Genomic DNA, 57,148 nt, shown 5'->3' with positions numbered 1-57,148 from the left:
CGCTCGGCGCCCAGCCCTCGACCCTGTCCGGGCTCGCCGGCCTCGGCGACCTCATCGCCACGTGCCAGTCGCCGCTGTCGCGCAACAACACCGCCGGGCGACTGCTCGGGCAGGGGTACCGCTTCGACGAGGTCGTCCGGCAGATGAACCAGACGGCCGAGGGACTGGCGTCGGTCGCCCCGATCCTCGAGCTCGCGTCCGCGAACGGCGTCGACATGCCCATCGTGAGCCAGGTCGCCGAGGTGCTCGCCGGTAGGCTCGATCCGCGCAACATCGCGCCGCACCTCACCGAGACCGACGAACCCCAGGGCGAGTGACCGGTCCGCACCCGAGCCACGGAGGGACAGTCGTGCCAACGATCCCCGAGGAAGTCCTCATGCCCACGACCACCGTCGCCGTGCTGTTCGGCGGCCGCTCCAGCGAGCACGAGATCAGCTGCGTGACGGCCGGCGGGATCATGGACGTCGTCGACCGCACGGCGTACGAGGTCGTCCCGATCGGCATCACGAAGGACGGCGCGTTCACGCTGCAGTCCGACGACCCGACCCAGTGGACGATCCGGGACGGCGCCCTGCCGACCGTGCCGGACAACGGCACGCGCGTGGCGTTCCCGACCTCGCCGGCGACCAACGAACTCGTCGTGTCGCACCCCGACGGGTCCGTCGCGACCGTCGCCGTCGACGTGGTCTTCCCGATCCTGCACGGCCCGTTCGGCGAGGACGGCACGATCCAGGGCCTGCTCGAGATCGCCGGCCTGCCGTACGTCGGCGACGGCGTGCTCGCGAGCGCGCTGGCGATGGACAAGCACGCGGCGAAGGCCGTGCTCGAGCACGCCGGACTCCGCGTCGCGCCGTGGACAACCGTCCTGCGCCGCGAGTGGGCCGCCGAGCCCCTCGGAGTCGCCGAGACCGTCGCGGCACACGGCTGGCCGCTCTTCGTGAAGCCCGCCCGTGCCGGTTCGAGCATGGGGGTCTCGCGGGTCGACGGCCCGGACGAGCTCGCCGCGGCGATGGAGCTGGCGTTCGAGCACGACTCCAAGGTGATCGTCGAACCCCGCGTCGTCGGGCGCGAGGTCGAGGTCGCCGTGCTCGAGGGCCGCGACGGTGTGCCGCGGACGAGCCTGCCCGGCGAGATCGTCGTCGACGAGTCCGGCTTCTACGACTTCGAGTCGAAGTACCTGGGCGGCGACGAGTCGCTGCTGTGCCCGGCACCGCTCACCGAAGACGAGACCGACGCCATTCGGTCGATCGGTGCGCGTGCGTTCGAGGCGATCGGCGGCTCCGGACTCGCGCGGGTGGACTGCTTCCTCACCGACGACGGCTTCGTGGTCAACGAGGTGAACACGATGCCGGGCTTCACCCCGCTGTCGATGTACCCACGGTGCTGGGAGGCATCGGGCGTGTCCTACGCCGAGCTCGTCACCGAGCTCCTCGAGCTGGGTCGGGCCGCCGTCCGCTGAGTCGGTCGGGCGGCCGTCCGCTGAGTCGGTCGGCCCGCCTCAGCCGTCCACGTCGGACGGGTCGAGGCACCGGTGCCCGTCCGTCGGCAGGGTCGACACGGCCGTGCCGACGTCCTGCAGCACCTGGGTGCCGGCGGTCTTCGCGGTGTCCACCACGACCTGCACCGCGGGGGAGCGGCCGAAGGTCGTGTAGACGATCTGCGCGCCGCGGTCGTCGCGGATCCAGTCCACCGAGCCGAGCGAGAAGCACGGCAGGTCGGACACCGTCGGGGCAGCGACCCCGCAGTGCCAGAGCGCCGCGGTGGGGTCGCCCCAGGCCGCGGTCGACTGCGCGTTCGTGTTCCGCAGCGGGAGCGTGCCGTCGACCGTGGTCGGCAGCCGCACCTGTGCCGACGCGCACGCCGCCGCGTTCGCCGAGGGCGCCGCGGTCATCCCGACCGTGTTCGTGCACCCTGCGAGCCCGGCGGCGAGGGCGACCACGGCCCCCACGATCGCGAGGGTGCGAGGGGTGCGGCGCGCGGTGTCCATCGCCGTCCAGGCTACCGTTCTCGTGTGGACGCGACGTACGACGCCTGGGCCGGACCGACCGTGGGGCAGGTGGGCGAACTCGCCGTGCTCGAGGCGGTCACGCGACGGCTGCCTGCCGGCTCCCCGCTCGTCGGACCCGGCGACGACTGCGCCGTGGTCGCCGCCCCGGACGGCCGGTTCGTCGTCACGACCGACATGATGGTGCACGGCCCGGACTTCCGGTGGGCGTGGTCCTCGCCCGCCGACGTCGGCTGGAAGGCCGCGGCGACGAACCTGTCCGACGTCGCCGCGATGGGGGCCGTGCCGAGCGGGCTCGTGGTGGCGCTGGCCGCCCCGCAGGAGACCCCCGTGGCGGTGCTCGAGGCGTTCGCGGAGGGGGTGCGCGCCGGGGTCGAGGCCCTGGCACCGGGCTGCGGGGTCGTCGGCGGCGACCTGTCCACCTCGGCGACCTTCACGGTCACGGTGACGGCCTTCGGTGACCTCAGCGGCGGTGCAGCGGTGCTGCGTTCCGGCGCCAGCGTCGGTGACGTGCTGGCCGTCTCCGGCGCGCTCGGACCGGCCGCGCGCGGGTTGTCGCGCCTGTTCCGCGACGGCGTGGACGCCGACGGGGAGCCCTCGCGCTCGGCCGTCGTGGCGAGCGGGGCGGACACCGACCCCGACGTCGCGCGGCAGCGTCGGCCGGTGCCCCCGATCGCGGACGGACCCCTGGCCGCCACGGCCGGGGCGACCGCGATGCTCGACTTGTCGGACGGCCTGGCGATCGACGCCGGGCGGCTGGCCCGCGCGAGCCGGGTGACGCTCGAGCTCGACGACGACGAGGCACTCGACGCGGCCGCGCTGCACGGCGGCGAGGACCACGGCCTGCTCGCGACGTTCCCGCCCGGTGCGGTGCTGCCCGGCGGCTTCCGCCGGGTCGGCGTCGTGCGGGAACGCGGCGAGCACGACCTGGTGCGCGGCGGATCCGCGGTGCCGACGACCGGCTGGGACCCCTACGCCGACTGGGACGGTGCTTCCGGCTGAGCTGTTGCGGCCGGCGCGCTGGTGCCCGCGCCTTGGGAACGGGCGCGTGTGACCGTGTGTGCGACAGGGTCGACGTCGTGCGACAGCGATGTCGTCGCGCAGCCCCGCACGAGCGCCGGGCAGGGGAGTCCGGGGCAGGCGCGGTGCTTCCCGCGACATGATCGACGTCGTGCGACAGCAGTGTTGTCGCGCAGTCCCCTCACGAGCGCCGGGCGGGTGAAGCCGGAGGGTCGCGGCGCCTCCTGCGACATGGTCGATGTCGTGCGACAGCGGTGTTGTCGCGCAGACCGCGCGCGCATCGGGCAGGGCGGGCGCACCGCCGTCCGGCGATGTGGTCGACGTCGTGCGACAGCGACGTCGTCGCACGAGCTCGTCTCCAGCCCGCCGGCCCCAGCCCCTACCAGTGCCGCCCTCGCGGCCCCGCGCTCAGGACGAGGGGACCACGGCCTCCCACGCCAGGGTCTCGCCGTAGCTGCGCTTGCTGAACGGCTCGAGGCCGGCCGGCCACGTCGGCTCGGGGGAGCGCTTGCTGCGCTCGACCACGACCACCGCGTCGGCGGTGAGCCGCGGGGCGAGGGTCTCGAGCACCTCGGCCAGCTCGTGCTCCGTGACGTCGTAGGGCGGGTCGATGAACACGAGATCGAACGTTCGCACGGTACCGCGCAGGTAGCCGAGCACGGGCTGCGGCTGCACGTCGATCCGGACGCCGGGCACTCGCTGCTGCACCGCGCGCGCGTTCGCCCGGCACGCCTGCGCCGCCGCCGAGGCCCGGTCCACGAGCACGACCTCGGCCGCGCCGCGCGATGCCGCCTCGAGCCCGAGGGCACCGGTGCCCGCGTAGAGGTCGGCGACGGAGGTGCCCTGCACCAGCCCGCGGGACTCGAGCGAGGAGAACAGGGCCTCGCGCACGCGGTCGCTCGTCGGCCGGGTGCCGGACTTCGGCACCCGGAGCGTCGTGGAGCCGGCGGCACCGGCGATGATGCGGGTCATGCAGCCACCGTAGCGGCCCGACCGGACCGTCCGAGCGTTCTCCACAGGCCGGCCTGGAGGCGCGTGGCCGTCGGTCCTGCCGGGTACCGTTGACGCCGTGGTCACCTCCGCAACCCCCGCCGTGCCGCCCGCGGCCGACCTCGGTCCGGCGCCCCTCGACGCACGGCTCGCGAGCGTCCTCGGCGGCCGGACGGCGAGCGCGATCGAGAAGGCGTTCGGCTACCGCACCGTCGGCGAGTTCCTCGAGCACGCCCCGCGGCGGTACGCCGAGCGCGGGGCGCTGACCGCGCTCGACTCCCTGGCCATCGGCGAACCGGTCACCATCGTCGCCGAGGTCGTCGACGTCCGCGAACGCACGATGCGTGCCCGGCGCGGGTCGATCCTCGAAGCGAAGATCGGCGACGGCAAGGGGCTGCTCACCCTCACGTTCTTCAACCAGGGCTGGCGCACGAAGGACCTCGTGCCCGGGGCCCGCGGCATCTTCGCGGGCAAGGTCAGCGACTACCGCGGTGCCCGGCAGCTCGCGCACCCCGACTACGAGCTCTTCGACCCGGACGACCCGCGCGCCACCGCCGAGCCCGGCTCGGACGAAGCCATCCGGTGGTCGCGGCAGCCGATCCCGATCTACCCGGCGACCGCGTCCCTGTCGTCGTGGCAGATCGCGAAGTCCATCGCGATCGTGCTCGACACCCTGCCGGACCTGCCCGACCCCGTACCGGCCGCAGCACGCGGGCGGCTCGACCTCGTGCCGTTCCGTCGCGCGCTCGAGCTCCTGCACCGCCCCGAGAAGGTCGCCGACTTCAAGCGGGCGCAGGACGCCCTGCGCTACCGCGAGGCGTTCGTGCTGCAGACCGCACTGGTGCAGCGCCGGATCCGATCACGGCGCACCGCCGCCGCCGCGCGGGTGGCATCCCCCGGGGGCATCCTCGAGCGGTTCGACGCGACCCTGCCGTTCGAGCTGACCGTCGACCAACGCGCCGTGGGCGCCGAGGTCGACCAGGACCTCGCCCGCACCTGGCCGATGCACCGGCTCGTGCAGGGCGAGGTCGGTTCCGGCAAGACGCTCGTGGCCATCCGGGCCATGCTCACGGTCGCCGAGTCCGGCGGCCAGTCCGCGCTCATCGCCCCGACCGAGGTCCTGGCTGCACAGCACCTCCGCTCCATCGTGAAGTTCCTCGGACCAGACCTGGCAGCCGAGCTCCGCCCGGTGATCCTGACCGGCTCGCAGTCCACCGACGAACGTCGTCGGGCGCTGCTCGCCGCGGCGTCCGGCAGTTCCCGGCTCGTCGTCGGCACGCACGCGCTGCTCGGCGACCGCGTCGACTTCGCCGAGCTCGGGCTCGTCGTCGTCGACGAGCAGCACCGGTTCGGTGTCGAGCAGCGTGAGGCCCTGCGCACCAAGGGCGCGACGCCGCCGCACGTCCTCGTCCTCACCGCGACGCCGATCCCGCGCACCGTCGCGATGACCGTGTTCGGCGACCTCGACGTCTCGACGATCACCGGGCTGCCGTCCGGCCGTGCCGGGGTCGAGACCTTCACGGTGCCGCTCGCCGAGCACCCCGGCTGGGAGTCCCGGATCTGGTCGCGGATGGCCGAGGAGCTCGACAAGGGCCGCCAGGCGTTCGTGGTCTGCCCCGCGATCGACGACGCCCACACCGAGGACGACGGCGAGCCCGCGCCGACCGACGGCGCGGCGGAGCCCGATGCGCCGAAGCGTGCGCCGGCGACCGTGCTCGCGACGGCCGAGCGGATGCGGACGATGCCCGTGCTCGAGGGGCGGCGCATCGCGGTGCTGCACGGCCGGATGACCGCGGATGAGAAGGACCGCGTGATGACGTCGTTCGCGGCCGGCGACCTCGACGTCCTCGTCGCGACGACCGTGATCGAGGTCGGCGTCGACGTCCCGAACGCGGCCATGATGGCGGTGCTCGACGCCGACCGCTTCGGGGTGTCGCAGCTGCACCAGCTCCGCGGACGCATCGGCCGCGGGCAGTGGGCCGGGGTGTGCCTGCTCGTCACCACCGCCGAACTCGAGACCACGTCGCGCGAGCGGGTGGACGCCGTGTCGGCCTCGGACGACGGCTTCGAGCTCGCCCGGGTGGACCTCGAGCTCCGCCGCGAGGGGGACGTGCTCGGCGAACGGCAGTCCGGTGGGCGGTCGTCACTGAACCTGCTGCGTGTCGTCGAGCACGCCGACCTCATCGTCGACGCCCGCGGCGAGGCCGAATGGGTGCTCGAGCGCGACCCCGACCTGCAGGGCAGTCCCGCGCTGCGCGAGGCCCTGGCCCGACGGCTCGACGAGTCCGACGCGGCGTTCCTCGGCAAGAACTGACCGGGACCCGTCGGCACGCCGCGGACCGGTATCGTCGCTCGCATGGCGCAGATCGCGGTGGTCCCCGGTTCCTTCGACCCCGTCACCCTCGGGCACCTCGACGTGATCGGCCGTGCGGCCGGGCTGTTCGACGAGGTGCACGTCCTCGTGGTGCACAACCCCGAAAAGAAGCCGGCGATGTTCGAGGCCGCCGACCGCGTGCGGCTCATCCGCGAGTCGCTCGTCGAGGTCGGCGCTCCCGAGACGGTGACGGTGGGCGAGTGGACCGCCGGGCTCCTCGTCGACTACTGCCGGCAGGTCGGAGCGACGGTGCTGGTCAAGGGCGTGCGCTCCGGCGAGGACGTCGCGTACGAGACCCCGATGGCGATCATGAACCGCCACCTCGCCGACGTCGAGACGGTCTTCCTGCTGCCGGAGGCCTCGCGCGCCCACGTGTCGAGCTCCCTCATCCGGCAGGTGTCGTCACTCGGTGGCGACGTCACGCCGTACGTGCCCCGGGTCGTCGCTGCGGCACTCGCCGCCCGCTGACCGGCACGCTGCACGGACCCCGGAACCGGACGCGGGCGCACGACCGGTCCCGGACACGCCCCGCGCTGCCTCGACTCCCGGTCCCGATCGCGCTAGGATCGTCGATCGTGTCTTCCCACGTGAACAGCCCCTACGCCCTCCGGGTGCGCGACCTCGCGCACCGTCCGGGCGAGATGCGCGAGCACACGCTCGACGTCACGGTGCCGGACGCGATGGGCGCCGGCGTGATCGCCGTCCGCGAGGGTGCCGAGCTGCGCATCGACCTCCGTCTCGAGGGCCTGCACGAGGGCGTCCTGGTCTCCGGCCACGCCTCGGCGGACGCCACGGGGGAGTGCTCGCGCTGCCTCATCGACATCAGCGAGCCGGTCGAGGTCGATTTCGCCGAGCTGTTCGCGTACGATGTCTCGGAGGATTTCGACTTCTTCGTTCGCGATGACCACGTGGACACCGAACAGGTCGTTCGAGATGCGGTGGTGCTGGCGCTGCCGTTCCAGCCGGTCTGTCGTCCGGACTGCCCAGGACTCGACCCGGAGACGGGTGAACGCCTGGCAGACCTCGGTGAACAGCCCGCCCGACCGGCACTGGATCCCCGCTGGGCAGCGCTGAGCGCGGTCCAGCTGGACAACGACACCCCCAACGCTGACACGACCACCGAGGGTCAGGAGCGGGCCGAGGCCGAGTAGGCCCCGCGACCGCCAGCCCCCGTACCGACCACCGACCAACCGAAAGAGATCAACCATGGCCGTTCCCAAGCGCAAGCAGTCCCGTGCGAACACGCACGCCCGTCGTTCGCAGTGGAAGGCCACGCCGATCCAGCTCGTGAAGACCGTCGAGAACGGCCAGGTCACGTACAGCCTCCCGCACCGCGCGAAGGTCGTCGAGGACTCGGCCGGCACCCCCCTGTACATGGAGTACAAGGGCCGCAAGGTCGCCGACGTCTGATCGGACCGAACGCATGACGACGACGTCCGGCACCGCGGGGTCCCGCCCCGTGGGGCCGGACGTCGTCCGTCTGCAGGGCATCCTCGGGGTCGACATCGACCTCGAGCTGCTCCAGCTCGCCCTGACACACCGCTCCTACGCGTACGAGCACGGCGGGATCAAGCACAACGAGCGCCTCGAGTTCCTCGGCGACTCCATCCTCGGCCAGGCCGTGACCGTGAAGCTCTACCGGTCCTTCCCCGACCTGGACGAAGGCGACCTGGCGAAGCGCCGGGCGAGCCTGGTGTCCACTGTCGCCCTCGCCGAGATCGCCCGGATGATCGGCCTCGGTGCCTACCTCCGGCTCGGCAAGGGCGAGGAGCAGACCGGTGGCCGCGACAAGTCGTCGATCCTGGCGGACACGGTCGAGGCCGTCATCGGCGCCACCTACCTGTCCTCCGGCGCGGACCCGGCGACCGAGCTCGTGCTGCGGCTGGTCGAACCGCTCATGATCGACCCCGACCGCTTCGGCGCCGCGATGGACCCGAAGACGAGCCTGCAGGAGCTCGCGTCGAGCCTGTCGCTCGGCAACCCGGCGTACCGCGTCACCGAGACCGGCCCGGACCACGACAAGACCTTCAGCGCCACCGTCGTCCTGCAGGGCGAGGACGTCGCCGCCGGCACCGGTTCGAGCAAGAAGGCCGCCGAGATGGCCGCCGCGCTCGACGCGTGGACCCGGCTCTCCGGCCGAGCGGCCTGACCGCGTGCCCGAACTCCCCGAGGTCGAGGTCGTCCGCGCCGGCCTCGAACCCGCCGTCAGCGGCGCGCGCGTGCTGCACGTGGACGTCGTCGACGACCGCGCGCTCACCCGCCACGACGGCCCGGCCGAGGACTTCGCCGACCGGCTGACCGGCCGCACCATCGCCGCCGCCGTCCGCCGGGGCAAGTTCCTCTGGATGCCGCTGCTGCCCGAGCACGAGGGGGACCGCCCCGAGGCGCTCGTCGCCCACCTCGGCATGAGCGGGCAGATCCTGCTCGGCCGCGGGCGCGAGGCCGCGCGGCACCGCCGGATCCTCATCGACGTGCAGCCGTCCGGCACCGGTCGCGACGGTGCCGAGGAGCCGCCGGTCGAGCTCGAGTTCGTCGACCAGCGGACGTTCGGGTCGATGGCGATCGACACGATGGTCCCGACGGTCGATGGCGCACCGGCCGGGTCCGCCGGGCACGTCGACGACGCCGAGCCGGACGCCCCGTGGCGCCGGTGGGTGCCCGGCCAGGTCTCGCACATCGCGCGGGACCCGCTCGACCCCGCCTTCGACGACGACCGGTTCACCGCGATGGCCCGCAAGCGTTCGAGCGGGATCAAGCGCGTGCTGCTCGACCAGGGCGTCGTCAGCGGCATCGGCAACATCTACGCGGACGAGTCCCTCTGGGCCGCGAAGCTGCACTACGACCGACCCGCCGACCGCCTGACCCGCGGCGACCTGCGCCTGCTGCTCGACGAGGTGCGGCTCGTGCTCCGACGCGCGCTCGAGGACGGCGGCACGAGCTTCGACGCGCAGTACGTCAACGTGAACGGGCAGTCCGGGTACTTCTCGCAGCGGCTGAACGTCTACGGGCAGCAGGGCAAGCCCTGCCCGCGGTGCGGGACGACGATCGTGCGCGAGGCCTTCATGAACCGGTCGAGCCACATCTGCCCCGTGTGCCAACCGCGCTCGCGTCGGCGCACGCGTTAGCCTGACGCCCAACCAGAGCATCCGGAGACCGCATGTACTTGAAGAGCCTGACCATCAAGGGGTTCAAGTCCTTCGCGCAGCCGACGACGTTCGCCTTCGAGCCGGGCGTCACGTGCATCGTCGGGCCGAACGGTTCCGGCAAGTCCAACGTCGTCGACGCCCTGGCCTGGGTGATGGGGGAGCAGGGGGCGAAGACCCTGCGCGGCGGCAAGATGGAGGACGTCATCTTCGCCGGCACCTCGACCCGCGGCCCGCTCGGTCGCGCGCAGGTGCTCCTGACGATCGACAACACCGACGGGCTGCTGCCGATCGAGTACTCCGAGGTGACGATCTCGCGCACGCTCTTCCGGAACGGCGGCAGCGAGTACGCCATCAACGGCGAGAACTGCCGGCTGCTCGACGTCCAGGAACTGCTGAGCGACACCGGCCTCGGCCGCGAGATGCACGTCATCGTCGGGCAGGGGCAGCTCGACAAGGTGCTGCACGCCACCCCGGAGGACCGCCGCGGCTTCATCGAGGAGGCCGCCGGCATCCTCAAGCACCGCCGTCGCAAGGAGAAGACCCTCCGCAAGCTCGACGCGATGCAGACGAACCTGACCCGCCTGTCCGACCTGGCCGGCGAGATCCGGCGACAGCTGAAGCCCCTCGGGCGACAGGCCGAGGTCGCGCGCAAGGCGCAGTCGGTGGCGGCGGTGGCGCGCGACGCGAAGGCCCGCATCCTGGCCGACGACGTCGTCCGCCTGCGCCGCGAGCTGCACGACCACCAGGAGGTCGAGGCCGGCCGGAAGTCCGAGCGCATCGTGCTCACCGAGCGGCTCGACCAGACGCGGGTGCGGCAGCAGCACGTCGAGCAGAGCATGGTCGGCGACGACGTCGACCGCGCCCGCACCGTCGTGCACCGGCTCGAGAGCGTGCAGGAACGCCTGCGCGGGCTGTCCAGCCTGGCGAACCAGCGGCTGATGTTCCTCGCCCAGCAGGCCGACGCGCCGCAGCAGGGTCCGACCGTCACGCCCGAGCAGGTCGCCGGGGTCCGTGCCGAGGCCGACCGGCTCGCCGCCCGTGCCGAAGAGGTGCAGGGCGGCGCGGCGACGACGGCGCGGGCCGTGCAGCAGGCCCGCGACGCCCTGGACGCCCTCGACGAGCGCATCGCCGAGCAGGCCGCACGGGTGTCCCGCCACGACCTCGAGGCGCAGCGGCTCGCCAACGCGGTCGACGTCGCACGGTCACGACGCGGGTCGGCCGTGGCGGACCGGGAGCGTCGCGAGCGTGCCCTCGCCGAGGCCGGGGAACGTGCCGAGCGGGCGGCGTCGGCGCTGGCCGACCTCGGGACCGACCCCTCGGAGGGTGTCGACGAGGACGCACTCACGACCGCGCTCGAGGCCGCCCGCGCCGCCCTCGAACAGGCCCAGACGGTCCGTGACGGGCAGCGCGACCGGCTGCACGGTCTGGAGCGCGAGCGCGATGCCCTCGACGCCCGGGTGGCGGCGCTCGGCATGTCGATCGACGTGCGCGACGGCTCCCAGGCACTCATCGACGCCGGTCGGGCCGGGATCGTCGGCCGGCTCGCCGACCACCTGACGGTGACGCCCGGCTTCGAGGCGTCCGTCGCGATCGCCCTCGACGGACTCGCCGACGCGGTGCTCGCCGACGACCGCGACGTCGCCACGGACGCCGTCGCGCACGCACGGGCGTCGGACATCGGGCGCATCGACGTCGTCGTCGCCGACGCCGTCGTCGGGACGAGCAGCCTGCCGGACACCCTGCCCGCCGGCGTCCGACGTGCGCTCGACCTGGTGCAGGGTCCGCCCGCGCTCGCGTCCGTGCTGCGGGACACGCTGGTCGCGGAGACCGAGGGCGTCGACCTGCAGGAGGTGCTCGCCGCCGCGCCGCTGGCGACGGTCGTGACGCGGTCGGGTGACCTGGTCCGTGCGGTGCGTGTGACGGGCGGCGGTGAGCGGGTGACCTCGCGCATCGAGCTCGCCGCGGAACGCGACGACGCCGTGAGCCGGCGCGATGCGATCGCGACGGACGCCGAGGACGCTGCCACGGGCCTCCAGGCCGCGCGCGTGGCCGTCGAGGACGCGCGCCGCGCGGCGGACGAGGCCGACGCGGCATCCCGTGCGTACACCCGGGCGAAGGCGGAGTACGACCGCACGAGCGCGTCGACGCGTGCGAAGGCGGAGAACGCGGTGGCCGAGGTCGAGCGGCTCCGGGCCGCCCTGGCCGAGACGGACGGCGCGGTCGAGGCGGTGGACGCCTCGCTCGCCGAGGCCGAGGCGGCCCACCGCGCGTTCACGGAGCAGGAGCGTCCCGTCGTGGACGCCTCGGAGCGGCCGGCGCTGCAGGACGCCCTCGAGGCCGCGCGGGCGGCCGAGGTCGAGCACCGCATCCAGGTCGAGACCGTCCGCGAGCGCGTCCGGGCCGAGCGCAACCGGGCCGACCAGCTCGACCGCCAGCTCGAGGCCGAGCGTGCCGCCGCCGAGGAGGCTGCCCGGCTCGCGGTCATCCGGCGGGGGCAGATCCGGACCGCCGAGGGCGTGCTCGCCGACCTGCCCGAGGTGCTCGGCGCCGTCGACCGGTCGCTCGCCGAGGCCCGGGTGCGGCTCGCGACGGAGGAGTCCGAGCGGGCGAAGCGCAACACCGAGCTCCAGGCGATCCGCAACGAGGAACGCGAGCTCCGGGACCGCCTGCAGACGATCACCGACGGCGTGCACTCGCTCGAGATGGAGATCTACGAGAAGAAGCTGCACGTGTCCGGCGTGCTCGACCGGGCGCAGAGCGACCTCGGGCTGACCGAGGCGGTGCTCGTCGCCGAGTACGGCCCGCACGTGCCGGTGCCCGTCGACGTGCTCGTCGACCCGCGGGTGCTCGCGCGGAAGCACCGCGAGGCCGAGCGCGCCGCCGCTGCCGCAGCGCCGAGCGACCCCGACGCCCCCGCCGACGCGGGCACCGAGGGCACCGGAGACGGCGTGGGCACCGAGGACGCCGACGACGTCGCGCTCGTCGAGGCGGCCTCCACCCTGCCCGGCGGACCCGCACTGCCGGAGTTCGACACCACGGACGAGATCGACCCCGCCGACGTCGAGACCGTCCCCTACGTCCGCGCCGAGCAGGAGCGACGGCTCAAGGCCGCCGAGCGCGACCTCGGGCAGCTCGGCAAGGTGAACCCGCTCGCCCTCGAGGAGTTCCAGGCACTCGAGCAGCGGCACGCCTTCCTCGCCGAGCAGCTCGAGGACCTGCAGAAGACCCGCACCGACCTGATGACGATCATCGACGAGCTCGACACGAAGATGCAGACGATCTTCGAGTCGGCGTTCAACGACACGAAGGAAGCCTTCGACGTCGTCTTCCCGATCCTGTTCCCGGGCGGCTCGGGCTCGATCACCCTCACCGACCCGACCGACCTGCTCGGCACCGGCATCGACGTCCAGGTGAAGCCCGCCGGCAAGAAGATCGACCGCCTGACGTTGCTGTCCGGCGGTGAGCGGTCCCTCGCCGCGGTGGCGCTGCTCGTCGCGATCTTCACCGCGCGGCCGTCGCCGTTCTACATCATGGACGAGGTCGAGGCCGCGCTCGACGACGCGAACCTCGGCCGCCTGCTCACCGTGTTCCAGCGGTTGCGCGAGACCTCGCAGCTCATCGTCATCACCCACCAGAAGCGCACGATGGAGATCGCCGACGCCCTGTACGGGGTGTCGATGCGGCAGGACGGCGTCTCGGCCGTCGTCGGTCAGCGCGTGCAGAAGCCCGAGCCCGAGCCGGCCGACGCGGTCGCGGTCGCGTAGCCAGCCGGCGCACTCCGCGAAAGCGACAGGTTCGCGCGAACAGTTCGCGGCAGACAGTCGCTTTCGCGGGGATGTCCGAACGGCCACGCGAAGGCATTCGAACGATCACGCGGGCAACTCCGCGACAGCGTCAGATCTCCGCCAACAGTTCGCGGCAGACAGTCGCTTTCGCGGAGGTGTCCGGACGACCACGCGGACGACTGTCGCGCTCGCAGCAGCGAGCGCGCGGCCCTCGACGCCCCCGGCGACGGACAGGAGGCGCGGTGCCAGCTGGCACCGCGCCTCCTGTCCGGAAGGGGGTCGGGACTACTTCGCGTCCGCCTCGACGGCCTCCACGGGCTCGCCCGACGGGGTCAGGCCGCGCTTCCGACGCTTGTTCGACACGACGAGCGAGGCGACGGTCGCGACGGCGATGGTGAGCATGATGAAGCCGAGCGAGAACCAGATCGGGATCTCGGGGGCCCACTCGATGTGCTCGCCGCCGTTGATGAAGGGCAGCTCGTTGACGTGCATCGCGTGGAACACGAGCTTCACACCGATGAAGCCGAGGATGACCGCCAGCCCCTGACCGAGGTAGATGAGGCGTTCGAGCAGCCCCGCGATGAGGAAGTACAGCTGGCGCAGGCCGAGCAGCGAGAACGCGTTCGCGGTGAACACGATGAAGGCGTCCTGCGTGAGCCCGAAGATCGCGGGGATCGAGTCGAGCGCGAAGAGCACGTCGGTCAGACCGATGGCGACCATGACGAGGAGCATCGGGGTGAACAGACGCTTGCCGTCGACCTTGGTCGTCAGGCGGTCACCGTCGTAGTGGTCCGACGTGGGGATGATGCGCTTGAGCAGGCGGATCAGGCGGGAGTCGGCCTCGTCACCGCTGTGGTCGTTGCCGCTGCGGGCCTGCGACCAGGCGAGCCAGAACAGCAGGGCGCCGAACAGGTAGAAGACCCACGAGAAGTTGTCGATGATCGTGACGCCGAGGGCGATGAACACACCGCGGGCGGCGAGGGCGATCGCGACGCCGACGAGCAGGACCTTCTGCTGGAACTCCTTCGGCACCGCGAACGACGTCATGATGATGAGGAAGACGAACAGGTTGTCGACGGACAGGGCCTTCTCGGTGAGCCACCCGGCGAAGTACTCGCCACCGGCCTGCCCGCCGCCGAAGACCCAGACGCCGACACCGAAGGCGATCGCGAGGGCGATGTAGACGACCGACCAGAAGGCCGATTCACGGATGTGCGGCACGTGCGGTGTGCGCACGTGCGAGAAGAAGTCGAACACGAGCAGGCCGAGGATACCGGCGATCGTGATGAGCCAGACTGCGAGTGGGACGTCCACGGATTTCCTTCAGGTAGGAGCGCCCCGGAAAACGGGTGCGCTGAAGCCTGAAGGTCTCTTCCGCCGCGGACCGTGTGCTCTGACTGCTGCCGGAGGCCACGTGCCGCGACCGACGCCCCGGGTCCGGGTCGTTCCGGGCCGTACTGACGGGGTCGCCGAGAGGGAATACTCCCCTTCGCACCACCGAGCGTAGCGGACGCCCTGTGCGAGCGGTGCGCTCTAAGCTGGGAACATGGCGAGTTCTTGGTCACTGTCCTCCCGGCTGCGCGGGCTGTTCCAGCGCAAGACGATCGACGAGACCACGTGGGAGGACCTGGAGACCGCGCTCATCGGCGCGGACTTCGGCCCCGACATCTCCGAGGCGATCATCGAGGACCTGCACGCCCGCGTCGACCGGTACGGCACGACCGACCCCGCCGACCTGCAGCGCATGCTCCGCGAGGTCCTCGAGGAACGGCTCTCGAAGCTCGACACCACGCTCAAGCTCAGCGCACGCCCCGCCGTCGTGCTCGTCGTCGGCGTGAACGGCGTCGGCAAGACCACGACCATCGGCAAGTTCGCCAAGTTCCTGCGGACGTACGACCGCTCCGTGCTGGTCGGCGCCGCGGACACCTTCCGTGCGGCCGCGGTGGAGCAGGTCGCCACCTGGGCCCAGCGCGCCGGTGTCGACGTCGTCCGTCCCGCGCAGCCCGGGCAGGACCCGGCGTCGGTGGCCTACCAGACCGTCGAGAAGGCGATCCGCGACCAGACCGAGATCGTGGTCATCGACACCGCGGGCCGTCTGCACACGAAGGCCGGCCTGATGGACGAGCTGACCAAGATCAAGCGCGTCGTCGAGAAGCAGGTCGAGATCAGCGAGGTGCTCCTCGTGCTCGACGCCACGACCGGGCAGAACGGTCTCGCCCAGGCGCAGGCGTTCATCGAGGGTGCCGGTGTCACCGGGCTCGTCATCACGAAGCTCGACGGCTCCGCCAAGGCCGGGTTCGTGCTCAGCGTGCAGGAGAAGACCGGCATCCCGATCAAGCTCATCGGCCAGGGCGAGGGCATCAACGACCTCACCGGCTTCACGCCGCACGTGTTCGTGCAGAACCTCGTCGGCTGATCCCGGGTACCGTCTCCGCAGTACAGGGATCGTCCAGGTACACCGGAAGGAGCCCCACATGCCCGCTCTCCTGATCATCGCGATCATCGTCGGCCTGGTCCTGCTCTTCAGCGGCATCTTCGTCAGCGCCCTGAAGTTCCTGCTGTTCATCGGGATCGCCCTGATCCTGCTCTCGATCATCGGTTGGCTCCTGCGGAGCATCCGCGGACGCGCCTGAGCAGGCCGCGCCCTGCACGGGCGCAGATCCGGGACGGGAGGCACGGTGCCAGCTGGCACCGTGCCTCCCGTCCGTCCGTCTCCGGGTCTCAGACCGCCTGGCGGCCCGGAGCGGCGTCGAGCAGGTGCGACAGGTGCTCCGGCACCGAACCGCCGCGCGCGACCGTGGCCCGGGCCCAGAGGCGGCCGGCGCGGTAGGACGACCGCACCAGCGGTCCGGCGAGCACCCCGGCGAAGCCCATCGCCTCGGCCACCTCGCGCAACGCGACGAACTCGTCGGGCGTGACCCAGCGCGCCACCGGCAGGTGCCGCGGCGACGGGCGGAGGTACTGCGTCAAGGTGATGATGTCGGTGCCGGCGTCGAACAGGCGCTGCAGGGCGTCCTCGATCTCGACACGCTCCTCGCCCATGCCGAGGATGAGGTTCGACTTCGTGACCAGCCCGGCGTCGCGGCCCTGGCTGATGACGTCGAGCGACCGCTCGAACGTGAACGCGGGCCGGATGCGCTTGAAGATCCGCGGCACCGTCTCGACGTTGTGGGCGAAGACCTCGGGGCGGGCGTCGAACACCTGGCCGAGCTGGTCCGGCCGCCCGTTGAAGTCCGGCACGAGGATCTCGACACCGGTGCCGGGGGAGTGCTCGTGGATCGCACGGATCGTCTCGGCGTAGAGCCACGCGCCGCCGTCGGGCAGGTCGTCGCGGGCGACCCCGGTGACCGTGGCGTACTTCAGGCCCATCTCGGCCACGGAGTCTGCGACGCGGCGTGGCTCGTCGCGGTCGAGCGGCTCGGGCCGGCCGGTGTCGATCTGGCAGAAGTCGCACCGGCGGGTGCACTGCGAGCCGCCGATGAGGAACGTGGCCTCGCGGTCCTCCCAGCACTCGAAGACGTTGGGACAGCCGGCCTCCTGGCAGACGGTGTGCAGCTGCTTGGTCTCCACCAGGGCGGACAGCTCGCGGAACTCCGGGCCCTGGGTCGCGCGGGTCTTGATCCACGCGGGCTTCGTCTCGATCGGGGTCTCGGCGTTGCGGGCCTCGACCCGGAGCATGCGGCGGCCGTCGGGGGCGAGGGTCATACGAGGGTCTCCTGACGTGCGGGGGCGGCTGTCGCGGCGGTGCTGCTGATCCGGTGGCCGGCGTACATGCCGTCGACGGCGTCCTGCACGCGTCGCGCGACGAGCGGCACGAGGTCGTCGGGGCCGACGTGCCGACCGGCCGCCGCACTGAGCGTCGTGACGCCGGCGTCCGCGATCCCGCACGGCACGATCGCGGCGTAGGCGTCGAGGGCGTTGTCGCAGTTGATCGCGATGCCGTGGCTCGAGACCCCCTCGGCGACGTGCAGGCCGACGGCACCGACCTTGGCGGGCGGGACGTCGGTCGTCCACGCGCCGCTGCGGCCGTCGATGCGGCGGGCGTCGACGCCGACCGACGCCGCCGCGTCGAGGACGACCTGCTCGAGGTCGCGCACCCAGGCGACGACGTCGATCGGCTCGGCCAGCCGGACGATCGGGTAGACGACGAGCTGCCCGGGCCCGTGCCAGGTGATCCGGCCGCCGCGGTCGACCTCGACGACGGGGGAGCCGTCCGTCGGCAGGTCGGAGGGCTCGGTGCGCCGACCGGCGGTGTACACGGACGGGTGCTCGCAGAGGACGAGCGCTCCGGGGGAGCGGCCGGCGACGACGTCGGCGCGGAGGGCCCGCTGCAGTGCAAGACCCTCGGCGTGGTCGAGCAGGCCCGGGGGTCGCACGAGCTCGAGTGGCGGCATGGGGGGAGCGTACGCCGGTTGTTGGACGGAGTACAAGAACCGGCGTGGGGCTGTTGCTCGCGTGGTGGGTCGTTCCGCGCGTCGGGGGTCGAATCGCACGTGGGGCGTTGAACCGCGCGTGAGGCGTCGAACCGCGCTCGGGGCGTCGAACCGCGCGGAGTCGGGCGTTCCGCGCGGTTCCGCTTCCGACGCGCGGTTCCGCTCCCGACGCGTGATCCTGCTCCTGACGCGCGGTTCCGCTCCTGGTTCGCCCCGACGGCCTCAGCGCAACCGCTCCACCTCGCCGAGGAAGTACGCGTCCGCCCGCTCGCGGGCCTCGGCAGACCTGTTCTCCGGCGGCAGATCGTCGAAGGAGCGCGCCCGCTCGAGCTCGTCGGCCACGAACCGGGCCAGGACCGCGGGCGGCTCGCCGTGCCCCAGCTCCCGCGTCCGGGCCTTCACGACGATGAGCTCCGCGGCGGCCTCCCGGACCGCCTCGGGCACGGACGACTCGGCGAGGAGCGTCGGCAGGTCCATCGGCGGGGTCGCGCTCTCGGGGTGGTCACGGAGCCACCGCAGCGAGGCCGCTGTCCGCAGGATGTAGAAGAACCGCTTCAGGGTGACTCCCCGCTCCGCCTGTCGGTCCGCGACGTGCAGGTGGTGACGGCCGATGCGACCCCGGTCCGCGACGCTCGCGACGAACGCGAGCAACCGGTCGCGGAACGCCTCGTCGCCCGTGTAGACGATCGGGGAGCGGAGCCACTCACCGACCGTGGCGTTCCCGTTCACGGCGAGCCGGACCGTCTTCGCCAGGTCCCAGCCGTTCACGTCGAACACCTCGTCGAGCGGCGTCTCGATGACGTCGCGGCGGGGCCACAGCGACAGGTAGTCGTCGGGTCTGCGCACGTACAGGAAGCGGCAGTCGTAGTCGCTGTCCGGCGACGGGAACCCCCAGGCGCGCGAGCCGCTCTCGACCGCCCACGGGATCGTGACCCCGAGGTCGGTCTGCAGCCGAGCGAGTCGCTCGTCGATCTCGGCGACGACGGCGGGGTCGAGTCCTGCTGGTACGGCACGCATGTCGAGACGATACCGAGGGCCGCGGCACCCGAGCGCGAGGCCGACCCGGTAGAATCGACGGATCATGGCGCAATTCGGTTCACTCTCCGATCGGCTGACCGAGACCTTCCGCAACCTGCGGAGCAAGGGTCGGCTGACTCCGTCCGACGTCGACGGCACCGTCCGCGAGATCCGGCGGGCGCTCCTCGACGCCGACGTCGCGCTCGAGGTCGTCAAGGCGTTCACCGCAGCGGTGCGCGAGCGTGCCCTCTCCGACGAGGTCAACCGCGCGCTCAACCCGGCGCAGCAGGTCGTCCAGATCGTCAACGAGGAACTCGTCGGCATCCTCGGCGGTCAGCAGCGACGGCTCGAGTTCGCGAAGAAGCCGCCGACGGTCATCATGCTCGCGGGTCTGCAGGGTGCCGGTAAGACCACCCTCGCCGGCAAGCTCGGCAAGTGGCTCAAGAAGGACGGCCACACGCCGATGCTCGTCGCGGCGGACCTCCAGCGTCCGAACGCCGTGCAGCAGCTGCAGGTCGTCGGTGAGCAGGCGGGCGTCCACGTCTTCGCGCCGGAGCCCGGCAACGGCGTCGGCGACCCGGTCAAGGTCGCCAAGAACGCGATCAAGGCCGCCGTCGACCAGCAGTACGACACGGTCATCGTGGACACCGCCGGGCGTCTCGGCGTCGACGCCGAGCTCATGAAGCAGGCCGCGAACATCCGCAAGGCCGTCGACCCGGACGAGGTCCTGTTCGTCATCGACGCGATGATCGGTCAGGACGCCGTCGTCACCGCGCGCGCCTTCCAGGAGGGCGTCGACTTCACCGGTGTCGTCCTGTCGAAGCTCGACGGCGACGCCCGCGGTGGCGCCGCGCTCTCCGTCGCCAGTGTCACCGGTCGCCCGATCATGTTCGCGTCGACCGGCGAGGGGCTCGACGACTTCGAGCCGTTCCACCCGGACCGCATGGCGAGCCGCATCCTCGACCTCGGCGACATCATGTCGCTCATCGAGCAGGCCCAGTCGGCCTTCGACGAGGACGAGGCCCGCAAGGTCGCCGAGAAGATCGCGTCCGACTCGTTCACGCTGAACGACTTCCTCGGCCAGATGCAGCAGCTGCGCAAGGCCGGCTCGATCAAGGGCATGCTCGGCATGCTCCCGGGCGCCAAGGGCATGCGCGAGGCGCTCGACAACTTCGACGAGCGCGAGATCGTCCGCACCGAGGCCATCATCCAGTCGATGACCCCCCAGGAGCGCGAGCTCCCGAAGCTGCTGAACGGCTCGCGTCGACTGCGCATCGCCAAGGGTGCCGGGTCCACCGTGACCGAGGTCAACGCCCTCGTGAACCGGTTCGAGCAGGCCGCGAAGATGATGAAGACCGTCGCCCGCGGTGGCGTGCCGCAGATGCCGGGAATGGGCCCGATCCCTGGCATGCACGGCGGCAAGAAGCAGCAGCAGGGCGGCAAGAAGAAGTCCAAGGTGGGCAACCCGGCGAAGCGTGCGGCGCTCGCTGCCGGTGCCGCGGCCGCGCCGCAGCAGGCCCCGCAGGGATCGGGCCTCGGGCTCGGCGGAGCCGCCAAGGGCGGCAAGGCGCCGACCGAGGAAGAGCTCGCCAGCCTGCAGAAGTTCCTGGGTCGCTAGTCGCGACCACCTGACGGACGGGAGGCCCGGTGCCAGCTGGCACCGGGCCTCCCGTCCGTCTGTGCGCGCGTCCACAGCGCGCGTTCACGGCGCGCATCCACGGCGCGCGTTCCATCCCATCGCGCGCGCAGTAGGAAGCGGATTCGTGCGTAGGAGGGCGGAAGGAACGGCCTCCTACGCGCGGAACACCTCACCACGCGCGGAACAGCTCACCATGCGCGGAACAGCACCGCGCGGAAGACCTCACCACGCGCGGAACAGCCCACCACGCGCGGAACAGCACCGCGCGCGGAACAGCCCACCACGCGCGGAACACCTCACCACGCGCGGGACAGCACCGCGCGCGGGCTAGAGCGACTCGCGGAACTCCGTCACGAGGTGGCGGACGACCTCGCGCAGGTCGCCGCCGTGCTCCTGCGCGACCGCGAGCTGCCGCTGGTACGACGCGCCGCGCTCGATCATCGTGTCGAGGTGGTGGAGCTCCTCCTGGCAGCCGAGTCGCTCGGCCACCGGGTCGAGCAGCTGCACGAGGTCGTGCACCTCGTCGGTGACGAGCCGCTCGTCGCCGGCGGTGTTCGTGATGATCTCGGCCTCCATGCCGTACCGGGCGGCACGCCACTTGTTCTCGCGGATGAACCAGGGCTGCATGGTCGGCAGGGTCTCGCCGGCGTCGAGCCGGTCCGACATCGACGTGACGAGGCACTGCACGAGCGCCGTCACCGCGCCGACCTCGTGCAGGGTGGAGATGCCGTCGGACACGCGGTTCTCGAGCGTGCCCCAGCCCGGTGACGGCCGGACGTCCCACCGCAGGTCCTTCACGCCGTCGATGACGCCGGTGCGGGTGAGGTCGTCGACGACCTCCTCGAAGTTCGCCCAGGCGCCGAGCTGCGGGGGCAGGCCGCCGGTCGGGAGCTGCTGGAACATGAGCGCCCGGTTCGACGCGTACCCGGTGTCGGTGCCGGCCCAGAACGGGCTCGACGCGGTGAACGCCTGCAGGTGCGGCACGTAGGCGAGCATCGCCCCGAGGATGGGCAGCGCCTTGTCGCGGTCGTCGATGCCGACGTGCACGTGGACGCCCCAGATGAGCATCTGCCGCCCCCACCAGCGCGTGCGGTCGATGAGCGTCGTGTAGTGCTCGCTGTCCGGGGTGATCTCCTGCTGGTCCCACACGGCGAACGGATGGGTGCCGGCGCACATCACCTGCGCGTCGAGCGGCTCGGCGGCGTCGATGACCTCGCCGATGATGCCGGACAGCTCGCTCGTCGCGTCCCGCACCCGCGAGTGCACGCTCGAGACGACCTCGACGGTGTTCGTCAGCAGCTCCTCGGTGACGCGCTCGCGGTCACCGAGCCGCTCGTGGACGGCCGCGATCACGGCGGGGGCGCGGGGCGTGAGGTCGCCGGTCGCGCGGTCGACCAGGGGGAGCTCCCACTCCACGCCGATGGTCGACGGGCGGGACTCGGTGAAGCGGATGTCCATGCTGTACATCCTGCCCGGAAGGTTGTCGGACACGCACAACGAAGGCGGATCCCGGTCGTGCGGATCCGATCCACGGTAGTTCCACAGCGGGCGTACCGTTGATATGTCGAAGAAGGAAGAGGTACGCATGCAGTTGGTCGTGCGCGGCACGTCCGCACCGCTCGTCGGAGCGCTGGACATCCCGGTCTCGAAGTACCACGCGCACCGTGCCCTGGTGCTCGCGTCGCTGGCGAAGGGGACGAGCATCGTCTCCGGCATCAGCGCCACCCGCCAGGTCGAGTGGACCGTCGGCACGCTCCGGGCGCTCGGCGTCGACGTCAAGCGCCGTGGTGACGAGTACCACGTGACCGGCCTCGGCGGCCGGTACGAGGCGACCGACGTCGTCGACCACGGCTCCCGCGGAGCCGACGGCATCCTCAACATGGGGTCCTCGGGCACGACGCTCTACTTCATGACCGGCCTGGCCTCGCTCGCGGACAAGCCGATGACGCTCTCCGGCATGAAGTACTTCCAGCGCCGGCCGATCAAGGCGCTGCTCACCTCGCTCACGCAGATGGGCGTCGAGCTCGAGGCGACGAACGACTGCCCGCCCGTCACGGTCCAGCCCCGCCGACCCCGCGGCGGTGACGTCTCGATCGCCGGCACGCTGTCCCAGTGGGTGTCCGGCCTGCTCCTGGTCGCACCGTTCGCCGAGCAGGAGACCCGGATCCACATCACCGGGGGCCGGCTCAACGAGCAGCCCTACGTCGAGCTCACCGTGCGCATGATGCGGCAGTTCGGGCTGACCGTCGAGGTCTCCGACGACTGGCTCGAGTACCGGATCCCGGCGGGTCAGCAGGCGACCCCGCACGACTACGTCATCCCGCCGGACATCGGCTCGGCCGCGTTCGGCATCGCCGCGGCGGGCATCCGCGAGTCGGACCTGCTGCTCCGCGGTGTGACGGCCACGACCACCGCCGAGACGGACCACCCGGAGAGCGAGTTCCTCGACCTCGCGACGGCGATGGGCGTCCCGATGCGCATCGACGAGGAGACCGGCTTCGTCCGGATCCAGCACGACGGCTCGCCGCTGCGCGCCCTCGACATCGACTGCCAGCCGATCCCGGACCTGCTGCCGGTGCTCTCGACCATGGCCACCTTCGCCGAGGGCACGACGCGGCTCTGGAACGTGGCGCACATCCGCCTGAAGGAGTCCGACCGGGTCGCCGCGATGCTCCAGCTGAACCGTCTGGGCGGCCGCGCCGAGCAGGGCGCGGACGAGCTCCGCGTCACCGGCGTGCGTCCCGGCGACCTGCGGGGCGCGCCGATGTCCTCGTTCAACGACCACCGGGTGCTCATGTCGCTCGCCGTCGCCGCCTCGAAGGCCGAGGGGACCTCGGCGCTCACCTACCCGCGGGCCTACCGGATCTCGTACCCGACGTTCCTCGAGGCGATGAACTCGGTCGGACTCGACATGGAGGTCGGCGACGGTCTCGCCGCGCGGGCCGCCCGCGACGACCGGATCGACGCCGCCGACGCGGCCGGCGAGCGCACCGACCTCGGTGAGGGCAGGGACCTCGGCGAGCACACCGACCCGGGCGACCGCGCCGACGCCGGTACGCAGCCGGCCGACGACGCAGGGTCGGAACTGCCCGAGCTCGCCGGCGTCGACGCCGAGCCGTTGGTGCTCAGCGAGAAGGTCCGCGCACTCGCGACGAGCGACCCCGACGGCCTCGCCGTCATCGAGGTCGGCGGAGCGGCTCCCGTGGACACGACGTGGCGGGAACTGCAGGACGAGGCCGACAAGGTCTCGGCGCTCCTGCTCGAGCTCGGCGTCCGCCGGGGCGAGTCGGTCGCCATGCAGCTGCCGAACTGGCGCGAGTTCGTGTCGATCACCCTCGGTGCGATCCAGATCGGCGCGGTGGCGACGCCGATCATGCCGGTCTTCGGCCCGCGCGAGACCACCATGACGCTCGCACGGTCGCGCGCCCGGGTCGTGTTCCTGCCGAACGTGTTCCGGAAGCGCCGCCCGGCGCTCGAACTCCTCGACGTCATCGACGAGGCGAAGGCGCAGCAGCGCCGCCTGTCCGTCGAGCACGTCATCGTGCTCCGTGCCGAGGCACGCGGCCGGACGGACACCCCGACGAACCAGCCCCCGCTGCCCGCGGACGCCCTGGACCGGGTGGCCGCCAGCGACTGGCACTGGCGCTACTGGGACACCGCGATCGACGCGGTCCAGGTGGACGTCGACCAGATCACCTCGCACGCGCCCGGCCCCGACGACGTCTGCCAGCTCCTGTTCACGAGCGGCACGACGGGGGAGCCGAAGGGCGTGCAGCACCCGCACCGCACCCTCGGCCTGGCGACCGCGATGCACGTCGCGCAGTCCGGCCTGACGAGCGAGGACCGGATCTACATCCCGTCGCCGCTCGCCCACCAGACCGGGTTCCTGTACGGCATGCTGCTCGCGTTCCGGCTCGGTGCGCCGCAGGTCATCCAGCCGGTGTGGGACGGCACCGTCGCGCTCGAGCAGGCGTTCGGCGTCGCGAAGGCATCGTTCGTGCAGTGCGCCACCCCGTTCCTGACCGACCTCGTCGACCTGGTCGAGGCCGGCGCCCCGGCTCCCGAGAGCCTGCGCGTGTTCGTGCCGACCGGCGCGGCCGTCCCGCGGGCACTGGCCCAGCGGGCGAGCACGGTGCTCGGCAGCGCGATCCTCGGTGCGTTCGGCACGAGCGAGACCTGCCTCGGGGCGCTGTCCAGCCCGTCCGACGACCCGACGGACGCCTACGGGCACGACGGCCGCGCCCTGCCGGGCATCCGGATCCGCATCGTCGACGACGAGGGACACGAGCTCCCCGCCGACACCGAGGGCAACTTCGAGCTGCTCTCGCCGACGATGTTCGACGGCTACCTCGACCGCCAGGACCTGACCGACGACGTCTTCACCGAGGACGGCTGGTACCGGACGGGCGACCTGGCGAAGGTCGACGCCAAGGGCTTCCTGTCGATCACCGGCCGCGTGAAGGACGTCATCAACCGCGGTGGCGAGAAGATCCCCGTGGTCGAGATCGAGAACCTGCTCTACCAGCACCCGCTCGTGACGGACGTCGCGATCGTGGCGATGCCCGACCAGCGGCTGGGCGAGCGGGCCTGCGCGTTCGTCGTGCCGGCTGCCGGGACCGACCGGCTCGACTTCGCGTCGATGCAGCAGACGCTCGACAAGGCGGGTGTGAGCAAGTACTACTGGCCGGAGCGACTCGAGTACATCGACGAGCTGCCCCGCAACGCGGTCGGCAAGGTGCAGAAGAACGTCCTGCGGGACCAGGCAGCGGCACTCGTCGCGACGAAGGAGAACGAGACACGATGACGATGGTCACGGAGCCGGACACCGAGCCGGACACCGAGACGGCCTTCCAGCAGCTCAAGGCCGAGGTCACCGAGTGGGTCCGCGGACGCGGTGAGGAGTGGGCCGAGCAGATCGAGCGCACCGGCCAGGTCGCCCCCGAGCTCTTCCAGGAGCTCAAGGACAAGGGCTGGCTGTCGCTCGCGGCGCCGACCGAGCTCGGCGGACGGGCCGTCCCGTTCTCGCGCTACCTCGAGATCATGGAGATCGTCTCGCGGTCGCACGCGTCGATCCGGATGCTCGTGCACGTCATCAACGGCACGTGGCGCGCGATGGCCCCCTACGCGACGCCGGAGCAGATCGAGCAGGTCGTCAAGCCCTCGGTCGCGGGCGACGCGCTCGTCGCGTTCACCCTGACCGAGGCGACGGCCGGCACCGGCGCGGACATCCGCACCACCGTCCGCCGCGAGGGCGACACGTACGTCATGAACGGCGAGAAGCACCTCATCACGTTCGGGGTCAAGGCCGACTACTGGCTCATCGCCGCCCGCCTCGAGGGCACCACCGGCCAGGACGGCACGGTCGCGTTCCTCATGCCGAACAGCGGGCTGCCGGGCGCCGAGGTGATCGACGACTCGGACACCATGGGCATCCGCGGCACCGACCACGCGATCCTCCGCTTCACCGAGACGCCGATCCCCGCCTCCGCCCGCCTGGGCGAGGAGGGCCAGGGCCTCGAGGTCGCGCTCGGCGGCTTCCTGCTGCCGAGCCGCGTCTCCGTCGCGATGAGCGCCGTCGGCCTCGCCGAGCGGGCGAACGAGCTCGCCGTCGAGTACGCGAACAAGCGCGAGACCTTCGGCAAGCAGCTCTCCAGCCGCCAGGCGATCCAGTTCTACCTGGCCGAGAACTACGCCGACATCGCCGCCGCCCGCGCCCTGGTGCTCGAGGCCGCTCGCGCCTACGAAGCGGGCCGCCCCGACGCCGGCACGCTGTCGAGCGCCTCGAAGATGGTCGCGGTCGACATGCTCGCCCGCGTCACCGACAAGGCGCTGCAGGTGCACGGCGGCCAGGGCTACTGGAAGCGCAACGCCATCGAGCGCGTCTACCGCGACGCGCGCGCCCAGCGCTTCGAAGAAGGCACCAACGAGATCCAGAAGCTGGTCGTCGGCCGCGCCGTCGTGACCGGCAAGGCCGGGTTCTAGGACGCCACCACCCACCGGACGGGAGGCCCGTGGCGGTCCCGCCCCGCGCCTCCCGTCCGTCTCCACCCACGCAGAGGACAGCAGTGACCGACAGCACCAACGCACCCATCGCGCTCATCACGGGCGCCTCGCGCGGCATCGGCCGCCTGCTCGCGCAGAAGCTCGGCCAGCGCGGCGTCACCGTCGTCGTGACGTACAAGGGCAACGCCGACCTGGCCGAGGAGTCCCTGGCCGACGTCAGGGCCGCCGGCGGCGACGGCATCACCGCCCAGGTCGACATCGAGCAGCCGGAGTCGATCGACGCGCTGTTCGACCTGGTGCGCGACACCTACGGGCGGCTCGACATGTTCGTCGCGAACGCCGCGGCCAGCGCGTTCAAGCCCGTCGCCGACCTCAAGCTGCACCACCTCGACCGCAGCTACGCCACGAACGCCCGCTCGTTCGTGCTCGGCGCCCAGCGCGCCGCGGAACTCATGGACCGCGGTGGCCGCATCGTCGTCGTCACCTCGTACGGGTCGCTCCGCGCGTTCCCGACCTACGCCGCGCTCGGCGCCGCGAAGGCCATGACCGAGGCGTACACGAAGTACATGGCGGTCGAGTTCGGCCCGCGCCAGATCACCGTGAACGCGGTGAACGGCGGGCTCATCGACACCGACTCGCTCGACTACTTCTACAACTCGGTGCCGGGGATGGCGCCGATGGACTCGGTGCTGTCGAAGCTGCCGCTGCAGCGCCCGGGCACCGCCGACGACATGGCGGACGCGGTCGACTTCCTGCTGTCCGACAAGGCGTCCTACATCACCGGGCAGACCCTCTCGGTCGACGGCGGACTCACCGTGGTCGCGCCGCCGTTCTGGGCGGACACGACGTCGCCCCTTCGCGACGCGGTGCTGCCTCCGGCAGAGTAGGCACATGAGCACCGTCGCCGTCCCCGAGCTCGCCGTCGTCTCCTCGCCGTGGAGCCTCGGCCCCCTGCACCTGTCGAACCGGGTGGTGATGGGGTCGATGCACACCGGGCTCGAGGTGCACGACGACGGCGGGGCCGGCATGGCTGCCTTCTACCGCGAACGCGCCGCGGGCGGTGCGGCCTGCATCATCACCGGCGGCATCGCCCTGAGCGACGAGGCCCGCGGCGGTCCGGACTTCGCCGTGTTCGGCGTCGGGGGAGCGGACGAGCGGTTCCGCGCCGCGGTCGACGCCGTGCACGACGAGGGCTCGACGATCCTCGCGCAGCTCTTCCACGCCGGTCGGTACGCACTCGCCGCGGGGATGGTGGACCGGCACGGGGCGCCCCAGCGGGTCGTGGCGCCCTCGGCACTGCCGTGGGCGGCGGCCCGCGGCGTGGTGCCGACCGAGCTGACGGCCGCCGAGGTCGAGCGGACCATCGAGGACTTCGCCGCCGCGGCCCGCTCCGCACGCGACATCGGGTTCGACGGCGTCGAGATCATGGCGTCCGAGGGCTACCTCATCAACCAGTTCCAGTCGCCGCTGACGAACCTGCGCGACGACGCGTGGGGCGGTTCGCCGGAACGCCGACGGCGCTTCACGGTGGCGGTCGTCGAGGCCGTCCGCGCGGCGGTGCCCGACCTGGCCGTGACGATCCGGCTCTCGGGTGCCGACCTCATGCCCGGGTCCTCGACGGACGACGAGGTCGACGCCCTCGTGCACGAACTGCTGCCCCTCGGACTCGACGGGATCTCGGTCGGCATCGGCTGGCACGAGTCGCGCACGCCCACCGTGCAGGCCGCCGTGCCGCACGGAGCATGGCTCGCCTACGCGTCGCGGATCGCCCGGGTCGTGCGCGCCTCGGACCACCCCGAGGTCCGCGTCATCGCCTCGAACCGGATGACCGACCTGCGTGACGGCGAGGCGGTGCTGGCCGACGGGCTGCTCGACGCCGTCGCCCTCGCGCGGCCGTTCCTCGCCGACCCCGCGATCGTCGACCGGTCGCTCGCGGGGTCGTTCGACCTCGTGAACACCTGCATCGGCTGCAACCAGGCCTGCCTCGACCGGTCGATCATCGGCGCACCCGTGTCCTGCCTGGTCAACCCGCGGGCGGCGCGCGAGGTCGCGTTCCCGGCCCGACCGACCACCGACCCGAAGCGGGTCGACGTCGTCGGCGGGGGACCGGCGGGGCTCGCGGCAGCTGTGGACGCCGCGCGACGCGGTCACCACGTCACGCTGTGGGAGGCCTCCGACCGGCTCGGCGGACAGTTCGACCTCGCCGCGCTCGTGCCCGGCAAGGAGGACTACGCCGCCACCGTCCGGGCCGCCCGCGCCGAGCTCGCCGACCGCGGGGCCACCGTGCACCTCGGGCACCCGGCCGCCGTCGCGGACCTGGCCGGCAGCGACGCGGTCGTCGTCGCCACGGGCGTCGTGCCGCGGGCGGTCGACGTGCCGGGCGCCGACCTGCCGCACGTGCTGTCCTACGAGCAGGCCCTGCGCGACGGGGTCCCCGCCGGCACGGTCGCGATCATCGGCGGCGGCGGCATCGGCGTCGACACGGCGGCCTTCCTGACCGAGTCACCGGACGAAGCACGTCGCGCCACCGAGTTCGGCGCGCGCTGGGACGTCGACGTGGCCGAGACCGTCGTGGGCGACGTGCCGCAGCGGCTCCCCGCCGCGCAGCGCACGCTCCGGCCCGGTCCGGACGTCACTGTGCTCCGCCGGTCGGGCAAGTTCGGCCAGGGCGTCGGCATCACCTCGCGCTGGGTGGCCCTCGGCCGGCTGCGCGACGCCGGGGTCCGGATGGTCGGCGGCGTGCAGGAGTACCTGCGCATCGAACCCGGGGTCCTCTGGATCCGCGACGAGCACGGGGACGAGGTCGGCGTACCGGCGGACAGCGTCGTGGTCTGCGCGGGGCAGGAGCGCGCGCTCCCGACCGGCGACGAGGCGGACGGGCGGCCGACCGACGGACTCGTCACGGGCCTCCAGACCGCCGGCGTGCCGGTCGCCGTCGTCGGCGGCGCGCGCGACGCACGGAGCGTGGACGCGGTCCGCGCGACGTCCGAGGCACTCGAAGCCGTGCGCCGACTCGCGCCGTAGCGAGTCGGCTCGCATCACGGCCGGGAATCTGCAAGAATGAACGGTCGAATCGCCGCAGCTCGACCCTCTATCCAGCTGTGAGCGATCTCTCTCGAGCTTTCGCCGTGTGTGCCCCCACGCCCGCGGTTCCAGTTCAACCACAACGAAAGCAAACAGGAGCAATTGTGGCTGTCAAGATCCGTCTGAAGCGTCTCGGTAAGATCCGTGCGCCCTACTACCGCATCGTCGTCGCCGACTCGCGCACCAAGCGCGACGGTCGTGTCCTCGAGGAGATCGGTCAGTACCACCCGACCGAGGAGCCCTCGGTCATCAAGATCGAGTCCGAGCGTGCGCTCTACTGGCTCGGCGTCGGCGCGCAGCCGACCGAGCAGGTCGCGGCCCTCCTCAAGCTGACCGGCGACTGGGCCAAGTTCAAGGGCGAGAAGGACACCGAGTCCAAGGTCAAGGTCGCCGAGCCCAAGCAGGCCTTCGTGGCCGACTCGTCGAAGAAGGCCGTCCTCAAGCCCAAGTCGGAGAAGACCGCTCCGGCCGCCCCGGCTGCCGACGAGGCCGCCGCCGACGCCGAGACGACCGAGGCGTAATTCCTTGCTCGAATCCGCGCTGACGCACCTCGTCAAGGGGATCGTCGATCACCCTGACGACGTGCGCGTCGCCAGCTCCACCTCTGCGCGGGGCGAGGTCCTCGAGGTGCGTGTGCACCCCGAGGACCTCGGCCGCGTGATCGGTCGCGCCGGGCGCACTGCCAAGGCGCTCCGCACCCTCGTCTCGGCCCTGGCCGACGGCAAGCGCGTGCGGGTCGACGTGGTGGACACCGATTCCTAGGGAGACGACCCAGCTCCGGGTGGGTCGGATCACCAAGGCGCACGGGCTCAAGGGCGGCATCAAGCTCGAGCTCTACACCGACGACCCGGATCGTCGGTTCACCCCGGGCGCCACGTTCACGCTCCAGGTCCCCGACGACTCACCGTGGTCGGGCAAGACCCTCGAGCTCGACGAACTCCGCTGGTACAACGGTCACCCCGTCGCGTTCTTCGCCGGGATCGACGACCGCACCGGCGCCGAGTCGCTCGCCCGCGCGATCCTCTGGGTCGAGCAGGACGCCGACGCCGAGACCGGCGAGGACGATGCCTGGTACGACCACCAGCTGGTCGGCCTGCAGGTCCTCCGCGACGGCGTCGAGGTCGGCACCGTCGCCCGCGTCGACCACCTGCCCGCACAGGACCTGCTCGCGGTCGACACCCCGTCCCGCGGCGAGGTCCTGGTGCCGTTCGTCTCGGCCATCGTGCCCGCCGTCGACATCGCGGCCGGCACCGTCACCGTGACGCCCCCGCAGGGCCTGTTCGAGGACCCCGAGGACACGTCCCGCCCCGAGACGGTGACGGACTAGCCCGTGCGGATCGACATCGTCACGATCTTCCCGGAGTTCTTCTCCGTGCTCGACGTGTCCCTGCTCGGCAAGGCCCGCTCCGGCGGCCTGCTCGACCTGCACGTGCACGACCTGCGCTCCTGGACGACCGACCGGCACCGCACCGTCGACGACACCCCGTACGGCGGTGGCGCCGGCATGGTGATGAAGCCCGAGCCGTGGGCGCAGGCGCTCGAGGCCCTGCTCCGACCGGACGGGTCCTCGACCCTCGTCGTCCCGACACCGGCCGGCACCCCGTTCACGCAGTCGATCGCGCGCTCGCTCGCGTCGACGTCGGACCACCTCGTGTTCGCCTGCGGGCGGTACGAGGGCATCGACGCCCGCGTGTTCGAGTGGGCGGCGTCCCGCTGCTCGGTCGTCGAGCTCTCGCTGGGCGACTACGTCCTGAACGGTGGCGAGGTCGCGGCGATGGCGATGATCGAGGCCGTCGGGCGCCTGGTGCCCGGCGTCGTCGGCAACCCCGAGTCCCTGGTCGAGGAGTCCCACGAGGACGGCCTGCTCGAGTACCCCTCGTACACGAAGCCCGCGTCCTGGCGCGACCTCGACGTCCCGGATGTCCTGCTGAGCGGCCACCACGGCCGCGTCGCTGCGTGGCGGCACGAGCAGCAGCTCGAGCGCACCCGCCGCGTGCGCCCGGACCTGCTCCCCGACGCGTAGCGCTGCGCGGCCGCTGCGCTGCCGTGCGGCGGCGCGCCCTGTTGCTGCGCCCTGGTGCCGTTCCGCGCGTAGCGGGCGCTTTCGCGCGTGGTGAGTCGTTCCGCGCGTAGGAAGCAGGTTCTTCCTGTCTCCCACGCGCGATTCCGCTTTCCATGTCACGCGCCATGGGACGGAACGCGCGCCGGACGGGAGGCGCGGGGCGGGGCCGCACCGGGCCTCCCGTCCGGCAGGCGGTCGCGTCGGCGCGTCACGCGCCCGTCCGTCAGGCGGTCGCGTCGGCGCGTCACGCGCCCGTCCGTCAGGCGGTCGCGTCGGCGCGCTGGGCGCGTCGCAGGGTCAGGACCTCCGGACCCTGCTCGGTCACCGCGACCGTGTGCTCGACGTGTGCCGCACGCGAACCGTCGACGCTGCGCAGGGTCCAGCCGTCCTCGTCCTGGTACAGCTCGTCCGTGCCCTGCATGAGCCACGGCTCGATCGCGACGACGAGCCCCGGGCGGAGCTTCAGGCCCCGACCCGGGCGGCCGTCGTTCGGCACGTGGGGGTCGCCGTGCATGGTGTGCCCGACGCCGTGGCCGCCGAACTGCAGGTTGACGTCGTAGCCGGCGTCCTTCGCGACGCGTCCGATGGCGTACGAGACGTCGCCGAGCTTGTTGCCGGGTGCGAACTGGGCGATGCCGGCCGCGAGGGCACGCTCGACGGTGTCGACCAGTGCCTGGTCCTCGTCGCGGGGCGTCCCGACCTGCACGGTCACCGCGGAGTCCGCGACCCAGCCGTCGACGCTCGCGGCGAAGTCGAGGCTCACCAGGTCACCGTCCTGCAGCACCCGGTCGTGGGGCAGGCCGTGCAGTGCGGCGTCGTTGACCGAGGTGCAGAGGTTCTTGCCGAACGGCGACATGCCGAACGAGGGGTGGTAGTCGACGTAGCAGCTCACCGCGCCGCGGTCGGCGATCATCCGGGCCGCCACGCGGTCGAGGTCGAGCAGGTTGACGCCGACGTCGACCGTCTCGAGCAGCTCGTCGAGGACGTCGGCCACGAACCGGCCGGCGGTGCGCAGGCCGTCCAGCTCGGCGGGGGTGCGGAGTTCGATCATGGCTCCATCCTGGTCGTTTTGTCCCGGGCGCTCTCTGTGGCAGTATTGATCGCTGTGCCCTGGCTGGACTCTGCCACGGGGGAGTCGCCGACACCGGGCACGAACCACTACTTTCCGAACATCGATCCGCGGCGACCCGTGCGCGTCCGCAGAGAGTGAAACCCACCATGAGCCAGCTCCTCGACAACGTCGACGCAGCGTCGCTGCGTACCGACGTCCCGGACTTCCGCCCCGGCGACACCGTGAAGGTGCACGTCAACATCGTCGAAGGCACGCGCTCGCGTATCCAGGTCTTCCAGGGTGTCGTCATCGGCCGTCAGGGCCACGGCATCGGCGAGACCTTCAAGGTCCGCAAGGTGAGCTTCCAGGTCGGCGTCGAGCGCTGGTTCCCGGTGCACTCGCCGATCATCGACCACATCGAGATCGTCACCAAGGGTGACGTCCGTCGTGCGAAGCTCTACTACCTGCGCGAGCTCCGCGGCAAGGCGGCCCGCCGCAAGATCAAGGAGAAGCGCGACGCCTGATCGCCTTCACAGTGACGTCCGCGAGCCGGACGCTGCTGACGGCCCCTCGTCCATGTACGGTTGTGCATCGACGGGGGGCTTTCCCTTTGCGTCCGTCCTCTCCGACGGCGCTGCGTGAACGAGAGCGGAAATGACGGACACCACTGACGAGACCGGGCGTCGCCCTCGTACCGAGAAGAAGCGGAACGGTGCACTCACATTCCTCCGGGACCTCGTCATCATCTTCATCGCGGCATTGCTCGTGTCGTTCCTCGTCAAGACGTTCCTGATCCGGTCGTTCTACATCCCGTCGGGTTCGATGGAGAACACCCTGCAGATCAACGACCGGGTGATCGTGAACGAACTCGTGCCAGGAGCCGTCGCGCTCAAGCACGGTGACGTCGTCGTGTTCAAGGACCCGGGCGGGTGGCTGACCGGCGCCGACGTCCCGAGTGTCCGCCCCGACACGCAGCCAGCCAAGGCCATCGACTGGGCACTGACCCAGGTCGGGCTCGGCACCGGTGACAGCGACGACCACCTCATCAAGCGGGTCATCGGCCTGCCGGGGGACACGGTCTTCTGCTGCAACGACCTCGGACAGATGTCGGTGAACGGCGTTCCCATCAAGGAGCCGTACCTCAAGCTGCCGGCAGGGGCGCCGGCGTCGGCGAAGGACTTCTCCGTCACCGTGCCGAAGGGCACCATCTGGGTGATGGGCGACAACCGCAACAACTCGCGGGACTCCCGGTACAACGGCGACACACCGTCGAAGGGCTTCGTGCCCCTCTCCGACGTCACCGGTCGCGCGTTCGTCATCTCGTGGCCGACCAGCCGCTGGACCTGGCTCGACGACCACCCGGAGGTCTTCGCCGGGGTGGAGGAGCGGAAGCGGTGACCGCCGTCCGCCCCTCGCTCCGTGTCGAGAAGCGCCTGCTCGGCGAGGGGCGCGTCACCGTGATCGGCATGGACGAGGTGGGGCGCGGCGCGATCGCCGGCCCCGTCGGCGTGGGGGTGGCTGCGGTGACGATCGACGTCGGCCGGGTGCCGCAGGGCCTCGCCGACTCCAAGCTGTTGTCCGCGAGCCGCCGCACCGAACTCGTGCCCGTGGTCACACGCTGGGCGCGGACCGCGGTGGGGATGGCCTCGGCCGAGTACGTGGACCGGCAGGGGATCGTGCCGGCGCTCGGTGCCGCGGGCGCGCAGGCGCTCGGGTCGCTCGTCGCGGACGGCCTGTCGCTGGACGGTGCCGTCGTCGTGCTCGACGGGTCGTTCGACTGGCTGAGCCGCGCCGTCCCGCCGGCGCTGCGACTGTCCACGGACCCGCTCGAGGTCGTGGTGCGGGTCAAGGCCGACCGGGACTGTGCATCCGTCGCCGCCGCGTCCGTCGTGGCGAAGGTCGCCCGCGACGCGGTGATGATCGCCGCCCACGACGACGCCCCGCACTACGCGTGGTCGTCGAACAAGGGGTACGGGTCGACGGCGCACTACGACGCGATCCGCTCGGTCGGCGCGCACGCCCTGCACCGGAAGACCTGGCTGCACCAGGCGTCGAGCGTCGCGCTCGACGGGTTCGACGCGCTGGTCGGCTGACGCCCTGGTCGGCTGACGCTCGGGTCGGCTGACGTGGTCGTCGGCTGGCGTGGTCGTTCCGCTGGTCGGGAGGCGCGGGTCGGCTCGACGGGGACCGGTCCGGCTGGCGTGGTCGTTCCGCTGGTCGGGAGGCGCGGGTCGGCTCGACGGGGACCGGTCCGGCTGGCGTGGTCGTTCCGCTGGTCGGGAGGCGCGGGTCGGCTCGACGGGGACCGGTCGGTCGGCGCGGTCGTCCCGCTGGTCCGCAGTCGCCGTAGACTGTGCAGGCGATGGATGAGGAAGAATTCGACGACTACGACCGCGAGGTCGAGCTTGCCCTGTACCGCGAGTACCGCGACGTCGTGTCGCAGTTCCGCTACGTGGTCGAGACCGAGCGCCGCTTCTACCTGGCGAACGAGGTCGAACTCGTGCGCCGGGACACCGAGCACGACTTCTACTTCGAACTCACGATGAACGACGTGTGGGTGTGGGACGTCTACCGTTCCGACCGGTTCGTCAAGGGTGTTCGTGTGCTCACGTTCAAGGACGTGAATGTCGAGGAACTCACCTCTCGTGAACTCGAACTGCCGAAGGAACTCGCACTCGACGAGTGATCGTCAATTCCGGTGCATTCGATGAATCGCCGCCGATGCAGGACGAATGTGCATTCTCCGCGCTATTGTTGAGGGGATTTCCCGCCCCACGAACAGGAGCCGCGCATGGCACAGAAGGTCACCGTCCAGCTCGTCGACGACCTCGACGATTCCCCCATCACCTCTGGTGAGGGTCGGACCGTCGAATTCGCATTCGACGGATCGTCCTACGAGATCGACCTGTCGAACGACAACGTCGACAAGTTCCGCGAGGCGATCTCCGACTACATCGCTGCTGCCCGCAAGGTCTCCGGCCGCCGCACCGGCGGTACTGCTCCGAAGGCTGCACCGAAGCGCGGGAACTCCGAGGAACTCGGCAAGATCCGCGACTGGGCGAAGGAGAACGGCTACGAGGTCTCGAGCCGCGGCCGCATCTCGACCCAGGTGCAGGAAGCGTACGCAGCCGCACACTGACCGTCGTGTGATCGAAGGACCCTGGCGATCTCGATCGCCCGGGTCCTTCGTCATTCCTCCACAGCTCGGTTCCGACTCGGCCTCGTCCACAGACATTCACCCGTCGTGACCGTCCGAGCCGTGTTCCCGCGATCGTTGCCGCGGAGGCAACGACATGGAACAGAGAACCCACCCACCGTCGACGGGTGTGCTGCGGAATGCACCACTCGGTCGGTTCGGTGAAGACCGCGCGACGTCGTGGTTGCAGGAGCACGGATTCCGGGTCGTCGATCGGAACTGGCGTTGTGCACGCGGTGAGATCGACATCGTCGCGTGGGATTCCTGCACGCTCGCGTTCATCGAGGTGAAGACGCGCTCGGGTATCGCGACCGGGCACCCGTTCGAGTCCATCACCGCGTCGAAGATGCGGCGGATGCGCGCCCTCGTACCGGCCTGGTTCGACGCCCACCCCGAGGTGTCGGCGCGGTCGGTGCGCATCGACGCCGTCGCCGTGCACGTCGACGGCCCGCGCACCGTCGTCGAGCACCTGGCCGGTGTGCTGTGACCGGCATCGGCCGTGCCGCCGCCGTCGCGCTCCTCGGCGTGACCGGCCGTCGCATCGAGGTCGAGGCGCACCTGACGAGCCAGTTGCCGGCGTTCAGCATCATCGGGTTGCCGGACACCTCGCTCGGCGAGGCTCGCGAGCGCGTCCGTGCAGCTGCTGCCAACGCGGGGTGCCCGCTGCCGGCACGCCGCATCACGGTCAACCTCACACCGGCGGCCATCCCGAAGCGCGGGTCCGGCTTCGACCTGGCCATCGCCATGGCGGTGCTCGCCGGGGCCGGGGTCGCTCCGGCAGTGTCGGAACGCATCGTCTACATCGGCGAGCTCGGTCTCGACGGCCGGGTCCGTCCCGTCGCCGGGGTGATCCCGATGCTCGTCGCCGCCCGCGACGCCGGTGCCGAGCGGGTGGTGGTCCCGGTCGGCAACCTGCCCGAGGCCCGCGTGGTGGCCGGTGTCCGCACCGTCGGCGTCGACTCGCTCCGGGCCGCCGCCATCGACGCCGGCGCGCTCCTGCCGCCGGTCGAGGTCGAGCCGGTGCTGCCCGTGCCGGTCCCGGCGACGCAGCGTCCGACGGCCGAACTCGCCGACGTCATCGGCAACCCCGTCGGCGTGCGCGCCGTCATCGCCGCGGCGGCGGGCGGTCACCACGCGCTGCTGCTCGGACCACCCGGTGCGGGCAAGACGATGCTCGCCGAGCGGCTCCCCGGTCTCCTGCCCGACCTGGACGACGAGACCGCCCTCGAGGTCGCCGCCGTACGGTCGGTCGCCGGGCTCGGTGCGGCGTCGTGGAGCACCGAGCCCCCGTGGGAGGCGCCGCACCACTCCGCCTCGACGGCATCGTTGATCGGTGGCGGCTCCGGCGTGCTGCGTCCGGGCGCGGTCTCGCGGGCCACCGGGGGCGTCCTGTTCCTCGACGAGGCCCCGGAGTTCCCACGTGCCGTGCTCGACGCGCTGCGGCAGCCGCTCGAGTCGGGCCGGATCACGATCCACCGGACCGCCGGCGCAGCCGAGTTCCCGGCGCGGTGCCAGGTGGTCCTCGCGGCGAACCCGTGCCCGTGCGGCAACGCCGGCGGGGCGCACGGGCAGCCGTGCGAGTGCGCCCCGGCGACCGTCCGCCGCTACCTCGGCCGGATGTCCGGGCCGCTGCTCGACCGGATGGACATCCGCGTGCTCGTCCCGCGCGTGACGACGAGCCGGATCCGCGGGGCGGAACCGACACCCACGACCGCAGCCGCCCGGGCGGTCGTCGCGGCGGCGCGCGACCGGATGGCCCACCGGTTGCGGGGGACCGGGTGGACGCGCAACGCGCAGGTCACCGGGGCGTGGCTGCGGGCACCGGGTCGGACCGAACCGGGGTCGACGAAGGAGCTGGACCGGGCGCTCGAGCTCGGCACCCTGACGATGCGCGGTTGGGACCGCGTGGTGCGGTTGGCGTGGACGCTGGCCGACATCGACGAAGCGGACCGGCCCACCGCCGACCACGTCAGGAGCGCACTCGCGCTGCGGAGTGCGCTGTGATCGCCGTCGCCGGTGACGGTGACGCGCTGCTCGAGCGCATCGGGCGGCTGCTCGGCCCGGCGGTGTCGGACGTGGACACCGTCGCCACCGCGGCGCGCCTGGTGTGGTCGGTCGTCGTCGAGCCCGGGGACGCGATCGCCGGCGAACTGCTGGCCGCGCTCGGGCCGGAGCAGGCGCTCGGTGCGGTGCTGCTCGCTGCCGAGGGGGCGCCCTCCGAGCTGGTGGACGCCTGCGTCGGTGCCGGTGTTCCCGGCGCCGAGGACCCCGTCGCCTTCGCCGACGTCCTCGCGGCTGCCGTCGAGCGCTGGCGACCGCGACTCGGTACCGCGGACCCGGGCAGCGTGTTGTCGGCGGCCGAGGCGGTCGGGGCACGGCTCCTCGTGCCGAACGGTGTCGGGTGGCCGACGGCACTCGACGACCTCGGACCGCACGCGCCCCTCGTGCTCTGGGCCCGCAGTGCCGTCGAGGCCCTCGACGCACAGCCGTCCATCGCGGTGGTCGGGTCGCGGGCGAACACGGTCGCAGGGGCCGAAGCGGCAGCCGAGATCACCTCGGCAGCGGCCGACGACGGGTGCACGATCGTGAGTGGCGGCGCCTACGGCATCGATGCGGTGGCTCACCGTGTCGCGATCGCCGCCGGGGCACCGACCGTCGCGGTGCTCGCCGGGGGTATCGACCAGCTCTACCCGGCGGGCAACGTCCAGCTCCTGCAGGACGTCGCGCGGCACGGCGCGTTGCTCGCCGAGTCGGCACCGGGGACCCGGCCGACAAGGTGGCGGTTCCTGGCGCGGAACCGGCTCATCGCCGCACTGGCCGACGCGACGGTCGTGGTCGAGGCCGGGGCGCGATCGGGGGCGTTGAACACCGCGAACCACGCGGGGCAGCTCGGACGGCCGGTGTTCGCGGTGCCCGGGGCCTTCGCGTCCTCGGCGTCGGTCGGCTGCCACCGGCTCGTGGCGCAGGGGCGGGCCCAGTTGGTCGTGCACCCCGGCGACCCGACGAGCGCGCTCCGAGGCGTCGCGGAGCACGCGTCGAGTGCGGTGCCCGACGAGCCGCTCGTGTCGGTGCACCGCGACCCCGAGGTGGTGCGGGTGCTCGACGCCCTCGGCCGCCGGGCGCTGCCCGAGGCCGAGCTGGCCCGTCGGTCGGGGTTGTCGATGGGTGACACTGCCGACGCCCTCGCGCTCGCGCAGCTGCAGGGCCTGGTGGTGCAGCGCAGCGGCGGGTGGTGTCGGGCGTGACGGTCAGTGGTCGTACCCTGGCGACGTGGCAGAGCAGTCGGGATCGCGCGGCACAGGACGGCCGGAGCAGGGCGGCTCAGCGGGGCGTCGACTCGTCGACGCGGTCGATGCCTTCCTCGCGCACGCACGGCACGCCCGCGGGCTCAGCGAGCAGACGCTGCGTGCCTACGCGAACGACCTGGAGCAGCTCACGACGTTCGCTGAGCGCAGGGGGGTCGACGGGGTCGACGGAGTGGGACTCGAACTCCTGCGCGACTGGCTGTGGGAGGCCGACCAGCGCGGGCTCGCCCGGTCCACGATCGCCAGGCGGTCGTCCTCCGTCCGGGCCTTCACCCGGTGGTCGAGCGAGACCGGGGTGACCGCGACCGACGCCGGCGTCCGACTCCGTGCGCCGAAGGGCGGTGCGCACCTGCCGCGGGTGATGTCGGCCGACCAGGTGCGGAGCCTGCTCGACGGCCTCGGCTCCCGGGCGGCGACGGACGACCCTGGCGCCCTGCGCGACCTGGCGCTCGTCGAACTGCTCTACGCGGCGGCGATCCGCGTCAGCGAGCTCGTCGGCATCGACCTGCCGGACGTCGATCGCGGTCGGCTCACGGTCCGGGTGCTCGGCAAGGGCGGCAAGGAACGCGTCGTCCCGTTCGGCACGCCGGCCCGGGACGCCCTCGAGGCGTGGACGACGCGCGGTCGCCCGGAACTGGCAGCGCGGGCGGAGCAGCCGAGCACGGCGCTGTTCCTCGGCGATCGCGGCGGACGACTCGGGGTGCGGAGCGCCTACCGGGTCGTGGCGCGGCTGCTCGACGACCTGCCCGGCGAGGGGCCGAGCGGCCCGCACACCTTCCGGCACACCGCCGCCACGCACCTGCTCGACGGGGGAGCGGACCTGCGGGCGGTGCAGGAACTCCTCGGCCACGCGAGCCTCGGCACGACGCAGATCTACACGCACGTGTCGTCGGCGCGGCTACGGGAGGTCTACCGGACGGCGCACCCCCGGGCCTGAGCGCGCAGGCGCTCGTCCGCGCGACCTCTCGTGACCTCGTTCCCACCGCTTCGGGACGACGCGCTGAGGTCGTCACAGCGTACCGACGTGCACCGGTGCTGCCGCGCGTCACCCTCGCCACGCCGACTCCGGCAGGAGCACCGGCCACGCGGGCGGCGGCAGGTACGGCGTCGGGTCGACGTAGCGGCCGTCGATCCTCGCGCCGAGGTGCAGGCACGGCGCAGCGGCAGGGCAGTGGCCGACCGACACGCGGCCGACGGGGTCGCCTCGACGGACCTCGGCCCCGGTGGTGACGAGCGGCTGCACGGAGTCGAGGGTGCTCACCAGCCCGTCGCCGTGGTCGACCGTCACCACGGTCCGTCCGCCGACCGAGCCGGCGAACGCCACCGTGCCGTCGTCCACCGCGACCGCCGTCGTGCCGATCGCCGCCGGCACGTCGATGCCGCGGTGACCGGCGGTGTAGTCGCCCGACGGTGGCTCCCATCCGCGCTCGACGACGCGGGTGCCGGTGGGCCAGACCCACGGCGCGGGCTCGGCGGCGGCTGCGGGTGGTGCGGCCACCCGCGGTCGTACTGCCGTCGGCTCGTCGCGGGGAGCCACCGCCGACACGGCCGACGACACCACGACGCCGAGCGCCCCGACGAGCACCACGGTCGTCAGGAGTCTGGGGAGCGGCGTGCCTGAGCGGGGGAACGAAGCCATGCCGCCACCCTGGCGCTGTCGGAACGGCTGTGCGGGCCGGGTGGGTCGACCTGTGGAGGGTGGGGCGGGCCTCCCGGCCTGTGCAGGCCGAGCGCCCCGGCGCACGCGACACGATCGCTGTCGCACGACGTCGACGATGTCGCACGGTGGCCGTCCACGCCGTCGCACCCGGCCGACGCGACAAGATCGCGGTCGTACGACGTCGACCATGTCGCACGGTGGCCGTCCGCGCCGTCGCACGCGGCCCACGCGACACGATCGCGGTCGTACGACGTCGACCATGTCGCACGGCAACCACGCACTCTGCGACGGACCACGCGACGATCGACGCGCGCATCGTCGCAAAGCCCGTGCCCGTGCCCCCGCCGCCTGCCCATGCCCGCGCCCCGCCGCCGTGCCCGCGCCGCCCCCGTTTGTGACCCGCGCCCCCTCGAGGAGTACAGTCGGGGCCGCTCCGGAACACGCAACGCCGCTCGGACGGCGAACCAGCCGACCACCGGGGCACCGTGCAGCAACCCCCGCACGGCGGCAGAACCCAGGAGCATCGTGTCCAACACAGCGACCGGGCACGGCGAAGACCGTGCGTTCAAGGGGAAGGTCACCGCGTTCGCCATCGCAGCAGCGGTGGGCGGTTTCCTCTTCGGCTTCGACTCGTCCGTCATCAACGGTGCGGTCGACGCGATCAAGGGTGAGTTCGGGCTGTCCGAGGCCGCCAGCGGTTTCGCGGTCGCCTCGGCCCTGATCGGCTGTGCGTTCGGCGCGTTCTTCGCCGGGCGCCTCGCCGACCGGTTCGGCCGCACGCGCATCATGTTCTGGGCGGCCGTGCTGTTCCTGGTCTCGTCGATCGGCTCGGGCTTCGCCTTCGCCACGTGGGACTTCGTCATCTGGCGTCTCGTCGGCGGTCTCGGCATCGGGACCGCGTCGGTCATCGCGCCGGCCTACATCTCCGAGGTCTCCCCGAAGGCGATCCGTGGGCGGCTGGCCTCGTTCCAGCAGCTCGCCATCACGCTCGGCATCTTCGCCGCCCTGCTCTCCGACCAGTTCTTCGCGGTCACGGCGGGCGGCGCGTCCGAGGTCGTCGCCGGGCTGCCGGCCTGGCGCTGGATGTTCCTGGTCGGCATCGTCCCCTCGGTGGTCTACGGCGTGCTGGCCATCACGCTGCCGGAGTCGCCGCGCTACCTGCTGGCGAAGGGCCGCACGGACGACGCCCGCGAGGTCATGACGAAGATCGTGCCGCGCGACACCGTGAACACGAGCCTGGAGGAGATCCAGGACGGCATCGAGAAGGAAGCGCAGCAGAAGAAGGGCTCGATCCGCGGCAACCGCTTCGGTCTGCAGCCCATCGTCTGGGTCGGCATCATCCTCGCCGTGCTGCAGCAGTTCGTCGGCATCAACGTGATCTTCTACTACTCGACGACGCTCTGGCAGGCCGTCGGATTCAAGGAGGACCAGTCCTTCCTCATCTCCACCATCACCTCGGTGGTGAACGTCGCGGTCACCTTCATCGCGATCTTCACGGTCGACAAGCTCGGCCGGAAGCCGCTGCTGGTCGCCGGGTCCTCGGGCATGTTCGTGTCGCTGCTCATGGTCGCGATCGCGTTCTCGCAGGCGACGATCGTCGACGGCGAGCCGAACCTGCCCGGCGCGTGGGGCATCATCGCGCTCATCTTCGCGAACCTGTTCGTCGTGTCGTTCGGCGCGACGTGGGGTCCGCTCATGTGGGTGCTGCTCGGCGAGATGTTCCCGAACCGCATCCGTGCCACCGCGCTCGGCGTCGGCTCGGCCGCCAACTGGGTGGCGAACTTCCTCGTCACGATCACCTTCCCGGTGCTCTCGAGCTTCAACCTGACGGTCACGTACGGCATCTACGCGCTGTTCGCGCTCATCTCGCTGTTCTTCGTCATCGCGAAGATCCCGGAGACGAAGGGCCGCTCGCTCGAGGAGATGGGCATCTCCGCCGAGGGCGACACCGTGTCCGCGAAGGCCTGACGCACCAGCGTCACAGCGCGGGCACCACGCCCTGACGCACCAGCGTCACCACGCTCAGGAGGCGCGGTGCAGGTCCGACCTGCACCGCGCCTCCTGTGCGTCCACCGTCTGCTAGCATCTCCTCAGCAGTGCGCTCCGGCGCGCTGACTTCGCGTGTCCACAGCGCCGTCACCGGCGCGGCACCCGACCATCGGTCCCGCTCTCACGAGCGGGCGGTCGCGTGCCAGGGCACCAGGGACCACGACCGAGGGTCGTGGTCGACACAACCGCAACAGGTCCGCAGCGACGTGCGAGAGCACGGCTGCGCGCCGAGAAGACAGAAGGAGGACGGCACATGGCCGTCGTCACCATCCGCCAGCTGCTCGACAGCGGCGTCCACTTCGGACACCAGACCCGTCGGTGGAACCCGAAGGTGAAGCGCTTCATCCTCGCCGAGCGCTCGGGCATCCACATCATCGACCTGCAGCAGTCGCTGGCCTTCATCGACCGCGCGTACGACTTCGTCAAGGAGACGGTCGCGCACGGTGGCACGATCCTCTTCGTGGGCACCAAGAAGCAGGCCCAGGGCTCCATCGCCGAGCAGGCGACCCGCGTCGGCCAGCCGTACGTCAACCAGCGTTGGCTCGGCGGTCTGCTCACGAACTTCCAGACGGTCTCCAAGCGCCTCGCGCGCATGAAGGAGCTCGAGGAGATCGACTTCGACGACACGACGAAGGGCTTCACCAAGAAGGAGCTCCTCATCAAGAAGCGCGAGCTGGACAAGCTCCACAAGACCCTCGGTGGTATCCGCAACCTCACGCGGACCCCGAGCGCGCTCTGGATCGTCGACACCAAGAAGGAGCACCTCGCCGTCGACGAGGCGCAGAAGCTCGGTATCCCGATCATCGGCATCCTCGACACCAACTGCGACCCCGACGAGATCACCTACCCGATCCCGGGCAACGACGACGCGATCCGCTCCGTCGGTCTGCTGACCCGCATCGTCGCCGACGCCGCGGCCGAGGGCCTGAAGACCCGCCACAACGGTGGCGACGAGGACGAGGCCTCCGAGCCCCTCGCCGAGTGGGAGCAGGAGCTCCTCGGTGGCGAGGCCGCCGCCACGACCGAGGCGCCCGCCGCCCCCGTCGAGGAGAACGACGCCGACGCGCAGGTCGCAGCGAAGGAGATCGGCGAGCCGATCGCCGACGACGCGAAGAACGCGGAGCCGACGGCCGAGGCCGAGGCTGCTGCGGAGACCACCCCCGCCGAGTGAGCTGCCGGGGCGCCGGACCCGACCGGGTCCGGCGCCCCGCCTCCACTCTCCACACACTCACAGTCCAGAAAGGACTCCTGTCAATGGCAAACTTCACCGCTGCTGACGTGAAGAAGCTCCGCGAGGACCTCGGCGCCGGCATGATGGACGCCAAGAACGCCCTCGTCGAGGCTGACGGCGACTACGACAAGGCCGTCGAGCTGCTCCGCATCAAGGGTGCGAAGGCCGTCGCCAAGCGCGACGACCGCGCCACCTCCGAGGGTGTCGTCGTCGCCTCGAGCGAGAACGGCGCCGCCACGGTCGTCGAGCTCGCGAGCGAGACCGACTTCGTCGCGAAGAACGAGAAGTTCACGACGCTGGCCGACAAGGTGCTCGGGGCCGTCTCGGCCGCCGGTGCCGCCGACGTCGCCGCCGCGAACGCCGCCCCGCTGGACGGCAAGACCGTCCTCGAGGTCGTCAACGAGGCCGCCGCCGCGCTGGGCGAGAAGCTCGAGGTCCGCACGGTCCGCCGTGTCGAGGGCTCGGCCTTCGAGATCTACCTGCACAAGACCAGCCAGGACCTGCCGCCGCAGATCGCCGTCGTCATCGCTTACGAGGGCGACAACGCCGCCGAGGCCCGCTCGATCGCCCAGCACGTCGCGTTCGCGAACCCGTCGTACCTGACGCGCGAGGACGTCCCGGCCGACGCGATCGAGAAGGAGCGCGCGACCGTCGAGGCGATCACGCGCGAGGAGGGCAAGCCGGAGGCCGCCCTGCCGAAGATCGTCGAGGGTCGCGTCAACGCCTTCATCAAGCAGGTCGCGCTCCTCGACCAGGACTACGCGAAGGACAACAAGATCTCCGTCGCGAAGGCCGCCGAGAACGCCGGCATCACGATCCAGGGCTTCGCCCGCGTCAAGGTCGGCGCGTAACGAACCCGTGACGGGGTCAGGAACCAGGTTGGTTCCTGACCCCGTTTTCGCGCGCTCGTGCGCGCGGACCCGGCCTGGAGGCACGACGTGCGTCCGCCGGACCGGCTGCGGCCGGGTAGATTCCCACGAGACATCGACGAAGGGTGCGACCAGATGACCGACGAGAAGACCGGACGACGCCGGGTCCTGCTGAAGCTCTCGGGAGAGGCCTTCGGGGCCGGGTCCCTCGGCGTGAACCCCGACGTGATCGGCTCGATCGCCCGTGAGATCGCCGTGGCGGCACAGGACGTCGAGATCGCGATCGTCGTCGGCGGGGGCAACTTCTTCCGCGGCGCGGAGCTCTCGCAGCGCGGCATGGACCGCGGCCGCGCCGACTACATGGGCATGCTCGGCACGGTGATGAACGCGCTCGCGCTGCAGGACTTCCTCGAGCAGGCCGGTGCCGCGACCCGCGTGCAGTCCGCCATCTCGATGACCCAGGTCGCCGAATCGTACATCCCGCGGCGCGCCGAGCGGCACCTCGAGAAGGGCCGCGTCGTCATCTTCGGCGCCGGCGCCGGGCTGCCCTACTTCTCCACCGACACGGTCGCGGCGCAGCGTGCGCTCGAGATCAAGGCGGACGAGGTCCTCGTCGCGAAGAACGGCGTCGACGGGGTCTACACCGCCGACCCGAAGAAGGACGCCACGGCCGAGAAGCTGCACCACGTGACGTACCAGGACGCCCTGCTCAAGGGCCTCAAGGTGGTCGACGCGACCGCGTTCTCGCTCTGCATGGACAACGGCATGCCGATGCACGTCTTCGGCATGGAGGGCGAGGGCAACGTCCAGGCCGCCATCCGGGGCGAGCGCATCGGCACCGTGGTCAGCAACTGACCTGCCGCGCTGACTAGACTCGACGCCAGTACCGAAGGAGTAACACCGTGATCAGTGATGTCCTGACCGAAGCCACCGAGAAGATGGCGAAGGCGGTCGAGGTCGCCAAGGACGACTTCTCCACCGTCCGAACCGGCCGGATCAACGCCGCGCTCTTCCAGAAGATCCCCGTCGAGTACTACGGCACCCCGACGCCGCTCGCGCAGCTCGCCTCGCTGCAGACCCCCGAGGCCCGCACGCTCATCGTGACGCCGTACGACAAGTCGGCGCTCAAGGAGATCGAGCGTGCCATCGCGACGTTCCCGAACCTCGGCGCGAGCCCGTCGAACGACGGCGAGATCGTCCGCGTGACGATCCCGGAGCTCACGCAGGACCGCCGCAAGGAGTTCGTCAAGCTCGTGCGCGGCAAGGGCGAGGACCACAAGGTCGTCATCCGCAACATCCGCCGCCGCGCCAAGGACGACCTCGACGCGCTGAAGGGCGAGATCTCGGACGACGAGATCGCCCGCGGCGACAAGGACCTCGAGGCCCTGACGAAGAAGCACGTCGACCAGATCGACGACTCGCTGAAGAAGAAGGAAGCCGAACTCCTCGAGGTCTGATGCACCGCCCGCAACCGGGCGGTGACCGCCCCACAGAACCGCACGGACCCGTCGACACCGGGTCCGCGAAGAAGGGGCTGCGCCAGGACTTCGATGCGCGTGCCCGAGCGGCCCGCACCGACTTCGAGGCGCAGCTCCGGCAACGCCGGGCCGACCTCGGCGCGCGCAACGAGGCACTGACGGCGCGGACCGGGCGCAACCTGCCGGCGGCGATCGGCATCGCGCTCGCGTTCGCCGTGGTGATGCTCGGCTCGCTGCTGCTCTGGACCCCGTCGTTCATGGTCGTGGCGGCGTTCCTGCTCGGCGTGGGCGTCTACGAGCTCACGAGCGCGATGCGGTTCGCGGGTCGCGACGTGCCGCGGATCCCGAGCGTCGCGGTCGCGATCGCGATCGTGCCGGCGTCGTTCCTGTACGGACAGGTCGCCGCGCTGTTCACGTTGCTCGGCGGCATCGTGCTCATCAGCCTCTGGCGGCTGGTCGAGGTCACGGTGGCTCGGCAGAAGCCGTCCGCCGGCAACGTCTTCCGCGACCTCACGAACGGGTTGTTCGTGCAGGCGTACATCTCGCTGCTCGGCGCCTGCGTGGTGCTGCTCTCCGCGCAGCCGCAGGGCAACCTCTGGGTGATCGGGTTCATCCTGGTCGTCGTCGCCGTGGACACCGGGGCGTACGCGACCGGGCTCAACCTCGGCAAGCACCCGATGGCGCCGCGGATCAGCCCGAAGAAGACCTGGGAAGGCTTCGCCGGCTCCGTCGCGGCGAGCATCGTCGTCGGCATCCTGGTGAGCTGGCTCATGCTCGGGCTGCCCTGGTGGACCGGTGTGGTGCTCGGCGTGCTCATCTCCGGGTCGGCCACGCTCGGCGACCTGACCGAGTCGATGATCAAGCGCGACCTCGGCATCAAGGACATCTCGTCGTTCCTGCCCGGGCACGGGGGACTGCTCGACCGGATCGACAGCATCCTGCCGTCGGCCGCCGTCGGGTACGTGCTGTACCTCATCGTCAACCACTGATCGTCGTCAGCCACTGATCGTCGTCGGCCACTGATCGTCGTCAGCGGCACCGTCGCGGTGCCGTCCTCAGCGCGTCCAGGTTGTGCCACGGTGACGGACTGGCAGAATGTCGCCGTGGCAACCACCTTCCCGACCGCAGCCCGGTCCGCACTCGGTTACGACGTCGACGAGGTCGAGCGGTTCCTCGAGGACGCCCGTCGTGCGTACTCCGCCGACGACAGCGCCCCCGGGATCGAGGCCGCGAAGATCCGCGCGACGGCCTTCTCGATGCGGAAGGGCGGCTACTCGACCTCGCACGTCGACGCCGCGCTCGAGCGCCTCGAGGACGCCTTCGCCGCACGTGAGCGCGAGCGCGAGATCACCGAGGTCGGACAGAAGGCCTGGTACGCCGAGGCCCGCACCAAGGCGTCCGACGTCGTGGCGCGGCTCGAGCGGCCGGACGGGCAGCGGTTCCGCCGGGTGAGCTTCCTCGGCACCGGGTACCACCCGAAGGACGTCGACGCCTTCGCCGAACGCCTCGCCGGCTACTTCCGCGAGGGCAAGGCCCTCAGCCTCACCGAGGTCCGCTCCGTCGTGTTCCGACCGAAGCACGGCGGCTACCGCGAAGCCCAGGTCGACGCGGTCCTCGACGCCGTCGTCGAGGTCATGCTCGCGGTCCGCTGAACCGGTCCGCGACGCGCTGTGACCAGTGCTTCGTTTTCCGTGATCGTTCCGTTACCCTGGTCCTACTCATGGGCAGGCACACGGCAGACCACAGCTCCGACCGCGATCCCCGCGAGCACCTCGGCCACCAGGCCTCGGGTGAGCGCCGCGCGGCACTGAACCGAACCCGCAGCGCGGACGCCTCGGTGCTCCGAGCGGACCCACCGGTGCTGCCGGCGGTGACCGCCCCCGTCGCCACCCCGAAGTCCGTCGCGGCGAACCGGGTCTCCGACGAGAACGTCTCGGCGTTCGCGCACGAGGCGCCCCGCGTCGTGGCGACCGCGCCCGTGCGGCAGCGTCCGACCGCACGGTCGTCGGCCGGTGTCCGGCCCACCGCGACCGCGTCGGTCAACACCTTCGCCCGGAAGCGCGCCCGCGTCCCCGCCATCTCGTTCTTCGGTGTGTTCCTGTTCGTCGGCGGCTCGCTCTTCAACCCGCTGCAGGCCGACGTGGCCCAGGCCGCGGTCGACACCCCGGTGCTCGTGAAGACCCCGACGAAGCCCCAGCAGTTCACCGCCGGCGGTGCCGGCCTGACGGTTGCCGACCGTGACGGCTACGAGGTCACCGTGCCCGCGCCGAAGGTCAAGAAGGCCCCGAAGGTCGCCGAGACCACCGACGCCGACGCCACCGACGGAGCCGACGAGGCCACCGCCACCGACGAGCCGGTGTCCGCCAGCAACACGCTGGCCGCCGTGGCCGCCGCGCCGGACCCGGGCAGCGCGCAGGAGATCGCCCTCGCGCAGGTCACCGCTCGCGGCTGGGGCACCGACCAGTACAACTGCCTCGTCTCGCTGTGGAACAAGGAGTCGGGCTGGCGCGTCAACGCCTACAACCCGAGCGGCGCGTACGGCATCCCGCAGGCACTGCCCGGCAGCAAGATGGCCACGGCCGGTGCCGACTGGCAGACGAACCCGGCGACGCAGATCACGTGGGGCCTGAACTACATCGCGGGTGTCTACGGCACCCCGTGTGCTGCCTGGGGTCACAGCCAGGCCGTCAACTGGTACTGATCGGCAGCTCGGGTGCCGCGCAGCAACCGGCCGCGGCGTCCCCGCGGTCGCGACGTCGAGCCTGACGAGGCGCCGGGCCTCGACCGGCTGATGGCGGGGTGGAAGCGCACCGAGGTCCGCCGTGGGCGGGAGTACCAGGTGCAGCCGATCTCGGCCGCCTCGGCGCAGAAGGAGTACGTCTGCCCGGGCTGCGGCGGCGCCGTCCTGCCCGGGACCGCGCACGTGGTGGTCTGGCGGGCCGACGGTGTCCTCGGCGACGCCGCGGACCTCGCCTCGCGCCGCCACTGGCACAACCGCTGCTGGAGCATCGCGTGACCCCTGAGCCGTCGGCCGACACCGAGATCCGGTCCGCGACGGAACTGCCCGCGCGGCGCACCGACGTCGAGCTCGTCACCGACGACCACCTCGTCCTGGTCGGTGAGCTCGCCGAACCGGCGGAGCGTCCGGCCCGGGGCACGATCGTCACCCTGCACCCGCTGCCGACCGCGCACGGCTTCATGGACTCCCACGTCCTCAAGAAGGCGGCAGCCCGACTGCCCGCCCTGGCCGACGTCGCCGTGCTGCGCTTCAACTTCCGTTCCGTCACCTCGCCGCGCGGCACGTCCGAGGGCACCTTCGGCGACGGTGTGTCCGAGGGGTTCGACCTGCGGGCCGCCGTCGCCGAGGTCACCGACCGGGGCCTGCCGACGCCGTGGCTGGTCGGGTGGTCCTTCGGGACCGAGGTCGCGCTGAAGCACGCGCTCGAACACGTCGAGGCCGGCCGGGTCGCCGGGGTGGTGCTCCTGTCACCGCCGCTGCACCGCACGACCGACGAAGAGCTCGCCCGGTGGGCCGCCGTCCGGGTGCCCGTGGTGGCGCTCGTCCCGGAGCACGACGACTTCCTGCAGCCGGCCGAGGCGGTCGAGCGGTTCGCGCTCGCACCGAACGTCCGCGTGGTGCCGGTCGAGGGTGCGAAGCACCTGTGGGTGGGGGAGCGGTACGTGCGGATCGTCCTCGACGCGATCGCCGACCTCGTCGTGCCGGGCAGCGCTCCGCTGCCGACGCACTGGCCGGTCTGACGGACGCTGCCGGCCTGACGGACGCGGCCGGCGGGCCCTGCGACCCGCCCCCTGCACGGCGCGGGCCGACCCGGAGGCGCGGGGCGGGCCTCCAGGCAGGCCCGCGTCAGCGGTCGGTGGCGTCCGTCGCGTCGTCCCCGTCCGTGGCGTCCACGGCGGGCGCCGTGCCGAGCAGCCCGGTGGCGTGCGTGAGCACGCCGCGCAGGTTCTCCAGGTAGCCGGCCACCGCGTCGCGCTCGGTCCGGATGGCCGCCAGGCGGTCCTCGGCCTCGGCGACCACGCCCGCCGTGCGCTCCTCGGCGTCCGCGACCATGCGGTGCACGCGGTCCTGCGCGTCGGCGACGATCGTGCGGGCGTGCTCCTGCGCCTCGGTGGTGCTGGTGCGCTCGAGGTCGTCGGCCTCCTGCTGCAGACGCTCGGCCCGCTCGCGGGCCTCGGTCGCGCGGCGAGTGGCCTCGGCGAGCTGCAGGTTCGCCTCGTCGAGGTACTTCTGCGTCTCGGTGACCGTCTCGTGGTGCTTCTGCAGGTAGTCCTGCTCGGCGTCGTCCCGGCGTGACGCGAGCTCGGACTCGAGCGTCGTCCGGGCCTCGTCACGCTCGCGGGCGATCTCGGCACGTGCCTCGTCGCGCTCCTTCGCGAGGTCGGCGCGGGCGGTGTCGATCTCCTGGCGCAGCGCGGTGCGCTCGGCCTCCAGGGTGCCGAGCTCGTTCGTCCGACGGTCCGCGATCTCGGTGTCGACCTCGGCGTGCTCGCGCTCGCGGCGCGCGGCGAGGGTGTCCTCGTGCTCGCGGACGGCGCGCCCCGCGGCGGCGTCGGCTTCGGCGCGCTCCCGGGCGATGCGGTCCTGGTGCTCTTCGAGTTCGCGGGCGATGCGCTCCGCGGTCTCCTGCACGAGCCGCGCGTTCTCGACGCGGGTCTGCTCCTCGTCGACGCGGAGCTGCGCGTGGGCCGCGCCGACCTCTTGCTCGAGGGCCGTGCGGGCGGCGGCGAGTTCGCGGTCCCACTCGGCGCGGGCAGCCGCGAGGTCCTCGTCGAGCACCCGGCGGCGGTCCGCGAACTCGCTGTCGAGCTCGTCACGGCGACGGGCGACCTCGGCGTCGAGCTCGGCGCGGCCGGTCTCGAGCGCCAGGGCGTGCGCCTGCTGCTCCTCGTCGCGCTCACGGTGCCACGCGGCGCGCCCCTCGGCGACCTCGCGCTCGAGGGCCTGTCGACGCGTGGTCTCCTCGCGGTCGAGGTCCTCGGTGCGGCGCGTGTGGTCGGCCTCGAACACCGAGCGGCGGTGCTCGGTCTCGCGGTCGAGGTCGGCCGCGGCGGTGCGGGCGTCGGCGGAGGCGCGCTGTGCGGCCTCGCGCAGCTCGGCGACCTCGTGCTCGACCTGGGCACGGAGGGCGTTCGTCTCGCGGATCGCGACCGAACGGACCTCGGCTGCCTCGGTCAGCGCGGCGCCGCGGATGGCGGCGGCCTCGTTGCGGGCGTCCTGGGTGAGCAGGCCGGACTCGGCGCGGGCACGCTCGACGGTGTCGGCGGCCTCGGCGCGGGCGCGGGTCAGCTCGTTGGTCGCACGGGTGCGGGCGTCCTCGAGGGTGTCGGACGCCTCGTCGCGGGCCTCGCGCAGGGTGCGCTCGGCGTCGGCGCGGCTCGAGGCGCGGAGACGCTGGGCGTCGATGTCGGCCTGGCTGATGAGGCGGGTGGACTGCTCCTCGGCCACGCGCAGCGTCGACTCGAGGCGGGTGCCGAGTCCGCTGTAGGTCGGGGTGCCGGCTTCGTCGAGCTCGCCCTGGAGCTCGGAGACGCGCGACTGCAGCAGCCGGATCTCCTTCGCGGCGTCTGCCCGGTCGGTGTTCGACTTGATGAGCTCGCGACGCAGGTCGTTCAGGGAACGGTCGACCTCGTCGCGGCGGTACCCGCGCAGCTCGGTCCCGAACTCGGCCTCGTCGTTCGCCACGTGTCGCTCCTGGTGCTCGGCGGAGGGCCCGGTCCGGGCCGCGCACCGATTGTAATGGTGCCCGGCGGGCCGCTTCTGTGACCGACGTCAGCGCGGATGGATGCGCCGTCCAGTGTTGCTCGCTATCCTGAGTCGCTGATTCGCGCGCCGACTCCCCACCCCGGCGCGGTAGGGAGAGAGTTCGTGCGATTCGTCCTGGCGATCGTCAGTTTCGTCATCGGCCTGCTGCTCGTCGCGCTCGCGGTCGGACAGCGGACGGTGTTCGCCCCGCCGTCGTCCCTCGTCGCGCAGAGCTCGACCACCAGCTCCGCGCCGGTGACCGTCATCCCGGGGTCGACGCTCAACGCGAACCCCGGCTACCAGCGCATCAACGTCTCCGGGTCCGGCAAGGTGTTCGCCGCGTACGGCAAGACCGCCGACGTGGACGCCTGGGTGGGCGACGCCGAGCACACCACGCTCCGGTTCGACGCCGAGAAGGCCGCGCTCGTCGGTCGGACCACCGGTTCCGAGTCGAGCGTCCCCTCGCCCGAGGGCAGCGACCTCTGGTACCAGGAGTGGGACGGCGCCGGGCAGTTCACCGTCCGACTGCCGCAGGACGTCTCCGTGCTCATCGTCAGCGACGGGGAGGCCGCGGCGCCGAGCAACGTGTCCGTCACCTGGCCCCGCGACACCGCCACACCGACCGTCGGGCCGCTCCTGGTCGCCGGTGGTGTCTTCGTCCTCGGAGGGATCGTGCTCCTCGTCCTCGCGTTCCTGCACCAGCGTCGCGGCCGCGGACCCCGCCGCCGCAGCGGTGGCACCCGTCCGCCGCGCGTCCGTGCGTCCCGTCGGGCCGCCGCAGCCGGGGCCCAGGTCCCCTCGCGCGGTCGCCGCAGCTCCCGCGCGTTCATCGGCGTGCCGGTCGTCCTCGTCGGCGCGCTCACCCTGGCCGGCTGCTCGTCCGACTACTGGCCGCAGGGCGTCGACGCCTCGCTCGCGACCCCGACGCCGACCGCGACGGCGACCGGTGCCGCCACCACCACGGAGCCGACCGCGGCGACGAAGCAGCAGATCAGCCGCGTCGTCGACCGCATCGCCGACGTGGCGAAGGAAGCCGACGGCCGACGGGACCGCGACCTCGTCCGGACCCGGTTCAGCGGGGCGGCGCTCGAGCTCCGGCTGGCGAACTACTCGATCCGCGGCAAGGACTCCGAGGTCAAGGCGCCGCCGACGATCTCCTCCGGTCAGGTCTGCGTCGCGCTCCCGCAGCAGACCGACACCTGGCCCCGCACGGTGTTCACGATCGTCGCCGAGGACTGCGACGCGAAGGCCGCCCCGCAGGCGCTGACCCTCGTGCAGGACTCCGCGCGTGACCCGTACAAGGTCGCCTACGACGTCTCGCTCGAGGCCGACGCGCAGATCCCGAGCCTCGCCCCGACCACGATCGGTGCGGCGCTCCTGACGCCCGAGTCGAAGCTCCTGACGATCGCTCCCGACCAGGTGGCGACGGCCTACGCGGACATCCTGTCGAAGGACGCGAAGAGCGAGTACGCCGACCTGTTCTCGAGCGAGGGCGACGCGCTCCGCACCACGATCGGCAAGGCCTACAAGGACAAGAAGGCGAAGTCGCTGCCGGACACGGCGGAGATCGACTACTCGTCCGAGGTCCCCGCCGACAGCGCGGTCGCCATCGCGACCGACGACGCGGGGGCGCTCGTCTCGGCCGACCTGGACGAGATCGAGAAGGTGACCCCGACGGCCTCCGGCGCCGAGGTCAACACCGAGGGTGCCGTCAAGGCGTTGTCCGGTGTGGACAGCAGCAAGAAGGGGATCAGCGCGACGTACAGCGTCCAGCTGCTGTTCTCCGTCCCGCCGGTCGCCTCGGGTGGCAAAGTGGTCCTGCTCGGGTTCACGCAGGGCCTGACCGCAGCAAGTGAGGTGCAATGAGCAACATCCCCCCGACCCCGGCCGGGCTCCGTGGAGCCGTCGACCTGTCGTCCCTCGTCGACCGCGCCCAGCGGCCGCAGCAGCCCCCGCAGTCCGCGGGTGCCCCGGCGCCGCAGGGTGCCGCTGTGGACGGCTCCGAGACCGGCGGCGACCTGACCGTCCCGTCGCTCGTCCTCGACGTCACCGACCAGAGCTTCCAGGACGTGCTCCAGCTGTCCTCGGTCGTCCCGGTGATCGTCGACATCTGGGCGGAGTGGTGCGGGCCGTGCAAGCAGCTCTCGCCGATCCTCGAACAGCTGACCGCCGAGTACGCCGGACGTGTGGTGCTCGCGAAGGTCGACGCCGACACGAACCCGCAGCTCGTGCAGGCGTTCCAGGCGCAGTCGATCCCGACCGTCGCCGCGGTGATCGGCGGACGGCCCCTCGGGCTGTTCGTCGGGGCACTGCCCGAGGCGCAGGTGCGTGACGTGTTCGAGCAGGTCCTGCAGGCCGCCGAGCAGAACGGCGTGTCCGGGCGGGTCACCGTCGACGGGGCTGCCCCTGCGGACGCGACCGAGCAGGGCGAGCCGGAGCCGGAGCCACTGCCGCCGCACCACCAGGCGGCCTACGACGCCATCGAGCAGGGCGACTACGCGACGGCGATCGCCGAGTACAAGACCGCGATCGCGCAGGACCCGCACGACCAAATGGCCGTCGCCGGGCTCGCGCAGGTGTCGCTCCTCGACCGGCTCGACGGCCGGTCCGCCGACGACATCCGTGCGGCTGCCGCCGCGGGGCCGACGGACGTCCCCGCGCAGCTCGCGGTGGCGGACCTCGACGTCGCCGGTGGGCACGTCGAGGACGCCCTCGGCCGGCTGCTCGACCTCGTGCCGACGGTCTTCGGCGAGGACCGCGAGGCGCTCCGCGTGCGGCTCGTCGAGTACTTCGAGCTCGTCGGGACCGAGGACCCGCGCGTCGTCGCGGCCCGCCGGCGCCTCGCGAGCGCCCTGTACTAGACACACCACGAGACGGACGGGAGGCCCGGTGCCAGCTGGCACCGGGCCTCCCGTCCGTCTCGGCGTGCGCGCCGCGACGTCCCGTTCCGCCGCGTGTGCGGTGGGACTCAGGAACGCGCGGAGGGGGCCGGAACGACGGGCCTCCTCCGCGCGATCTGTCTTCCTGTGCGCGGAACTGCCCCGGGTCAGGGAGCGAGGCGCAGCCAGACGGCGCCGAGCGGGGGGACCACCAGGTGCGCGGAGGCCGGTCGGCCCGCCCACGGGGTCTCCTCGGCGGTGACGACCCCGAGGTTGCCCACGCCGGAGCCGCCGTACTCGGCCGCGTCGGTGTTGAGGACCTCGTGCCACTCGCCTGCGGTCGGCAGACCGAAGCGGCGCTCCACCGGCACGCCGGAGAAGTTGACGAAGACCGCGATGCGCTCGTCGCCGGCCTTCCGCAGGAACCCGATCGTCGAGTGCGGTGCGTCACCGCCCTCGATCCACTCGAAGCCCTCGGCGGTGCTGTCGTGCGTCCACAGCGCGGGGGAGTCCTTGTACACGCGGTTCAGTTCCGCGACGAGGTCCTGCACGCCACGGTGGCCCGGCTGGTCGAGGAGCCACCAGTCGAGGCCCTTCGCCTCGGACCACTCGGCGGGCTGGGCGAACTCCTGCCCCATGAAGAGCAGCTGCTTGCCGGGGTGCGACCACATGAAGGCGAGGTAGGCACGCACGTTCGCGAGCTTCTGCCACTCGTCGCCCGGCATCTTGCCGATGAGCGAGCCCTTGCCGTGCACGACCTCGTCGTGGCTGATCGGCAGGGTGAACTGCTCGCTGAAGGCGTAGACGAACGAGAACGTGATCTCGTCGTGGTGGTAGCTGCGGTACGCGGGGTCGCGCTGCACGTACTCGAGGGAGTCGTGCATCCACCCCATGTTCCACTTCTGCCCGAACCCGAGCCCGCCGGCGCTCGTCGGCTGGGTGACACCCGGCCACGAGGTGCTCTCCTCGGCGATCATCACGATGCCCGGGTAGCGCTTGTACGCCGTCGCGTTCGTCTCCTGCAGGAACGCGATCGCGTCGAGGTTCTCGCGGCCGCCGTGGACGTTCGGCAGCCAGTCGGTGCGGGAGTAGTCGAGGTAGAGCATCGAGGCCACCGCGTCGACCCGCAGGCCGTCGATGTGGAACTCCTCGAGCCAGTACAGAGCGTTCGCGACCAGGAAGTTGCGCACCTGCGGCTGCCCGAAGTCGAAGACGTAGGTGCCCCAGTCGAGCTGCTCGCCGCGGCGGGGGTCCGGGTGCTCGAACAGCGCGTAGCCGTCGAAGCGGCCGAGGGCCCACTCGTCCTTCGGGAAGTGCCCGGGGACCCAGTCCATGATCACGCCGATGCCGGCGGAGTGCAGGCGGTCGATCAGGTAGCGCAGGTCGTCCGGCGAGCCGTAGCGTGCGGTCGGCGCGTAGTACCCGGTGACCTGGTAGCCCCACGAGCCGCCGAACGGGTGCTCGGCGAGCGGCAGGAACTCGACGTGGGTGAAGCCGGTGTACTGCACGTGGCCGATGAGCTGGTCGGCGACCTCGCGGTACGACAGGCCCGGGCGCCACGAGCCGAGGTGCACCTCGTAGACGCTCATCGGGGCGTCGTGGGTGGTGGTCTGCGCCCGGCGCTCCATCCACGCAGCGTCGCCCTCGGACCACGTGTAGGTGGACTCGGTGACGACCGAGGCCGTCGCCGGGGCGATCTCCGCCTGGCGGGCGAACGGGTCGGCCCGTTCCACCCACCCGGAGTCGGTGAGGATCTGGAACTTGTAGCGCTGTCCGACGACGGCGCCGGGCCAGAACAGCTCCCAGACACCGAGGTCGTTGAGGCGGCGCATCGCGGTGGTGCGGCCCTCCCAGCCCTCGAAGTCGCCGATCACCCGGACGGCGGTGGCGCGGGGCGCCCAGACCGCGAAGGCGACCCCGTCGACGCCGTCGACCGTGCGGGCGTGCGCGCCGAGGTGGTGCCAGAGCTGCTCGTCACGGCCCTCGCCGAACAGGTGCAGGTCCAGCTCGCCGAGCGTCGGCGCGAACCGGTACGCGTCGTCGGTGGTCCAGGTGGCGTCGTCCTCGTCGGTCGACTCGTCGTGGTCGTAGTCGGCCTCGACGCGGTA

Annotated in this window: 53 protein-coding genes (2 of these 53 only partly in view); 42 read left to right on the top strand and 11 right to left on the bottom strand. The window is 71.9% G+C overall.

Features of this window, described 5'->3' with window-relative positions; all coding sequences use genetic code 11:
* Window positions 1-317, top strand: partial view of an NAD(P)H-dependent glycerol-3-phosphate dehydrogenase gene (locus DEI99_RS10645; RefSeq protein WP_111041978.1) — the 3' portion only. It extends 697 nt beyond the left edge of the window; the window shows 317 of its 1,014 coding nt (coding positions 698-1,014); the start codon falls outside the window, past its left edge; it ends in the stop codon at window positions 315-317.
* A 59-nt stretch (window positions 318-376) separates the two neighbouring features.
* Window positions 377-1,459 (top strand): D-alanine--D-alanine ligase family protein, encoded by a 1,083-nt coding sequence (locus DEI99_RS10640; RefSeq protein ID WP_111041953.1) that lies wholly within the window; start codon window positions 377-379, stop codon window positions 1,457-1,459.
* A 39-nt stretch (window positions 1,460-1,498) separates the two neighbouring features.
* Here the strand turns inward: DEI99_RS10640 and DEI99_RS10635 are convergent, their stop codons facing one another.
* A complete protein-coding gene (locus DEI99_RS10635) occupies window positions 1,499-1,987 on the bottom strand; it encodes a DUF3515 family protein (RefSeq protein ID WP_111041954.1) in 489 nt (162 codons plus the stop codon).
* Between the two features lie 24 nt (window positions 1,988-2,011).
* Here DEI99_RS10635 and thiL point away from each other — a divergent pair, with 24 nt between their 5' ends.
* On the top strand, window positions 2,012-3,007 hold the full coding sequence (thiL, locus tag DEI99_RS10630; RefSeq protein ID WP_111041955.1) for a thiamine-phosphate kinase: 996 nt from the start codon (window positions 2,012-2,014) through the stop codon (window positions 3,005-3,007).
* A gap of 426 nt (window positions 3,008-3,433) precedes the next feature.
* On the opposite strand, the gene DEI99_RS10625 is transcribed toward thiL, so the two are convergent.
* A complete protein-coding gene (locus tag DEI99_RS10625; protein WP_111041979.1) occupies window positions 3,434-3,997 on the bottom strand; it encodes an RsmD family RNA methyltransferase in 564 nt (187 codons plus the stop codon).
* A gap of 97 nt (window positions 3,998-4,094) precedes the next feature.
* Here DEI99_RS10625 and DEI99_RS10620 point away from each other — a divergent pair, with 97 nt between their 5' ends.
* The 7 genes from DEI99_RS10620 (at window position 4,095) to DEI99_RS10590 (ending at window position 13,299) form a co-directional block, all read left to right on the top strand.
* Window positions 4,095-6,329 (top strand): ATP-dependent DNA helicase RecG, encoded by a 2,235-nt coding sequence (locus tag DEI99_RS10620; RefSeq protein WP_502867000.1) that lies wholly within the window; start codon window positions 4,095-4,097, stop codon window positions 6,327-6,329.
* A gap of 42 nt (window positions 6,330-6,371) precedes the next feature.
* A complete protein-coding gene (gene coaD, locus DEI99_RS10615) occupies window positions 6,372-6,857 on the top strand; it encodes a pantetheine-phosphate adenylyltransferase (protein WP_111041956.1) in 486 nt (161 codons plus the stop codon).
* A 119-nt stretch (window positions 6,858-6,976) separates the two neighbouring features.
* Window positions 6,977-7,540: a YceD family protein gene (locus DEI99_RS10610; RefSeq protein WP_111041957.1), complete on the top strand. Its 564-nt coding sequence runs from the start codon at window positions 6,977-6,979 to the stop codon at window positions 7,538-7,540.
* A 55-nt stretch (window positions 7,541-7,595) separates the two neighbouring features.
* Window positions 7,596-7,799, top strand: coding sequence for a 50S ribosomal protein L32 (gene rpmF / locus DEI99_RS10605; RefSeq protein ID WP_071253846.1), 204 nt, complete (start codon window positions 7,596-7,598; stop codon window positions 7,797-7,799).
* 13 nt (window positions 7,800-7,812) lie between these two features.
* A complete protein-coding gene (rnc, locus tag DEI99_RS10600; protein ID WP_258369431.1) occupies window positions 7,813-8,538 on the top strand; it encodes a ribonuclease III in 726 nt (241 codons plus the stop codon).
* A gap of 4 nt (window positions 8,539-8,542) precedes the next feature.
* A complete protein-coding gene (gene mutM / locus DEI99_RS10595; protein ID WP_111041958.1) occupies window positions 8,543-9,514 on the top strand; it encodes a bifunctional DNA-formamidopyrimidine glycosylase/DNA-(apurinic or apyrimidinic site) lyase in 972 nt (323 codons plus the stop codon).
* A gap of 32 nt (window positions 9,515-9,546) precedes the next feature.
* Window positions 9,547-13,299 carry an AAA family ATPase gene (locus DEI99_RS10590; RefSeq protein ID WP_111041959.1) on the top strand — a complete coding sequence of 1,251 codons (3,753 nt, stop codon included), beginning with the start codon at window positions 9,547-9,549 and terminating at the stop codon, window positions 13,297-13,299.
* A gap of 306 nt (window positions 13,300-13,605) precedes the next feature.
* On the opposite strand, the gene DEI99_RS10585 is transcribed toward DEI99_RS10590, so the two are convergent.
* Window positions 13,606-14,634, bottom strand: a complete 1,029-nt coding sequence (locus DEI99_RS10585; protein ID WP_111041960.1) for a TerC family protein — start codon at window positions 14,632-14,634, stop codon at window positions 13,606-13,608.
* 232 nt (window positions 14,635-14,866) lie between these two features.
* On the opposite strand from DEI99_RS10585, the gene ftsY reads away from it, so the two are divergent.
* On the top strand, window positions 14,867-15,736 hold the full coding sequence (gene ftsY / locus DEI99_RS10580) for a signal recognition particle-docking protein FtsY (RefSeq protein WP_071253838.1): 870 nt from the start codon (window positions 14,867-14,869) through the stop codon (window positions 15,734-15,736).
* Between the two features lie 58 nt (window positions 15,737-15,794).
* Window positions 15,795-15,953: a hypothetical protein gene (locus DEI99_RS10575; protein WP_175472147.1), complete on the top strand. Its 159-nt coding sequence runs from the start codon at window positions 15,795-15,797 to the stop codon at window positions 15,951-15,953.
* A gap of 88 nt (window positions 15,954-16,041) precedes the next feature.
* On the opposite strand, the gene lipA is transcribed toward DEI99_RS10575, so the two are convergent.
* The 3 genes from lipA to DEI99_RS10560 form a co-directional block, all read right to left on the bottom strand.
* Window positions 16,042-17,025 carry a lipoyl synthase gene (gene lipA / locus DEI99_RS10570; RefSeq protein ID WP_111041961.1) on the bottom strand — a complete coding sequence of 328 codons (984 nt, stop codon included), beginning with the start codon at window positions 17,023-17,025 and terminating at the stop codon, window positions 16,042-16,044.
* Window positions 17,022-17,714: a lipoyl(octanoyl) transferase LipB gene (lipB, locus tag DEI99_RS10565; protein WP_111041962.1), complete on the bottom strand. Its 693-nt coding sequence runs from the start codon at window positions 17,712-17,714 to the stop codon at window positions 17,022-17,024. The genes lipA and lipB overlap by 4 nt, the downstream gene beginning before the upstream one ends.
* Before the next feature lie 261 nt (window positions 17,715-17,975).
* Window positions 17,976-18,770, bottom strand: coding sequence for a nucleotidyltransferase domain-containing protein (locus DEI99_RS10560; RefSeq protein ID WP_111041981.1), 795 nt, complete (start codon window positions 18,768-18,770; stop codon window positions 17,976-17,978).
* A gap of 64 nt (window positions 18,771-18,834) precedes the next feature.
* Between DEI99_RS10560 and ffh the strand changes: the two genes are divergently transcribed.
* Window positions 18,835-20,388, top strand: coding sequence for a signal recognition particle protein (gene ffh / locus DEI99_RS10555; protein WP_111041963.1), 1,554 nt, complete (start codon window positions 18,835-18,837; stop codon window positions 20,386-20,388).
* A gap of 348 nt (window positions 20,389-20,736) precedes the next feature.
* Here the strand turns inward: ffh and DEI99_RS10550 are convergent, their stop codons facing one another.
* Window positions 20,737-21,876 carry a glutamate--cysteine ligase gene (locus DEI99_RS10550; protein ID WP_220037159.1) on the bottom strand — a complete coding sequence of 380 codons (1,140 nt, stop codon included), beginning with the start codon at window positions 21,874-21,876 and terminating at the stop codon, window positions 20,737-20,739.
* Window positions 21,877-21,994: 118 nt separating this feature from the next.
* Between DEI99_RS10550 and aroA the strand changes: the two genes are divergently transcribed.
* The 8 genes from aroA (at window position 21,995) to trmD (ending at window position 31,519) form a co-directional block, all read left to right on the top strand.
* The gene (gene aroA / locus DEI99_RS10545) at window positions 21,995-25,213 is read left to right on the top strand and encodes a 3-phosphoshikimate 1-carboxyvinyltransferase (RefSeq protein ID WP_111041982.1); all 3,219 of its coding nucleotides are present in this window, start codon (window positions 21,995-21,997) and stop codon (window positions 25,211-25,213) included.
* Window positions 25,210-26,391, top strand: a complete 1,182-nt coding sequence (locus tag DEI99_RS10540; RefSeq protein ID WP_111041965.1) for an acyl-CoA dehydrogenase family protein — start codon at window positions 25,210-25,212, stop codon at window positions 26,389-26,391. Before aroA ends, DEI99_RS10540 begins: the two co-directional genes overlap by 4 nt.
* An 83-nt stretch (window positions 26,392-26,474) precedes the next feature.
* A complete protein-coding gene (locus DEI99_RS10535; protein ID WP_111041966.1) occupies window positions 26,475-27,299 on the top strand; it encodes an SDR family oxidoreductase in 825 nt (274 codons plus the stop codon).
* A 4-nt stretch (window positions 27,300-27,303) separates the two neighbouring features.
* Window positions 27,304-29,436 carry an oxidoreductase gene (locus DEI99_RS10530; RefSeq protein ID WP_111041967.1) on the top strand — a complete coding sequence of 711 codons (2,133 nt, stop codon included), beginning with the start codon at window positions 27,304-27,306 and terminating at the stop codon, window positions 29,434-29,436.
* A gap of 164 nt (window positions 29,437-29,600) precedes the next feature.
* Window positions 29,601-30,017, top strand: coding sequence for a 30S ribosomal protein S16 (rpsP, locus tag DEI99_RS10525; RefSeq protein ID WP_071297190.1), 417 nt, complete (start codon window positions 29,601-29,603; stop codon window positions 30,015-30,017).
* Window positions 30,018-30,021: 4 nt separating this feature from the next.
* The gene (locus DEI99_RS10520; RefSeq protein WP_022902329.1) at window positions 30,022-30,258 is read left to right on the top strand and encodes an RNA-binding protein; all 237 of its coding nucleotides are present in this window, start codon (window positions 30,022-30,024) and stop codon (window positions 30,256-30,258) included.
* A gap of 19 nt (window positions 30,259-30,277) precedes the next feature.
* Window positions 30,278-30,823: a ribosome maturation factor RimM gene (rimM, locus tag DEI99_RS10515; protein ID WP_181434457.1), complete on the top strand. Its 546-nt coding sequence runs from the start codon at window positions 30,278-30,280 to the stop codon at window positions 30,821-30,823.
* A 3-nt stretch (window positions 30,824-30,826) separates the two neighbouring features.
* A complete protein-coding gene (gene trmD / locus DEI99_RS10510; protein WP_071253803.1) occupies window positions 30,827-31,519 on the top strand; it encodes a tRNA (guanosine(37)-N1)-methyltransferase TrmD in 693 nt (230 codons plus the stop codon).
* A gap of 298 nt (window positions 31,520-31,817) precedes the next feature.
* Here the strand turns inward: trmD and map are convergent, their stop codons facing one another.
* Window positions 31,818-32,609, bottom strand: coding sequence for a type I methionyl aminopeptidase (map, locus tag DEI99_RS10505; RefSeq protein WP_111041969.1), 792 nt, complete (start codon window positions 32,607-32,609; stop codon window positions 31,818-31,820).
* Window positions 32,610-32,776: 167 nt separating this feature from the next.
* Here map and rplS point away from each other — a divergent pair, with 167 nt between their 5' ends.
* The 9 genes from rplS (at window position 32,777) to DEI99_RS10460 (ending at window position 40,047) form a co-directional block, all read left to right on the top strand.
* Window positions 32,777-33,133, top strand: coding sequence for a 50S ribosomal protein L19 (gene rplS / locus DEI99_RS10500; RefSeq protein WP_071253799.1), 357 nt, complete (start codon window positions 32,777-32,779; stop codon window positions 33,131-33,133).
* 130 nt (window positions 33,134-33,263) lie between these two features.
* Window positions 33,264-34,007: a signal peptidase I gene (lepB, locus tag DEI99_RS10495; RefSeq protein WP_111041970.1), complete on the top strand. Its 744-nt coding sequence runs from the start codon at window positions 33,264-33,266 to the stop codon at window positions 34,005-34,007.
* Complete coding sequence (rnhB, locus tag DEI99_RS10490; RefSeq protein ID WP_111041971.1) at window positions 34,004-34,702, top strand: ribonuclease HII; 699 nt, start codon at window positions 34,004-34,006, stop codon at window positions 34,700-34,702. The genes lepB and rnhB overlap by 4 nt, the downstream gene beginning before the upstream one ends.
* A gap of 269 nt (window positions 34,703-34,971) precedes the next feature.
* Window positions 34,972-35,295, top strand: coding sequence for a DUF2469 family protein (locus tag DEI99_RS10485; RefSeq protein ID WP_071253792.1), 324 nt, complete (start codon window positions 34,972-34,974; stop codon window positions 35,293-35,295).
* 105 nt (window positions 35,296-35,400) lie between these two features.
* Window positions 35,401-35,748: a histone-like nucleoid-structuring protein Lsr2 gene (locus DEI99_RS10480; RefSeq protein ID WP_071253791.1), complete on the top strand. Its 348-nt coding sequence runs from the start codon at window positions 35,401-35,403 to the stop codon at window positions 35,746-35,748.
* Between the two features lie 154 nt (window positions 35,749-35,902).
* Window positions 35,903-36,292, top strand: coding sequence for a YraN family protein (locus DEI99_RS10475; RefSeq protein ID WP_111041972.1), 390 nt, complete (start codon window positions 35,903-35,905; stop codon window positions 36,290-36,292).
* Window positions 36,289-37,809, top strand: coding sequence for a YifB family Mg chelatase-like AAA ATPase (locus DEI99_RS10470; protein WP_111041973.1), 1,521 nt, complete (start codon window positions 36,289-36,291; stop codon window positions 37,807-37,809). Before DEI99_RS10475 ends, DEI99_RS10470 begins: the two co-directional genes overlap by 4 nt.
* Window positions 37,806-39,050: a DNA-processing protein DprA gene (gene dprA / locus DEI99_RS10465; protein WP_181434458.1), complete on the top strand. Its 1,245-nt coding sequence runs from the start codon at window positions 37,806-37,808 to the stop codon at window positions 39,048-39,050. The genes DEI99_RS10470 and dprA overlap by 4 nt, the downstream gene beginning before the upstream one ends.
* 25 nt (window positions 39,051-39,075) lie before the next feature.
* Entirely contained in the window at window positions 39,076-40,047 is a 972-nt protein-coding gene (locus tag DEI99_RS10460; RefSeq protein WP_111041975.1) for a tyrosine recombinase XerC, read from the top strand.
* Between the two features lie 108 nt (window positions 40,048-40,155).
* On the opposite strand, the gene DEI99_RS10455 is transcribed toward DEI99_RS10460, so the two are convergent.
* Window positions 40,156-40,749, bottom strand: a complete 594-nt coding sequence (locus DEI99_RS10455) for a murein hydrolase activator EnvC family protein (RefSeq protein ID WP_111041976.1) — start codon at window positions 40,747-40,749, stop codon at window positions 40,156-40,158.
* 546 nt (window positions 40,750-41,295) lie between these two features.
* Between DEI99_RS10455 and DEI99_RS10450 the strand changes: the two genes are divergently transcribed.
* From DEI99_RS10450 to DEI99_RS10405, 10 genes are all read left to right on the top strand, one after another.
* A complete protein-coding gene (locus DEI99_RS10450; RefSeq protein ID WP_284180798.1) occupies window positions 41,296-42,738 on the top strand; it encodes a sugar porter family MFS transporter in 1,443 nt (480 codons plus the stop codon).
* A 334-nt stretch (window positions 42,739-43,072) separates the two neighbouring features.
* Window positions 43,073-43,990, top strand: a complete 918-nt coding sequence (gene rpsB / locus DEI99_RS10445; RefSeq protein ID WP_071253783.1) for a 30S ribosomal protein S2 — start codon at window positions 43,073-43,075, stop codon at window positions 43,988-43,990.
* An 83-nt stretch (window positions 43,991-44,073) separates the two neighbouring features.
* Window positions 44,074-44,901 (top strand): translation elongation factor Ts, encoded by an 828-nt coding sequence (tsf, locus tag DEI99_RS10440; RefSeq protein WP_071253780.1) that lies wholly within the window; start codon window positions 44,074-44,076, stop codon window positions 44,899-44,901.
* Window positions 44,902-45,054: 153 nt separating this feature from the next.
* Window positions 45,055-45,774, top strand: coding sequence for a UMP kinase (pyrH, locus tag DEI99_RS10435; protein WP_071253777.1), 720 nt, complete (start codon window positions 45,055-45,057; stop codon window positions 45,772-45,774).
* A gap of 47 nt (window positions 45,775-45,821) precedes the next feature.
* The gene (gene frr / locus DEI99_RS10430) at window positions 45,822-46,376 is read left to right on the top strand and encodes a ribosome recycling factor (RefSeq protein ID WP_071253775.1); all 555 of its coding nucleotides are present in this window, start codon (window positions 45,822-45,824) and stop codon (window positions 46,374-46,376) included.
* Window positions 46,376-47,386 carry a phosphatidate cytidylyltransferase gene (locus DEI99_RS10425; protein WP_258369641.1) on the top strand — a complete coding sequence of 337 codons (1,011 nt, stop codon included), beginning with the start codon at window positions 46,376-46,378 and terminating at the stop codon, window positions 47,384-47,386. Before frr ends, DEI99_RS10425 begins: the two co-directional genes overlap by 1 nt.
* A gap of 114 nt (window positions 47,387-47,500) precedes the next feature.
* Entirely contained in the window at window positions 47,501-48,049 is a 549-nt protein-coding gene (locus DEI99_RS10420; RefSeq protein ID WP_111042966.1) for a DivIVA domain-containing protein, read from the top strand.
* A 68-nt stretch (window positions 48,050-48,117) separates the two neighbouring features.
* The gene (locus DEI99_RS10415) at window positions 48,118-49,098 is read left to right on the top strand and encodes an aggregation-promoting factor C-terminal-like domain-containing protein (RefSeq protein ID WP_258369643.1); all 981 of its coding nucleotides are present in this window, start codon (window positions 48,118-48,120) and stop codon (window positions 49,096-49,098) included.
* 12 nt (window positions 49,099-49,110) lie between these two features.
* Window positions 49,111-49,413: an Rv1322 family protein gene (locus DEI99_RS10410; protein ID WP_111042967.1), complete on the top strand. Its 303-nt coding sequence runs from the start codon at window positions 49,111-49,113 to the stop codon at window positions 49,411-49,413.
* On the top strand, window positions 49,410-50,156 hold the full coding sequence (locus tag DEI99_RS10405; RefSeq protein ID WP_181434538.1) for an alpha/beta hydrolase: 747 nt from the start codon (window positions 49,410-49,412) through the stop codon (window positions 50,154-50,156). Before DEI99_RS10410 ends, DEI99_RS10405 begins: the two co-directional genes overlap by 4 nt.
* A gap of 106 nt (window positions 50,157-50,262) precedes the next feature.
* Here the strand turns inward: DEI99_RS10405 and DEI99_RS10400 are convergent, their stop codons facing one another.
* Window positions 50,263-52,101, bottom strand: a complete 1,839-nt coding sequence (locus DEI99_RS10400; RefSeq protein ID WP_181434539.1) for a coiled-coil domain-containing protein — start codon at window positions 52,099-52,101, stop codon at window positions 50,263-50,265.
* Between the two features lie 183 nt (window positions 52,102-52,284).
* Here DEI99_RS10400 and DEI99_RS10395 point away from each other — a divergent pair, with 183 nt between their 5' ends.
* Both DEI99_RS10395 and DEI99_RS10390 read left to right on the top strand, forming a co-directional pair.
* On the top strand, window positions 52,285-54,027 hold the full coding sequence (locus tag DEI99_RS10395; RefSeq protein ID WP_111042968.1) for a DUF8094 domain-containing protein: 1,743 nt from the start codon (window positions 52,285-52,287) through the stop codon (window positions 54,025-54,027).
* Window positions 54,024-55,022, top strand: a complete 999-nt coding sequence (locus DEI99_RS10390; RefSeq protein ID WP_111042969.1) for a tetratricopeptide repeat protein — start codon at window positions 54,024-54,026, stop codon at window positions 55,020-55,022. Before DEI99_RS10395 ends, DEI99_RS10390 begins: the two co-directional genes overlap by 4 nt.
* A 185-nt stretch (window positions 55,023-55,207) precedes the next feature.
* On the opposite strand, the gene glgB is transcribed toward DEI99_RS10390, so the two are convergent.
* Window positions 55,208-57,148, bottom strand: partial view of a 1,4-alpha-glucan branching protein GlgB gene (gene glgB, locus DEI99_RS10385; protein WP_284180797.1) — the 3' portion only. It continues 609 nt past the right edge of the window; 1,941 of the gene's 2,550 nt are visible here — the last part of the coding sequence; the start codon falls outside the window, past its right edge; the stop codon is at window positions 55,208-55,210.

It is taken from the genome of Curtobacterium sp. MCLR17_036, from assembly GCF_003234445.2.
Lineage (GTDB): Bacteria > Actinomycetota > Actinomycetes > Actinomycetales > Microbacteriaceae > Curtobacterium.
The sequence above is the reverse complement of the archived record's forward strand: the minus strand, read 5'-3'. Positions and strand labels throughout refer to the sequence as shown.

What these genes read in the sequence shown, in the direction of transcription:
- DEI99_RS10480 (WP_071253791.1), top strand. Translation starts at nt 35,401, where the DNA reads ATGGCACAGAAGGTCACCGTCCAGCTCGTCGACGACCTCGACGATTCC.
- DEI99_RS10390 (WP_111042969.1), top strand. Translation starts at nt 54,024, where the DNA reads ATGAGCAACATCCCCCCGACCCCGGCCGGGCTCCGTGGAGCCGTCGAC.
- map (WP_111041969.1), bottom strand. Translation starts at nt 32,609, where the DNA reads ATGATCGAACTCCGCACCCCCGCCGAGCTGGACGGCCTGCGCACCGCC.
- DEI99_RS10425 (WP_258369641.1), top strand. Translation starts at nt 46,376, where the DNA reads ATGCACCGCCCGCAACCGGGCGGTGACCGCCCCACAGAACCGCACGGA.
- tsf (WP_071253780.1), top strand. Translation starts at nt 44,074, where the DNA reads ATGGCAAACTTCACCGCTGCTGACGTGAAGAAGCTCCGCGAGGACCTC.
- DEI99_RS10575 (WP_175472147.1), top strand. Translation starts at nt 15,795, where the DNA reads ATGCCCGCTCTCCTGATCATCGCGATCATCGTCGGCCTGGTCCTGCTC.
- DEI99_RS10635 (WP_111041954.1), bottom strand. Translation starts at nt 1,987, where the DNA reads ATGGACACCGCGCGCCGCACCCCTCGCACCCTCGCGATCGTGGGGGCC.
- DEI99_RS10415 (WP_258369643.1), top strand. Translation starts at nt 48,118, where the DNA reads ATGGGCAGGCACACGGCAGACCACAGCTCCGACCGCGATCCCCGCGAG.
- DEI99_RS10475 (WP_111041972.1), top strand. Translation starts at nt 35,903, where the DNA reads ATGGAACAGAGAACCCACCCACCGTCGACGGGTGTGCTGCGGAATGCA.
- ffh (WP_111041963.1), top strand. Translation starts at nt 18,835, where the DNA reads ATGGCGCAATTCGGTTCACTCTCCGATCGGCTGACCGAGACCTTCCGC.
- DEI99_RS10485 (WP_071253792.1), top strand. Translation starts at nt 34,972, where the DNA reads ATGGATGAGGAAGAATTCGACGACTACGACCGCGAGGTCGAGCTTGCC.
- ftsY (WP_071253838.1), top strand. Translation starts at nt 14,867, where the DNA reads ATGGCGAGTTCTTGGTCACTGTCCTCCCGGCTGCGCGGGCTGTTCCAG.
- DEI99_RS10550 (WP_220037159.1), bottom strand. Translation starts at nt 21,876, where the DNA reads ATGTACAGCATGGACATCCGCTTCACCGAGTCCCGCCCGTCGACCATC.
- DEI99_RS10640 (WP_111041953.1), top strand. Translation starts at nt 377, where the DNA reads ATGCCCACGACCACCGTCGCCGTGCTGTTCGGCGGCCGCTCCAGCGAG.
- DEI99_RS10625 (WP_111041979.1), bottom strand. Translation starts at nt 3,997, where the DNA reads ATGACCCGCATCATCGCCGGTGCCGCCGGCTCCACGACGCTCCGGGTG.
- rnc (WP_258369431.1), top strand. Translation starts at nt 7,813, where the DNA reads ATGACGACGACGTCCGGCACCGCGGGGTCCCGCCCCGTGGGGCCGGAC.
- DEI99_RS10540 (WP_111041965.1), top strand. Translation starts at nt 25,210, where the DNA reads ATGACGATGGTCACGGAGCCGGACACCGAGCCGGACACCGAGACGGCC.
- pyrH (WP_071253777.1), top strand. Translation starts at nt 45,055, where the DNA reads ATGACCGACGAGAAGACCGGACGACGCCGGGTCCTGCTGAAGCTCTCG.
- coaD (WP_111041956.1), top strand. Translation starts at nt 6,372, where the DNA reads ATGGCGCAGATCGCGGTGGTCCCCGGTTCCTTCGACCCCGTCACCCTC.
- DEI99_RS10530 (WP_111041967.1), top strand. Translation starts at nt 27,304, where the DNA reads ATGAGCACCGTCGCCGTCCCCGAGCTCGCCGTCGTCTCCTCGCCGTGG.
- aroA (WP_111041982.1), top strand. Translation starts at nt 21,995, where the DNA reads ATGCAGTTGGTCGTGCGCGGCACGTCCGCACCGCTCGTCGGAGCGCTG.
- lipB (WP_111041962.1), bottom strand. Translation starts at nt 17,714, where the DNA reads ATGCCGCCACTCGAGCTCGTGCGACCCCCGGGCCTGCTCGACCACGCC.
- lipA (WP_111041961.1), bottom strand. Translation starts at nt 17,025, where the DNA reads ATGACCCTCGCCCCCGACGGCCGCCGCATGCTCCGGGTCGAGGCCCGC.
- rplS (WP_071253799.1), top strand. Translation starts at nt 32,777, where the DNA reads ATGAGCCAGCTCCTCGACAACGTCGACGCAGCGTCGCTGCGTACCGAC.
- rpsB (WP_071253783.1), top strand. Translation starts at nt 43,073, where the DNA reads ATGGCCGTCGTCACCATCCGCCAGCTGCTCGACAGCGGCGTCCACTTC.
- DEI99_RS10560 (WP_111041981.1), bottom strand. Translation starts at nt 18,770, where the DNA reads ATGCGTGCCGTACCAGCAGGACTCGACCCCGCCGTCGTCGCCGAGATC.
- DEI99_RS10590 (WP_111041959.1), top strand. Translation starts at nt 9,547, where the DNA reads ATGTACTTGAAGAGCCTGACCATCAAGGGGTTCAAGTCCTTCGCGCAG.
- rpmF (WP_071253846.1), top strand. Translation starts at nt 7,596, where the DNA reads ATGGCCGTTCCCAAGCGCAAGCAGTCCCGTGCGAACACGCACGCCCGT.
- DEI99_RS10455 (WP_111041976.1), bottom strand. Translation starts at nt 40,749, where the DNA reads ATGGCTTCGTTCCCCCGCTCAGGCACGCCGCTCCCCAGACTCCTGACG.
- lepB (WP_111041970.1), top strand. Translation starts at nt 33,264, where the DNA reads ATGACGGACACCACTGACGAGACCGGGCGTCGCCCTCGTACCGAGAAG.